38 protein-coding genes and 2 pseudogenes are annotated in these 47,026 nt (G+C 66.1%); 20 read left to right on the top strand and 20 right to left on the bottom strand.

All coding sequences use genetic code 11. The features are described 5' to 3' along the window. Positions 1 to 258 precede the first annotated feature (258 nt). From FJ386_07050 to FJ386_07020, 7 genes are read left to right on the top strand one after another with little or no spacing between them, the layout of a single operon-like run. Positions 259 to 918, top strand: coding sequence for a hypothetical protein (locus FJ386_07050; GenBank protein ID MBM3876460.1), 660 nt, complete (start codon positions 259 to 261; stop codon positions 916 to 918). 43 nt (positions 919 to 961) lie between these two features. After that, positions 962 to 1,219: a hypothetical protein gene (locus tag FJ386_07045; GenBank protein ID MBM3876459.1), complete on the top strand. Its 258-nt coding sequence runs from the start codon at positions 962 to 964 to the stop codon at positions 1,217 to 1,219. Positions 1,220 to 1,267: 48 nt separating this feature from the next. Beyond that, a complete protein-coding gene (locus FJ386_07040; protein MBM3876458.1) occupies positions 1,268 to 2,257 on the top strand; it encodes a hypothetical protein in 990 nt (329 codons plus the stop codon). 11 nt (positions 2,258 to 2,268) lie between these two features. Beyond that, positions 2,269 to 3,744, top strand: coding sequence for a sulfatase (locus FJ386_07035; GenBank protein MBM3876457.1), 1,476 nt, complete (start codon positions 2,269 to 2,271; stop codon positions 3,742 to 3,744). Further along, a complete protein-coding gene (locus FJ386_07030) occupies positions 3,741 to 3,953 on the top strand; it encodes a hypothetical protein (protein ID MBM3876456.1) in 213 nt (70 codons plus the stop codon). Before FJ386_07035 ends, FJ386_07030 begins: the two co-directional genes overlap by 4 nt. 15 nt (positions 3,954 to 3,968) lie before the next feature. Further along, on the top strand, positions 3,969 to 5,357 hold the full coding sequence (locus FJ386_07025) for an arylsulfatase (protein ID MBM3876455.1): 1,389 nt from the start codon (positions 3,969 to 3,971) through the stop codon (positions 5,355 to 5,357). A gap of 21 nt (positions 5,358 to 5,378) precedes the next feature. Then, positions 5,379 to 7,196, top strand: coding sequence for an arylsulfatase (locus FJ386_07020; GenBank protein MBM3876454.1), 1,818 nt, complete (start codon positions 5,379 to 5,381; stop codon positions 7,194 to 7,196). Here FJ386_07020 and FJ386_07015 read toward each other — a convergent pair. The 8 genes from FJ386_07015 to FJ386_06980 form a co-directional block, all read right to left on the bottom strand. Continuing rightward, positions 7,186 to 7,971, bottom strand: a complete 786-nt coding sequence (locus FJ386_07015; GenBank protein ID MBM3876453.1) for a HesA/MoeB/ThiF family protein — start codon at positions 7,969 to 7,971, stop codon at positions 7,186 to 7,188. The two genes, FJ386_07020 and FJ386_07015, sit on opposite strands and share 11 nt — an antisense overlap. Before the next feature lie 119 nt (positions 7,972 to 8,090). Continuing rightward, on the bottom strand, positions 8,091 to 8,732 hold the full coding sequence (locus FJ386_07010; GenBank protein ID MBM3876452.1) for an ABC transporter ATP-binding protein: 642 nt from the start codon (positions 8,730 to 8,732) through the stop codon (positions 8,091 to 8,093). Positions 8,733 to 8,739: 7 nt separating this feature from the next. Next, positions 8,740 to 9,525 carry an ABC transporter permease subunit gene (locus FJ386_07005; GenBank protein MBM3876451.1) on the bottom strand — a complete coding sequence of 262 codons (786 nt, stop codon included), beginning with the start codon at positions 9,523 to 9,525 and terminating at the stop codon, positions 8,740 to 8,742. 15 nt (positions 9,526 to 9,540) lie between these two features. After that, on the bottom strand, positions 9,541 to 11,091 hold the full coding sequence (gene modA / locus FJ386_07000; protein MBM3876450.1) for a molybdate ABC transporter substrate-binding protein: 1,551 nt from the start codon (positions 11,089 to 11,091) through the stop codon (positions 9,541 to 9,543). Continuing rightward, positions 11,088 to 12,077, bottom strand: coding sequence for a hypothetical protein (locus tag FJ386_06995; GenBank protein ID MBM3876449.1), 990 nt, complete (start codon positions 12,075 to 12,077; stop codon positions 11,088 to 11,090). Before FJ386_06995 ends, modA begins: the two co-directional genes overlap by 4 nt. A gap of 107 nt (positions 12,078 to 12,184) precedes the next feature. After that, positions 12,185 to 16,201, bottom strand: a complete 4,017-nt coding sequence (locus tag FJ386_06990; GenBank protein ID MBM3876448.1) for a hypothetical protein — start codon at positions 16,199 to 16,201, stop codon at positions 12,185 to 12,187. Between the two features lie 128 nt (positions 16,202 to 16,329). Next, positions 16,330 to 16,731 carry a fluoride efflux transporter CrcB gene (crcB, locus tag FJ386_06985; protein ID MBM3876447.1) on the bottom strand — a complete coding sequence of 134 codons (402 nt, stop codon included), beginning with the start codon at positions 16,729 to 16,731 and terminating at the stop codon, positions 16,330 to 16,332. 2 nt (positions 16,732 to 16,733) lie between these two features. Beyond that, positions 16,734 to 17,021, bottom strand: coding sequence for a hypothetical protein (locus FJ386_06980; protein MBM3876446.1), 288 nt, complete (start codon positions 17,019 to 17,021; stop codon positions 16,734 to 16,736). Between the two features lie 158 nt (positions 17,022 to 17,179). Between FJ386_06980 and FJ386_06975 the strand changes: the two genes are divergently transcribed. The 3 genes from FJ386_06975 to FJ386_06965 all read left to right on the top strand — a co-directional run bounded on the left by FJ386_06975 (position 17,180) and on the right by FJ386_06965 (position 19,703). Beyond that, entirely contained in the window at positions 17,180 to 17,578 is a 399-nt protein-coding gene (locus FJ386_06975; protein ID MBM3876445.1) for a hypothetical protein, read from the top strand. Between the two features lie 208 nt (positions 17,579 to 17,786). Next, positions 17,787 to 19,166: an arylsulfatase gene (locus FJ386_06970; GenBank protein ID MBM3876444.1), complete on the top strand. Its 1,380-nt coding sequence runs from the start codon at positions 17,787 to 17,789 to the stop codon at positions 19,164 to 19,166. A gap of 210 nt (positions 19,167 to 19,376) precedes the next feature. Beyond that, on the top strand, positions 19,377 to 19,703 hold the full coding sequence (locus FJ386_06965; GenBank protein MBM3876443.1) for an integration host factor subunit beta: 327 nt from the start codon (positions 19,377 to 19,379) through the stop codon (positions 19,701 to 19,703). Here FJ386_06965 and FJ386_06960 read toward each other — a convergent pair. Then, on the bottom strand, positions 19,700 to 20,674 hold the full coding sequence (locus FJ386_06960; GenBank protein ID MBM3876442.1) for a hypothetical protein: 975 nt from the start codon (positions 20,672 to 20,674) through the stop codon (positions 19,700 to 19,702). The genes FJ386_06965 and FJ386_06960 overlap by 4 nt on opposite strands. A gap of 291 nt (positions 20,675 to 20,965) precedes the next feature. Here FJ386_06960 and aroF point away from each other — a divergent pair, with 291 nt between their 5' ends. Continuing rightward, complete coding sequence (aroF, locus tag FJ386_06955; protein MBM3876441.1) at positions 20,966 to 21,982, top strand: 3-deoxy-7-phosphoheptulonate synthase; 1,017 nt, start codon at positions 20,966 to 20,968, stop codon at positions 21,980 to 21,982. A gap of 4,231 nt (positions 21,983 to 26,213) precedes the next feature. Here the strand turns inward: aroF and FJ386_06950 are convergent. Continuing rightward, positions 26,214 to 27,152, bottom strand: a pseudogene (locus FJ386_06950) (DUF2723 domain-containing protein). A 242-nt stretch (positions 27,153 to 27,394) separates the two neighbouring features. Beyond that, positions 27,395 to 28,369: a DUF1080 domain-containing protein gene (locus FJ386_06945; GenBank protein ID MBM3876440.1), complete on the bottom strand. Its 975-nt coding sequence runs from the start codon at positions 28,367 to 28,369 to the stop codon at positions 27,395 to 27,397. A gap of 213 nt (positions 28,370 to 28,582) precedes the next feature. Between FJ386_06945 and FJ386_06940 the strand changes: the two genes are divergently transcribed. The 4 genes from FJ386_06940 (at position 28,583) to FJ386_06925 (ending at position 32,372) form a co-directional block, all read left to right on the top strand. Then, on the top strand, positions 28,583 to 29,392 hold the full coding sequence (locus FJ386_06940; protein MBM3876439.1) for a hypothetical protein: 810 nt from the start codon (positions 28,583 to 28,585) through the stop codon (positions 29,390 to 29,392). A 6-nt stretch (positions 29,393 to 29,398) separates the two neighbouring features. After that, positions 29,399 to 30,007, top strand: a complete 609-nt coding sequence (locus FJ386_06935) for a hypothetical protein (protein MBM3876438.1) — start codon at positions 29,399 to 29,401, stop codon at positions 30,005 to 30,007. A 96-nt stretch (positions 30,008 to 30,103) separates the two neighbouring features. Then, the gene (locus FJ386_06930; GenBank protein MBM3876437.1) at positions 30,104 to 30,610 is read left to right on the top strand and encodes an N-acetyltransferase family protein; all 507 of its coding nucleotides are present in this window, start codon (positions 30,104 to 30,106) and stop codon (positions 30,608 to 30,610) included. Between the two features lie 34 nt (positions 30,611 to 30,644). Further along, positions 30,645 to 32,372 carry a hypothetical protein gene (locus FJ386_06925; protein MBM3876436.1) on the top strand — a complete coding sequence of 576 codons (1,728 nt, stop codon included), beginning with the start codon at positions 30,645 to 30,647 and terminating at the stop codon, positions 32,370 to 32,372. A 117-nt stretch (positions 32,373 to 32,489) separates the two neighbouring features. Here FJ386_06925 and FJ386_06920 read toward each other — a convergent pair whose 3' ends face one another. Then, positions 32,490 to 33,395 carry a phosphoribosylaminoimidazolesuccinocarboxamide synthase gene (locus FJ386_06920; protein MBM3876435.1) on the bottom strand — a complete coding sequence of 302 codons (906 nt, stop codon included), beginning with the start codon at positions 33,393 to 33,395 and terminating at the stop codon, positions 32,490 to 32,492. A 272-nt stretch (positions 33,396 to 33,667) separates the two neighbouring features. On the opposite strand from FJ386_06920, the gene FJ386_06915 reads away from it, so the two are divergent. The 4 genes and pseudogenes from FJ386_06915 (at position 33,668) to FJ386_06900 (ending at position 38,430) form a co-directional block, all read left to right on the top strand. Further along, the gene (locus FJ386_06915; protein ID MBM3876434.1) at positions 33,668 to 35,419 is read left to right on the top strand and encodes an aminotransferase class I/II-fold pyridoxal phosphate-dependent enzyme; all 1,752 of its coding nucleotides are present in this window, start codon (positions 33,668 to 33,670) and stop codon (positions 35,417 to 35,419) included. 121 nt (positions 35,420 to 35,540) lie between these two features. Then, a complete protein-coding gene (locus FJ386_06910) occupies positions 35,541 to 36,497 on the top strand; it encodes an SDR family NAD(P)-dependent oxidoreductase (GenBank protein ID MBM3876433.1) in 957 nt (318 codons plus the stop codon). Between the two features lie 162 nt (positions 36,498 to 36,659). Continuing rightward, positions 36,660 to 37,871: pseudogene (locus tag FJ386_06905) on the top strand (glucuronate isomerase). Between the two features lie 154 nt (positions 37,872 to 38,025). Then, positions 38,026 to 38,430 carry a hypothetical protein gene (locus FJ386_06900; GenBank protein MBM3876432.1) on the top strand — a complete coding sequence of 135 codons (405 nt, stop codon included), beginning with the start codon at positions 38,026 to 38,028 and terminating at the stop codon, positions 38,428 to 38,430. Between the two features lie 58 nt (positions 38,431 to 38,488). Here FJ386_06900 and FJ386_06895 read toward each other — a convergent pair whose 3' ends face one another. The 4 genes from FJ386_06895 to FJ386_06880 form a co-directional block, all read right to left on the bottom strand. Next, positions 38,489 to 39,283 (bottom strand): 2-dehydro-3-deoxyglucarate aldolase, encoded by a 795-nt coding sequence (locus FJ386_06895; protein ID MBM3876431.1) that lies wholly within the window; start codon positions 39,281 to 39,283, stop codon positions 38,489 to 38,491. A gap of 30 nt (positions 39,284 to 39,313) precedes the next feature. Beyond that, positions 39,314 to 40,315, bottom strand: coding sequence for a hydroxyacid dehydrogenase (locus FJ386_06890; GenBank protein ID MBM3876430.1), 1,002 nt, complete (start codon positions 40,313 to 40,315; stop codon positions 39,314 to 39,316). Between the two features lie 79 nt (positions 40,316 to 40,394). After that, positions 40,395 to 40,865: a dihydrofolate reductase gene (locus FJ386_06885; protein MBM3876429.1), complete on the bottom strand. Its 471-nt coding sequence runs from the start codon at positions 40,863 to 40,865 to the stop codon at positions 40,395 to 40,397. Then, entirely contained in the window at positions 40,862 to 42,907 is a 2,046-nt protein-coding gene (locus FJ386_06880) for a hypothetical protein (protein MBM3876428.1), read from the bottom strand. Before FJ386_06880 ends, FJ386_06885 begins: the two co-directional genes overlap by 4 nt. Positions 42,908 to 43,012: 105 nt before the next feature. Between FJ386_06880 and FJ386_06875 the strand changes: the two genes are divergently transcribed. After that, entirely contained in the window at positions 43,013 to 43,330 is a 318-nt protein-coding gene (locus FJ386_06875; protein MBM3876427.1) for a hypothetical protein, read from the top strand. 84 nt (positions 43,331 to 43,414) lie between these two features. Here FJ386_06875 and FJ386_06870 read toward each other — a convergent pair whose 3' ends face one another. The 4 genes from FJ386_06870 to FJ386_06855 form a co-directional block, all read right to left on the bottom strand. Continuing rightward, on the bottom strand, positions 43,415 to 43,735 hold the full coding sequence (locus FJ386_06870; protein MBM3876426.1) for a hypothetical protein: 321 nt from the start codon (positions 43,733 to 43,735) through the stop codon (positions 43,415 to 43,417). 96 nt (positions 43,736 to 43,831) lie between these two features. Beyond that, positions 43,832 to 44,842: a MoxR family ATPase gene (locus FJ386_06865; GenBank protein MBM3876425.1), complete on the bottom strand. Its 1,011-nt coding sequence runs from the start codon at positions 44,840 to 44,842 to the stop codon at positions 43,832 to 43,834. A gap of 466 nt (positions 44,843 to 45,308) precedes the next feature. Beyond that, the gene (locus tag FJ386_06860) at positions 45,309 to 46,679 is read right to left on the bottom strand and encodes a DUF1501 domain-containing protein (GenBank protein ID MBM3876424.1); all 1,371 of its coding nucleotides are present in this window, start codon (positions 46,677 to 46,679) and stop codon (positions 45,309 to 45,311) included. Positions 46,680 to 46,809: 130 nt separating this feature from the next. Then, positions 46,810 to 47,026: DUF1501 domain-containing protein (locus tag FJ386_06855; protein MBM3876423.1), on the bottom strand; the 217-nt coding region annotated here is incomplete at its 5' end.

Genomic DNA, 47,026 nt, shown 5'->3' with positions numbered 1-47,026 from the left:
CCGCAGACCCGGCGTTTGCGGCGAAGAAGCGCGAACTGTCCGAGCGGCTGATGAAGCTGCTCAAAGATGCGAACGACCCGCGCGTGACGGGCGACGGCAGCACCTTCGACAAGCCGCCCTTCAGCGACCCGGAGGCGATTGCGCCGAAGGGCGGGAAAACGAACAAGAAATGAGGCAACCTGTTTGCGCGCCGGCAACCTTCAGGGAGCGTGCGGCGTCTGGCTACGCGACAACCAAACCACTTCACATTCACTCATCATGAAGCCCACCACTCTGGCCCTTCTGTCCGCCACCGCGCTCGCGCTCCTCACCGTGGGCGCGTTCGCGGAGAAAGGCGCCGACCTCAAGCCCCTGCTCGTCAAGCCCGGCAAGCTCATCGCCGACGAAAAATTCAGCGGGACTTCGCTCCCGAAGGGCTGGGTTGCGAACAAGGGCGACTGGCAGGTGCGCGACGGGGCGGTCATCGGCAAGGAAAAGGCGTCCGACGAACACGCTGCCGTGTTGACGCTTGCCCGCCCGATCCGCGACGCGGTTCTGAGCTTCTCCTTCAAGGCGGACGGCGCGAAGGGATTCAACGTGAGCCTCAACCACGCGAAGGGCCACCTCTTCCGCATCGCCCTCGGCGAGGAGGCGCTGACCATCACGAAGGACAAGGACAAGAACGATCCGGCGTCCAAGCCCGTGCCGCTCGGCAGGACAGCCGCCAAGTTCGCGCCGGGCAAGTGGCACACCGTGCTCATCGAGTTTCACGGCTCGAAGGTCTGCGTGCAGGCCGACAACGGTGCGAAGCTCGAAGCCAGCCACCCGGAACTCGACGTGGACAAGACCGGCTACCGCTTCGTGGTGCGCGGAGAGTCGCTGTTGCTGTCGGACTTGAAGGCCTGGCAAGCCGCCGCCGGGCCGGTCGCGGCAAAATGATCCCGACGCTCGGACGCTTCCCATGCAACCCCGTGCTCCTGCCATGCGTCATCCATTCGCGCTTCTTGCCCTCATCGCGCTGAATGGCGCGAACGGTTTTGCCGCGGCCAAGGCGGACAGGCTCGCGCCTGGGCGATTTGACTATTTGCACCGGCAGATTCGCCCGCAGGCCGGCGAGCAGCGATTCTGGCAGATCCCGTGGACGCTCAGCCTCACCGAGGCGCGCCAGCGCGCGGCAGCCGTGGGCAAGCCCATTCTCATCTGGGCCGGGGCCGGCGGCGCGCCCATCGGTGTTTGCTGAGCGGCGGCTTCGGCCGGCCGTGCGCCGTCCATCTGGAAGGAGGAAGTGGTGCAACTCGTCCGCGACCGCTTCATCGCGGTCGCACTCGATGCCCGCAAGGAGTCCGGCGAATACAAGGACGCCGACGGTGACTTCATCCGCGCGACAAAGTCCGTCACGACCACGGCGGCCGGTTCGGTGTGCGTCGTCACCGCGGACGGACGGCGGCTCACGAGTGTCAACGGTCCGGGCCAGGGAATGGAGCAGTTCCTCCGCTCGGCGCTCAAGTCGTGGGACGCGCTGCCTGAAAGCGAACGCAAGCCCGGTGGCTTGTCGGTGGACGTCACGGGTCCGATGGATGCGAAACGCGCGGCGCTTGTGCTGCCCGCGGGCGCGCTCGTCATCCGCGTGTTCAACCGTCACTTTGGCGCGGAGGAAAGTGGTGCTCTTCGCTACGCCAGACACGCTGACTTCATCGCGGGCACGGGCACATCGGCGGCCGAGCGGTTCGCCGAGGCGCACAACGACTTCATGTGGATACCCGAGTCCGAGTGGCGGGCGCTCGTGCCTGTGGATCCGCGAGTCGGCGAGACGCAAGCTGTCCCGGTTTCGTTCGCGCTGCGGTTGATGCGCTTTCACCTCGACCCGTGCCGCGGCTTTTCCGAAAGCGCGGCCTTCACACGGTCACAACCCGGCGCAGGGAGGTTCGCGCTTGCCATCACCAAGGTCAGCGCCGACAGGCTCTCGATGCAGCTCGACGGCTCCGCGTCGCTGACGGAATCCGGGCGTGACGAACCGTCGAGCTACGAGCCACGCTTGTTCGGCCTGCTGGAATTCGACCGGCGCGCCGGGAAGTTTGCGCGCTTTGACATGGTCGCGCTCGGCATGGCGTCCGGCCTTCCCCGGGATGCGAATGGCGTCATCACACCTCGGCGCGGGGCTTATCCGCTCGGCATCGCCTTCGAGCTCGTTGCGAATCCCACCGCGGCCGAGAAGCTCTACCCACGTGGCGCGCGCGACAATCCGACGGCGTATCTCGAACCGAAGGATCGCCGCTAACTCATCGCCTTATGCGCCCGGCCACATCTCTGTTCCTTCGCGCCGGGCTCCTCTGCGCGCTTGGCGGTTTCACCTCCGTGGGCGCGACGACGAAGCCCAATGTGTTGTTCATCATGGCGGATGACTTTCGCCCGGACCTCGCCAGTTACGGGTCGCCCGCGCTCACGCCGAACCTCACGCGGCTCGCGCGGCGCGGCGTGCAATTCGACCGTGCGTATTGCCAGCAGGCTGTCTGCAACCCGTCGCGTTCCTCGATGCTCACCGGGCGGAGGCCCGACACGCTGCGGATTTGGAACAACGGAACGCATTTCCGGGAGTTGAATCCCGACGCGACCACGCTGCCGCTGTGGTTCAAGGAGCACGGCTACCACACCCGCTGCGTCGGCAAGATTTTCCACAACTGGCACACGAAGGAGAAGGGCGACGCCCGCTCGTGGAGCGCGCCGGAATTCCTGCACTACGCCACGCACGGCGAGGACGATGCGCGCGTGACGGGTCCGCTGCCGCCGAACGTCGCCTCGCCCTCGCCGCGCCAATACACGTCCGTGCCGCTCTACGAATGCCGCGACGTGCCGGACGAGGCTTACTACGACGGGCGCGTCGCCGCCGAGGCGGTGCGTGTGCTGGACGAGGTGAAGGACCGGCCGTTCTTCCTCGCCGTCGGGTTCTGGAAACCGCACGCGCCCTTCAATGCGCCGAAGAAATACTGGGACCTTTACGATCGCGCGAAGCTGCCGCCGCTCAATCCCGCGCGGCCTTCGGGCGCGCCCGACATCGCCTTCCACGACGGGCGCGAGTTGCGCGGCATCCCGCCGAATCAAGTCACGTTCACCCCGGAGCAGGTCGCCGAGATTCGCCACGGATACTTCGCGAACATCAGCTACCTCGACGCGCAACTTGGCAGGGTGCTCGACGCGCTCGACCGCAGCGGCGCCGCGGACCGCACCATCATCACCTTCGTCGGCGACCACGGCTATCACCTTGGCGAGCACACGCAGTGGGGCAAGACTTCCAACTTCGAGCTCGACGCGCGCGTGCCGTTCTTCATTGCGACACCCGGTTCCAAGCACGCGGGCCGGCGCACGGGCGCGCTCGCGGAGCTGGTGGACCTGTTTCCGACGCTCGTGGACCTTTGTGCCCTGCCCAAGCCGCCGGGTCTCGAAGGCCACAGTCTCGTTCCCGTGCTCAACGACCCGTCGAAGCCGGTCAAGCCCGCCGCGTTCACGCAGCATCCGCGCCCGGCCTACTTCGATCGAGAACCCGAGAAAGTCCCGCGCGCGATGGGCGTGAGCGTCCGCACGGCGCGCGTGCGTTACACCGAATGGCGCGACTGGAAATCCGGCGAGACCATCGCGCGCGAGCTCTATGAGGAGAAGGACGAGCCCGCCGAGACGGTCAACGTGGTGGACGAGCCGCGACTGGCGGCCGCGCGGCGCGAAGCCGAGGCGCTGTTGCGCTCCCAGTTTCCGAAAGCGAGCCATCCATGAAGCGAACCCGGATCGTCTTGCTGGCGTCGGTCGTTCGCGCCGCCGCGTTGCCGGTCTTCCCGGGGTCGCCGCCCAACATCCTGCTCGTGCTTTGCGATGACTTGGGCTACGGCGACCTCGCGTGTTTCGGCGCGAAGGACGTGGCCCGCGTGGAAGTTCGCCGGTGCCGAGGGCAGGCAAACCGAGTGGCCCGACTACGTGAAATCTAAACAGAGGAAGAAGAAATGAAGCCCGCGATATTCCTTCGCACCGTCATTGCGCTTGGCGCTGCGGCGTTGAGCGCGTCCGCCGCGACTCAGCCCAACATCGTGCTGTTCATGGCCGACGACCTCGGATGGGCTGATGTGCCGTGGCACGGATCGAGTTACAAGATGCCGCACCTCGAAAAACTCGCGTACAACTCCGTGCGGCTTGAAGCCCACTACGTGCACCCGATGTGCAGCCCCACGAGGGCGGCGTTGATGACGGGCCGGTTCGCGAGCCGCTTCGGCGTGACCGCGGCGCAGAATCCGCGCGCGCTGCCGTGGGACACCGTCACCGTCGCCCGCGCGCTCAAGTCAGCCGGCTACGACACGTGCATCACGGGCAAGTGGCACCTCGGCTCGAAGCCGGAGGAAGGCCCGCAGAAGTTCGGCTTCGATCACGGCTACGGCTCGCTCGCGGGCGGCGTCACGCCATACACGCACCTCTACAAGGACGGACCCTTCCAGCGCACATGGCATCGCAACGGCCGGCTGATCGAGGAGGAAGGCCATGTGACGGACCTCATCGCGCGCGAGGCGGTGAATTGGATCGAGCAGCGCGGCGCGAAGCCGTTCTTCCTCTACATCCCGTTCACGGCGATCCATGTGCCGATCGGCGAGCCGGAGAAGTGGCTGCAGACGAACTCGCACCTCGCGGACCCCGGCGACCGGCTCCGCGCGGCGTGCGCTTCACACCTGGACGATGCCGTCGGGCAGGTGCTTGCCGCGCTGAACCGAAGGCAGGTTCGCGAGAACACGCTCGTGATTTTCGTCAGCGACAACGGCGCGCATGGTCCAAGCGAAAACCAGGGCGGCCCGTATCCGGGCGATTACGGCAAACTCAAAGTCGGCAACGACAACAAACCGTGGCGCGGCCACAAGACGACCATTTACGAGGGAGGCATTCGGACGCCGGGCCTCGTGCACTGGCCCGCGAAGCTCAAGCCGGCGGACATCCACACGCCACTGCACGCAGTGGATTGGATGCCCACGCTCTGCGCCCTCGCCGGCGCGAAGCCCGAGGGCGACCTCAAGTGGGACGGCGCGAATATCTGGCCCGTGCTCGCACAGCAGGAGAAGGCGTGGCCCGTGCGGACGCTCTATTCCGCCGAGCCCGGTTACCGCGCACAGATGGTCCGGCATGGCGACTGGAAGCTCGTCGTGCGCAAAGGCGTGGACCAACGTCCGAACAAGCAGAAGGCCAACGCGGACAAGGCCGCGCCGCAACCGACCGAGGAACTCTTCAACCTCGCCTCCGATCCCGGTGAAACGAAGAACCTCGCGGCCGAGAAGCCCGAGATGCTCGCCGAGATGAAACGCCGCCTCGACGGGATCTCCGCGCGCGACCGTGACGCCGTGGCGAAAGATTGAGTCCGCAACCCTTGCCGCACCATGACCGCACTTCGATGGCTCCTGCTGCTTTGCCTCGCCGCGCCGGGTGTGTCCGCAGCCCCGGTCGAGCCGCCGCCCCGCCCCAATGTCGTCATCTTTCTCGCGGATGATTCCGGCTGGGGCGATTACTCGCTGAACGGCAACACGAACCTTCGCACGCCGAACATCGACTCCATCGGTCGGGGCGGCGCGGTGCTCGACCGGTTCTATGTGTGCCCGGTGTGCGCGCCGACGCGCGCGGAGTTTCTCACGGGGCGCTACCATCCGCGTGGCGGCGTGCGTGGCGTCTCGACGGGCCTGGAGCGGTTGAACGCAGACGAGAAAACAATCGCGGATGCGTTCAAGGCCGCGGGTTACGCAACGGGGGCGTTCGGCAAGTGGCACAACGGCTCGCAGTGGCCGTATCACCCGAACGCCCGCGGCTTCGATGAATACCACGGCTTCACCTCGGGCCATTGGGGCGAATACTTCGACCCGCCGCTCGAACACAATGGCCAACCGGTGCGTGGAAAGGGGTTCATTGCCGACGACCTGACCTCGCGCGCGCTCGACTTCATCGAGCGCAACAAGGCCAGGCCGTTGTTCTGCTACGTGCCTTACAACACACCGCATTCGCCGTGGGCCGTGCCGCAAGAGGATTGGAACCGGTTCAAAGACTCGCCGGTCGGCATGCGCGCGAAGGCCGGCGACCCCGAGGATCTCGACCACACGCGCTGCGCACTCGCGATGGTCGAAAATCTCGACCGCAACGTGGGCCGCGTGCTGAAACGACTCGATGAACTCAAGCTCGCGGACAACACCATCGTGATCTACTTCTCCGACAACGGTCCGAACTCGTGGCGTTGGAACGGCGGGATGAAGGGCCGCAAGGGCTCGACGGACGAGGGCGGCGTGCGCTCGACTTGCTTCATTCGTTTTCCAGCCCGCATCCAACCCGGCACAAAGGTGCACGAAATCGCCGGGGCCATCGACCTGCTGCCCACGATCACCGCCCTTGCAGGCATCCCCCGCGCCGGCGACAAGCCGCTCGACGGCATGAACCTCGCCAACCTGCTTCTCGGGGCGCGCCGGCGCGCGTGGCCGGACCGCACCATCTTCTCGCACCAGAACGGAAACGTGAGCGCGCGATCCCAGCAATACCGACTCAGCAATTCTGGCGAACTCTTCGACATGGCGGCTGACCCCGGCCAGACGACGAACATTGCCGCGGCGAAACCCGAGGTCGCCGCGAGGTTTGCCGCGGCCGTTGCGGACTGGCGCCGCGATGTGCTGGGACCCACCACTGCGCCTGCGCCCAACGCGAAGGGCAAGACGAAGGGCGGGGGACTTCCTCCCGACGACCGGCCGCATCCCGTTGGCGCGGGCGGCGCGACGTTTCCCATCACGCCGCTTCCCGCGCGCGACGGCCTCGCGCATGGCGGCATCAGGCGGAGCGCGGGCGCGCCGAATTGCTCCTATTTCGTGAACTGGAAATCCGCGGACGACAAGATCACCTGGGATGTCGAAGTGGCCACGGCGGGCAACTACGAGGTGGCCATACTCCACACGGCGGCCGACGCCGGGGCGATCGTCGAGTTGAGCCACAACCGCAGCAAGCTCACGGGAAAAGTCCCGGCCGTGTGGAACCCACCGCTCTACACGAACCAGGACACGATCGCCCGTCCGCCCGGCGAATCGCAGATGAAGGAGTTTCGACCGCTGAACCTCGGGACGATCCAGCTCGAAAGGGGCAGGGGAGTCCTCACGCTCCGCGCCCTTGAAATTCCCGGCGCGAGCGTGATGGACGTGCGCCAGGTCACGCTCACGCTCACGAAGTAGTCCGGGCGCGAATGCGGCGCGATTTCTTCGCTTCGCCGCAAACCGGGCAGCCGGCACGGGCTGCAAACCTCAGCCGGCGAAACTCCATCGCGCCGAGGTCCATTACGAGCCGGACGCCCGCCAGCGGTTTGCCGAGCCCGGTGAGGAGCTTCACCACTTCCACCGCGCCGAGGCAGCCGATGGTGCCGGAGACCGCGCCGAGCACGGGGAATTCGCGCTTCCAGTGCGGGGGCTTCTCGGGGACGAGGCAGCGCAGGCAGCCGGTGCGGCCGGGAATGAACGTGGTGAGCTGCGCTTCCAGCGCAAACATCGCGCATTCGACCATGGGCTTGCCCTGTGCGAAGGCTTCGGCGTTCAGGGCGAACCGTTCTTCGAACAACGGCGCTGCGTCCACGACCACGTCGGCTTGCGCGACCAGCGACCGCGCGTTCGCATCCGTGACATTCTCGCCGGCTGCGACGATCTCGAGGCGCGGGTTCAGTTCCTTCAACCGCTCGGCGAGGGTCTCGATGCGCGGCAGTCCGATGCGCGCATGTTTCTGCAGAAGCTGCCGGTTGAGGTCGCTCGGCTTGAGGTTGCCCGCATGCGCGAGCACGAGTCTGCCCACGCCTGCCGCCGCAAGCTGATATGCCACGATGCCGCCGAGCCCGCCGACGCGCGAGATGAGCACCGAGGCCGCCTTCAATTTGCGCTGGCCCGTCTCGCCGAATCCGGGCAGCCACATCTGCCACTCGTAGGTGGCACGCTCGGCGGCGGTCAGTTGGGGCAGGCTCATGCGGCGGCGATTGGCGCAGTATTCATTGTTTGAAAGTCAGTCCCGGAACCCGACGGCGACGGTCGCGGCGATGCTCCCGGCGGTTTTGATCTCCGCCTCAACACTGAATACTGAAACCTTCATCCGTCCGAGACAACCTTTCCTCCGTCAAGCTTCAGCACCCCGTCGGCCAACTGCGCGGCTTCGCGGCTGCTGTGCGTGATATGAAGCGCCGTGAGCTTCAACTCGCGCTGGGTGCGCTTGAGCAGGGCGCCCATCTCGTCGCGCATTTCCTCGTCGAGGGCGGAGAGCGGTTCGTCGAGCAGCAGCACCGCGGGTTTCGCAGCGAGCGCGCGTCCGAGGGCGACCCGCTGGCGTTCGCCTCCCGAGAGCCCATCCGGCTTGCGGTCGAGCAGGTGCGCGATGCCGAGGTGCTGGGAAAGTTCATTCGCGCGCGCCGCGATTTCGGCGGCGGGCCTGTGCCTGATGGCAAGAGCGAAACCCAGCTGCTCGCGCACCGTCATCGTCGGAAACATCGCGCCATCCTGCGGCACATAACCGATCCCTCGTCCGCCGGGGGCGAGTTGCGTCACGTCGCGGTCGCCGATGAATACTCGTCCGCCCTGTGCGGTGCGAAGGCCGCAGATGATTTCCACGAGCGTCGTCTTGCCCGAACCGGTGCGGCCCATCAGCACGCCGTAACTTCCCGCGGGCACGGTGAACGACACGTGTTCGAGCCGGAACGCGCCCGCGTGCCATGAGATGTTTTCGAGGCGGATCATGTTCCGGTCAGACGCGCTCGCCGGCGACGCGCACCGCGCCGAGCACGAGCATCGCCATCGCGACCATCAGCAGGCTCACGGCCACGGCGGCTTCCAGATTTCCCACGCTCAACTCGAGCCACACGGACGTCGGCAGCACCTCCGTCTTCATGCGGGTCGCGCCCGCGAAGACGAGGATCGGGCCGAACTCGCCGAGGCTCCGCGCCCACGCGATGCTCGCCGCGGCGAACATTCCTCGCTTCGCCGCCGGAAGACTGACCAGCCAAACGGCCTGACCGCGCGTGCAACCGAGCGTCATCGCCACGTCCTCTGGACGCGACGACAAGTGGTCGAACGTCCCGCGCATCGTGCGGATCGCGAAGGCCGCGCCGATGACGCACTGGGCGAGCACCACGCCATAAACTGTGTAGGTGAAGCGGAGCATGTGGTCGTCGGTCCACCGGCCGAGCGGCGTTTGGAAGAGAATGAGCAGGCACAATCCCACGACCATCGGCGGCAGCACGATGGGGATGTCCACGGCGGCATCGAGCAGCGCCTTGCCGTGGAATCGGCCGCGCGAGAGCAAATAACCGACCGGCACCGCGAGCAGCAGTGACAGCAGCGCACTCGCCGTGCATGTTGCGAGGCTCAGGACGATGGAGAAGCGGATCTCGCGTGAGCCGAGCGCCTCGAACAGTTTCGCCGGAGTGCTGTAGCTCGCCGTCGCAGCGAGCATCGCGACGATGAACAGCAGGTAGCCGCCCGTGAGGAGGCCGAGGAGAAGCCAGAAACTGGAAAGGGGCCGCCGGCTCATGTCGCGCGCAGGCTGTTACTTGTTCGTCTCGCGCAGCCAAGCCGGCACTTCGATGCCGCTGCTTTTCACCGGGGCTTCGTTGCCGCGCCAGAGAAAGCCCGCCGCCTCGAAGTCGCCGCGATTGGCCTTCAGGAACTCCAGCAACCGCGTCGCGAGTTGGCGGTTCGGCGAGCCGCTGCGCACCGCAAACGGCTGCACGGCTTTCGCGCCCGCGTGCTGGATGGGGATGAACTCGAGGTGTTCCGCCTGCGGTTGCGCGTTCACCCGATACACGATGGCGGCGTCGAGCCCGCCGGCGCGCATCTGGTTGATGAGAAAGTCCGCCGTCGGCACCTCGACCACGACGTTCTTGCGGATGGCGTCCCAGATTGCGGACGACTTCAGCATCCCGCGCGTCATGTAACCGAGCGTGGACTGGTCCGCATTGCACAGGCCGACCTTGAGCGCGGGCTGCGCGAGGTCGGCGGGGGTCTTCACGTCGCGCGGGTTGCCTTTCTTCACGACGATGCCGATGTCGGTCTCGGTCAGTATCACGGCCTCGGGGAAAAACGCCGCGACCGGCGGCACGAAGCACAGGTCGCACGCGTAGTAGGCGTCGGGAAATCGTGGCGCGCTCGCGTCGCCCATCGTCTTCATGGTCGCGCAAAGCACGCCGCAGCCGTTGAACACAGTCGTGATGCTGGTGCCTTCGCGCTCGGCGAACTGCTTGAGCAAATTCTCGATCGCGAGGCGGTTCACGCCGCCGCTGTAAAGGATGAGCTCGGGCTTCGCGGCCCACTTGTCGCCGCGCAACGGCTTGAAACCGTGCTTCTCGAAGATTGCGCCGCCCTTTTCCGGCGCGGCGAGGTAGCGAGCGAACTTGAGCGCGGCTTGCGACTGTTTGCTTGCAACCAGCAGTGCGGCGCTTGCGTTCTCGGCGCGCTGGTTCAGTTCGGGAACGGCCACGGACCCGAGTCCTTTGAACTGTGGCACGGTCGAGTCCCACACGATTGCGGCGTCCACGGCGCCGATCTGCAAGTCGTTGGCGATCTCGGTCACGGTGGGCTTCATCACGGCGGCGCGGGCGGAGAGCGCGGGCCACATGTCGCCCGCAGCCGCGCGGGTTGCCTTGCCGATGCTCGCGGCCTCGGGGTTCGCGAGAGCGACGCGGACGTCCTCGCGCAACAGGTCCGCGAGCGCGCGGATGGACTTGGGGTTGCCCGCGCGGACTGCGATCACGGGTGTCTGCCGGACGAGGGGAATGACTTCGCGGATCGTGTCGAACTTGCGGGCGTCCGCGATCGCGGCGTCGTCGGCCGCGAGGTAGAGGTCGCCGAGCTTCGCAACCCGAATCTGGCTGAGCAGCGTGCCGGAGCCTCCAAACTGCATTTGAACCTGCACGCCCGTTTCACGCCGGTATGCCTCGGCGGCGGACTCGACGGGCGGCTTCAGTCCCGCGGCGCAGAAGACCATCAGCGCGGTTGGGGTCGGGCCGGAGCCGGAGCCGGAGGAACCGCTGCGGTTGAGCAACGCGATCGCGCCGAGCGCGACGGCGATCGCGAGCAGGATGGCGGCGAGGGATTTCATGGCGCGCCCGAACGTTGCCGCCACGCGACCAGAAGCGCGAGCACAACGAACGCCGCGGCCGCTGGTGCGAGCCACGGAGTCGGGCGCGGGTCCGTCGCCGGGGCAGCGGGTTCGGCGTTGATGGTCACGGTTTCAGGTGCGGCGGCAGGCTCGGCAACGGGAGGAGTCGCGGCAGCGGCGGGAATTGCTTCGAGTTTCCGTTGTTCGGCGGCGGCGAGCTGCTTGTCCCAATTCACGTGGAGCAGCAGGTCCCAGCCGGGATTCTGGCGTTTGACCTGGCACGAGCACGCGCCGAGCAGGAAGAGGCACGCCTCCTCGATTTGTTCATCACCCAGTTCCGCCGCGGGCCATGCGCCGAGCACGCGGCCCCGACCGAACACGGCGGCGAGCCACGAACTGCCTGTGAGCGCGGGATTCGGTTTTGGACCGGCGAGCATCTTGAGGAAGGGGGCCTCGGATTGCGGGTTCGCGGAAGGTATGCGCAAGAGCGAGAACTTTACCTTGAGCCCGGGGCCGGGGCCGAGCTTGCTTGTTGGGTCGCTTGGGTCGATGCGCGGCAGCTGCGCGATGGACTGGAGAAAGCGCAGCCGCTTCTCGACCCGCAGAACGAGCGCGTCGTCGGCCGCCTGATTGCCGGATTCCACCAGCACCCACACGGCGGACTCGCCCGCGAGGATGCGATCCGAGATTTCGCGACGCGCAGGCGAGTCGGTGAGGGATGCGAGGGTGTCGGGAGTGAGCCTGCCTTCCCACAGCTGTGGGGCCGGACCCGACGGGCCCGCAGGAAAAAGCAGCCGCGGATGCGAGCCGGGGGTGTCGCGGTTCTGCACGTCGAGGTTGATCGGAGAATCGGCGCCGAGATTGCGGAAGAACTTGGCGAGGGTGTCGTCGGGCTTGAACCCGGCGGGAAGTTCGAGGCGAAACGGGTCCGCGTGCCAGCGGTCGAGCGCGTAGCGGAAGACGGGGATGGAGCAGGCGTGCGCCACGGAAGCGGGACAGAGGCAGAGGAGGAACAGAAGGAGACAAAGGCAACGAAGTGAATCCGGCCAGACCGTCGTTGCATTCGTTTGCTTCGGTTCCATTCCCTCCGTTTTCATTTCTTGGGCACTCCGAAGCAGCGGACCACGCCGTCCATGCTCGCAATGAAGAGGCGGCCTTGGGCGACCGCCATGCCGTCCCAGACCGGCGGGCTCTGCAAATCCACCTCGGACTTCTGGGAGCCGTCGGTCATCGAGACCGCCCAGAGCCGGCCGCCTTTCTTGCCTTCGAGCGCGTCGTCCTGATCTTTCAACTGTTGGAAGATCGACGTGTCCTTTTGCGAGAGGCGCTCGAAGGCGTATTCCTCATCGAGCACGTCGGGTGGGCCGGAGAGCAGGATGGTCTTGCCGGACATCGCCATCGCGCGCGTGACGACGGGCACGTAGCGTCCCCATTCGGGCTTGAAGAAAATGCCGCCGCCCGCGGCTTTCTTCGCGGGTTGTGCGCCGGGATTGGGATTCGAGGCCACGGCCGGTGCGGGGGCAGCGGCAGGGCCCTTGCGGAACCACAGCGCGCCGCCGACCTTGCCTTTGCCGCTGTCCACGCCGGCCGATACGCCGTGCAAGCCGTTGCCGGATTCGTCGCGCGCGTCGCCGTTGTCGAATGAGCTGAACAGCACGGCTCCCGCCGCGGGCTTCGCGGGCGTGGCCATCGCAGCGCGCGTGGAAATCTCCTGGGCGCCGAGTTCGCGGTGATAAATCGCGAACTGGTCGAGCATGCCGCTGAACGAACCTGCCAGCGCGCCGCCGGTCACGGCGCTCGTGTCGCCGCCGAGGCGCAGGCCCTGTTTCGGAGCGACTGCGATGAGTTGCGAATCGGCTTCGGCCGCGAGTGCGCCGTCCACGTAGAGTTTCACCTTCTTGTCCGCGCCGAGCACGGTCGCGATGTGATGCCAGCCCTCGGAAAGCGCAACCTTCGAGGTGGCTGAGGCGAGCGATTGCGCGCTGCGAATGTGGAACGAGAGTTTCCCGCCCGTGACGGTGAGTGCGTAGCCGTTCAAGCCTGCGCCGTGCGAAACGAGAGCGCCATCCGCGCCATCGAGCATCGTCCACAGCTCGATGGTGAACGGCTTGCCGGCTGCATCGAGCTTCGCGGGGTTTTGAAAATCCACCGTGCCGCTGGCACCCGGCGTCGTGGCGGCCGCGGCAGTGGCCTTGCCTTTCTTGCCTTTCGCGCTCGCGGTCGCGTTTGGGTCCACGGGCGGCGGTTTCACGGTCTCGGCGATGTCGCGCGGCGTGGAGAAGAGCTGGTGTTCCAGCGTGGTGGTCCAGCGATGATACTGCGATTCGCGGCCGTAGGCGTAGACGTTCTTGTCGTCGAAGACGAGGATGCGCCCGGTGGGGGTGTTTTTGCCGGCCTGGAAGTAGCCGTTGTGGCCACCGGCGAAGTTCTTGCCGTAAACCCAGTAGCTGCGGTGGAACCATGAGTCATCGAGGTAACCCATGGGCGCGAAGATGTGCTTGCCATCGCCCTGTTGCGCCGCGCCTTGTTCGGGCGCGTTGGCGCTGATGGGGCCGATGTCCACGCGCCTGCCGTCGGCGGCGATCTTCTGCGAGCGCAGGAAGGTCCACTTGCCGTCGCTCGACAGGATGTCGTTCAGGCCGACGGGCATTTGCAGCGTCTTGTGTCGCTCTTGAAAGTCGCGTCCGGTCTCGGGATCAATCTCGTTGTAAACCTGCTCGACGTGTTTCTTGCCCGTCGCGGCGTCGAGCCGGAAGAACCGCAGCCCGCCGTCGAGAAACACGCTGCGGCCGGAGACAAAGCTGACGACGTTGTTTTCGACGAGCACGCTGCCGTGCACGGGCCACACCGATTCGAGCTGGTCGAACGCGAAGTGCCGCCGCTCATTCGGCGCGGCTTGGAAGCGCCACACGAGCGCCCCATCGCTCGCGCGCAGGCAATACACGCGGCCGTCCTTGCACCCGAAAAGCACGCGGCCCTTCCAATACGTCGGCGGTGAATCCACGCGGCCGCCGGCGGTGAACGTCCACGCGGGCGCGCCCGTTGCAGCGTCGAGCGCGTGGAGCGTGTGCCGGTCCACTTGCGAGACGAAGAGCTTGCCGTCCGCGATGGTCACGGCGGAGAGCGGTCCACCGAGGCGGAGTTCCCAGGACTTCTTGAGGTCGTCGGCGAGCGGTTGCGCGGAGTAGCCGCTGCGGGCGTTGTCGTGGCGATAGGTCGGCCAGTCGAACGGGTCGGCCACGCCTGCGATGGTCGCGCCATAGGCCGGGCCTTTCACGAGGCGCTGCTCGTCGGAGACTGGCGCCGGATGCGGCGAGTTGGAGCCGGGCGCGAGCGCGTTCATGCCGTCGAGCTTCGCCTCGGGATAGCACGCGCAGTTGTGCGGGCCGGCGTAGGTGAGTCCGTTGGCGGGAAGCACGCCGTAGAGGCACGCGCCGCGAACCCAGTGGTTGAGGTCCCAGTGCTTCTTCTCGTGGTCCACATACTCGATGCCCGTGCGCGACGGGATGAGGAATTGCTCCGTGGCCTTCGCGATGTAACAGCGGTGATGGAACCAGTAGGTGCCGGGCGGCACATCGGGCGCGAACTGCCGCTTGATCTCGCCCGTGCGCGGGTCGCGGCCCTTGAACTCACCCGTTTGCCCGCCGGAAAGCGTGCCCGCGTTCCACACGAGTCCGCCGGCGACGATGAGATCCTCGGGCGATCGGTAGCCGGATTTCTCGTGCGGCGCCGTCCAGAGTTCCTTGCCCGAGATGGCGTCGAGTCCCTTCATGGAGCCGTCGCCACCGGCGTAGAGCACCGTGTCGCCCGTGAGCAGCACGCGCGGGCCGTAGTTGAACTCGAAAAGCTGCCGCTTCGTGGCTTTCGTGCTCGCCCATTGCTCGGAGCCTTTCGCGGCGTCGAGGCTGATGATCTTGTCGCCGTCGTGGAAGATGACGCGCCTGCCGTCGGCGGCGAGGGTGAGCGGTGCGATCTTCGCGGCGGGCTTCTTCCAGAGGATTTTGCCGGAGGCCGCCTCGACCGCGAGAAGGTCGCGCGGCTTTTCGTCCCAGTTGAATTCAGTCTCGACGCGCTTCTGGTCGCTCTGCTGCTTCACCGCGAACTGGTCGAGGTGCCACGGGTTCGTGTTCACGATGACGAAGAGCGTGCCGTTGACGTGCAGCATTTCCTCGGCGCCTTTCGTGCCTTCGTAGGTGCGGAGGATTTTGCCCGTCGCACCGTCGAGCTGTGTCACCGGCTCGCGGATGCCGAGCGTGACGAAGAGCCGGTCGCCGTCCGCGACGAGCCGGCGCGAGAGCTGCGTGGGACCGGACTTGAGCGGCCAGAGGTGCGTGTTCCATTCGTCAATCGGCTGTTTCCAGAGCATCGTCCCGTTGAAGGCGTCGCGGGCGATGAGATTCCACTTCGCGGGAAGGAGGATCGAGACTCGCGAGCCTTCGTCCATGATGTAGAACATCCGTCCGCCGCTCGTGACTTGTGCGCTGACGCTCGACATGCGGTCGTGATGTCGCGACCAGCGCGGGCCTGCGACCCATTGCAAGCGCTCCGGTGGCGCGACGATCGTGTCCTTGGAGACGGCGTTGCCCTTCGCGTCGTAAAAATAGTGCGTCCAGTCGTCGAGGCCGGGATTCTTCGACTTCACCGTCTTCTGCCACGCGCCGCCCCGCCGCACGTAAGCGACGCCGTTCGGCACGAGCACGCGTTTGACTTCCTCGAGGCTCACCCCCTGCAAGTCTTCCGCGACGAGGAGGTTCACGAGGTTGTCGATGTAAGGCAGCGAGCCGCCGCTGAACTCGTCCGCCGAGACGTCGCCGTAAGCGCCAAGCTGGCGGATGCCCTGCCTCGCAGCGGCGACGGTCGTGGGATCCTTGAAAAGGGCGTGAACCTGGTAACTCGAATTTGCGCGCAGCGCCGCCGTAAGATTCCAATCGAGCGCGCCGAGGTGCACGACGAAGCCGCCCTTCACACCCGTGGCATCGAGGATGGCGCGGGCGGTCGCCTGGGCGCCGGCGTCGCCGGGCGCGGCAGGGGCGTTGATGGTGAACGCGAAGGTCGTGACGAGGATGCCCGCGGCGTGGCGTGCGAATCGCGAGAGTGAAAGGGGATTCATGAGGGAGTTCTTTCGGCTGGGTCCGGCTTCATCGGGATTACACACAACCGCCGCGCGCCGCACAAACGGGAAATGCGCCCGGGCGGCAAGCAGAGATCGCCGCGATAGACGCGCGGGCTGACTCGAAGTTACCGGCCCTTCGAGGCGTTCAACGCCATGCCAATCGTGTGGCCGAGCCAGACCGCGAGCATGCAGAGCACGAACGAACCCGTCGCGTTCAGCGCGGCGGTCATCCAGCGGCCTTCCTGCGCGAGGTCAAGCGTCTCGAGGCTGAACGACGAAAACGTGGTGTATCCGCCGCAAAGTCCGGCGACCATGAATTGCCGCGAGGAGAAGGGCGCGAGCCAGCGCCCGTCGGGTCCGGTGAGCGCGGCCACGAGGCCGATGAAGAAGGATCCCGTCGCGTTGACGAAGAGCGTGCCGAGCGGAAAACCGAGCCCGAACTGGCGGGCCATCCAGGCGGACACGCCCCAGCGCGCGAGGCTGCCAAGCCCGCCGCCGATGAAAACCCACAAAGCCGCCGCACCCATGTTCAAGACTTGGCAACGGCTCGCGCCGAACGCGGCTGCCCGCTGATCCGCACCAGCGCGCCGTGGTCGAAGACGAACACGTTCCAATGCTGCCGGGTGGCGAGCGTCCGCAGCAATCTCATCACGTCAATGCCATCCACCGCCGCTCCGTTGGTAAGGAAGGATTGAATGTCCCGGGTCTCGAGCACGACTTCGGGGCCGTCCTTGAGCCCGCGATTGACCGCCCGCACGAGCGAGCGCGACCTCGCCGCGCAGGCACTGGCGGGCGTAGATTGTGACGTGTGGCGCATCTGGATTGAATGAAGAGTGACAGAGCTTCGCAACGCGGTCACGCACGACTTTTGGAAATCGGCAGGTTTGTTTGGGCTCGCAAATGGTGGCGCGCGGTGTGTCAGCGGGCGCAACACGACGTTGGCATTGGCGTTGAACGCCGGTAGCCTTCTCGCGCATGGCCGACGCACCGCGCATCCTTTACTGTCACTGCCAATACGCCCAGGTCGTGCCGCCCGAGGTGAAGGCGGCCGTGCTCCGCAAGCTCGCCGACTCGGGTGTGGCGTTCGACGCCGTGGCCGACCTCTGCGAAATGAGCGCGCGGCAGGATGCTTCGCTCAAGCGCCTCGCCGACGGCGGGCCGGTGAAAATCGCCGCGTGTTTCCCGCGCGCCGTGAAGTGGCTGTTCCACACCGCCCATGCCGACCTCCCGCTTGACGCTGCCGAAGTGCTCAACATGCGCGTGCAGAGCGCAGATGAAGTCTGCGCCGCGCTATTCAACGGTGAAGTGAAGGCGAACCTGCCAAGGGGAAAAGTCACTTCGGGCGATGCGCCGAAACCCGGGGCGCCGCAGTAAGCCAAGCCGGGCAACCAGGCGCGATCAACGGTGTTCCCGTGCTGGCTGCACCCAGAAACATGGACTCCTCCCTCGCTCCGTCCCTCGCGCTCGTCTTGGGCGTGTTCGCGCTCGGCACCTTTGCCAGCCACGCGCAAGACTGGCCTCGACGGGTGACGCTCCGTAACAATCGAAGCCCTCGGTGCGTCCACGTGGAGTAATCGCCTCCATGAACTTCATCGCAACCTTCCATCGCATTTGTTTCCTCCGCACTGCCGTAGCCGCCCTGCTGCTGGGCCTGGCGTGCACCGGCCCCGCGGCGACGCGTCCCAACTTGATCGTCATCCTCGCGGACGACCTTGGCTACGAAACGATCGGCGCGAATGGCGGGACTTCCTACAAGACGCCCGTGCTCGATGGACTCGCCGCGAAGGGCGCGCGGTTCACGCACTGCTTCGTGCAACCGCTCTGCACGCCCACGCGCGTGCAACTCATGTCCGGCATTTACAACGTCCGCAACTACGTGCGCTTCGGCCACCTCGACCCGCAGGTGGTCACATTGGGCAACATCCTCAAGCAGGCGGGCTATGCGACGTGCATCGCGGGCAAGTGGCAACTGGGGCAGGACGCCGCGTTGCCGCGCAAGTTTGGCTTCGACGAAGCCTGCCTCTGGCAGCACACGCGCCGGCCGCCGCGCTACGCGAATCCCGGACTCGAAATCAACGGCCTCGAGAAGGACTACAGCAACGGCGAATACGGCCCCGACCTCGTGAACGACTACGCGCTGGACTTCATCACCCGCAAGAAGGGCGAGCCGTTCTTCCTCTACTACCCGATGATGCTCACGCACAGCCCCTACCAGGCCACTCCCGACAGCAACGCGTGGGATCCGAAGGCCGTCGGCGAGGCGGTGAACCGCAAGCCCGAGCACTTCGGCGACATGGTTACCTACATGGACAAGCTTGTCGGGAAGCTCGTCGCCAAGCTCGACGCGCTCGGGTTGCGGGAGAACACGCTCATTCTTTTCCTCGGGGACAACGGCACCGGGCGCGGCACGCCTTCCAACATGGCCGACCGCGTCGTGATCGGAGGCAAGGGAACGACCACGGCCGCCGGCATGCACGTGCCGCTCATCGCGAGCTGGCCTGCCCGGATCGCGCCCGGCACGGTCAGCCGCGAACTCGTGGACAGCACGGACATCCTGCCGACGATTTGCGCCGCGGCGGGAGCCGAGGTGCCGGCGGCACTCCAGATCGACGGGCGCAGTTTTCTTCCGCAGTTGCGCGGCGAGAAGTCCACGCGGCGCGAGTGGATTTACTCGTGGTATTCGCCACGACAGGGCGCGGAACTTGCGGTCAAGGAATTCGCGTTCAACCACCGCTTCAAGTTGTATCGCACTGGCGAATTCTTCGACATCGAGAAGGACGCCGCGGAGAAGAATCCGATCGACGCAAAGACGGGCAGACTCGACGGCGACGCTGCAGCCGCGGTGAAGTTGTTGCAATCCGCGCTCGACCGCTATCGCGACGCCCGCCCCGCCAGGCTCGACAGCCCCGCGCCCGAATCCGGCAAGGCGAAGGGCAAGGCCAGGAAGAAGGCGCAGGCCTGACCGCGGAGTTGGTTGGAGAACCGCGGACGGCAGGGGTTACCCGGAGGACGACGGCGTTGGGACGCGGCATCGAGGTGGTTTCCGGCGGAAGCGGGCTGCGACTTGTGGATTTGCGCGGGAAACCCCGTGCTTGACCGTTGGAGGGCCGGAAGTTACAACACCTTCAAGCCGCGAGACACTACAGCGAGAGCGCAACTTGTTCGGCCCATTATGACCAAGCGAGACATCGTCGTTCGCATCAGCGAAGAAACCGGGCTGATTCAGCAGCACGTGCTCGACGTGGTGCAGAAGACGCTTGACCACATCTCGGAAGCCGTCGCGAAGGGCGACACGGTGGAACTGCGCAACTTCGGCGTGTTTGAGGTGAAGGTGCGCAAGGCGCGCATCGGGCGGAATCCGAATTCGCCGGAGCGTGACGTGCCCATTCCGTCGCGCGCGGTGGTGAAATTCAAGCCCGGCAAGGAAATGCGCGAGTCGGTGTTGAAGCTCTCCCCGCCGAAGCCCGCCGCCGCGCCGCCTCCCGCGCCGCCCGCCTAATCCGGGAAGTAGCGCAGGAAAGCCGTCTTGCGCAACCGCTCGATGTAGCGCCTTTGAAGGCGCGCCCGCTCCTGATCCGCCAGCACCCTCTCGATCTCGGCACGCACTTCGGCAAGCGGCTTGATGTGCGACGTCCGGACGGCTTCGAGTTTCAGCAAGTAGCAGGCATCCGCCGTCTCGATCACGTCGCTGTGCTGGCCCGGCTTGAGACCGCGCGCCGCGTCGGCGAGTTCCTTGCGCAGCACGGACAACTCCACCCAGCCCCAGTCGCCGCCCGCGTCCCGTTGCGAGCCGTCGGAGTAGACTTTCGCGAGGTCCGCGAACGGCTGGTTTTCCTTGAGCTTGCCGTGCAGTTCGCGAGCAAGGCGCGGGCGCGCCGTGTCCGCCGGGCCGGCCTTGTTGAGCGCGATGACGCGAATGTGCACCTGGTCGGGCAGTTTGAAATCATTCGTGTGCTCGCGGTAGTAGGTCTCGACCTTGAACGGTGAAATGATGATGGCCGAGGAGATGTTGCGGAGATACATCTGCTCCACGATGAAGCTCTCCTTCAGGTTCTGGCGGAAGCTCTCGTAGGTGGTGCCGTCGGCCTGGAGGGTCTTGGTGAGCGTCGCACGATCCGTGTATTGCTCCTTGATGCGCGAGGCGATGAAGTCATCGATGACAGCCTCCGGCAGCACCAGGCCGGACTTCTTGAAGTCGTCGAGAACGAGCTGCCGGTTGATGAGTTCGTCGATTCCGGCGCGCCACAGCTCCGAGGCCCGTTGCGCGAACACGCCCGGCTGGTTCGCGAACTGGCGTTGGATGACTCGCAGGGTTGGCTCCACGAAGCCGCGCACGTCCTTCTCCGTGATCACCGAGTCATTCACCTTTGCGATGATGCGGTTGACCTCGACGGGCGGCGCGGCTGCGGCGGTCGCGGTCAGCCCAACGGCCGTGCCCAACAAAGCGATGATGTCCTGCACGCGTGTCATCTCGATGCGCGAGTGTAGTGGCCCGGCGGCGCGGGTCAAGCGGGCGCGGAGAAGACGCGGGCATCTGTGGCATTGACGGGGCGGCGGCTCTCTGCAAACGTCCGCCCCGTGAACAGCGGTTCCCGGTTTGGATTTTGGCGCGCAGGGTCGGGCGGGTTTTGCTTCCGTCCCGTCCCGCTGCGTCCCCGGCTGCGCTGAGTTAAACCCAGAACATCCCGATGCCGCAGGTGATTGCCTGCGGCTTTTTTGTCGAATCCCGGCGTCCCGATTCCGAACCAAGAGAAAGCCACCATGATCATCGTCCTCAAGCCCCGGATCTCCCGCAAGGAGGAGTCCGCCGTCCTGTCCGAAATCCGCAAGCTCGGCTACCGGCCGCACGTGATGCGCGGCGTCGAGCGCACCGTGATCGGCGCAATCGGCGATGAGCGCACGCACCACAACCTCGAGACGCTCACCGCGTGGCCGCAGGTCGAGAGCGTCACGCCGATTCAGAAGCGCTTCAAGCTCGTCAGCCGCGAGGCGCACCCGGCCAACTCCACGGTCACGGTCGGCCGCGGCGTGGTCATCGGCGGGCGCAAGTTGCAGGTGATGGCCGGCCCGTGCTCCGTCGAAAGCGAGAAGCAACTGCTCGCCACCGCGCACGCCGTGAAACAGGCGGGCGCAACCCTCCTGCGCGGCGGCGCGTTCAAGCCGCGCACGTCGCCCTACGAATTCCAGGGATTGGGCTTGAAGGGTCTCAAGCTGCTCGCCAAGGCGCGCCGCGAGACGGGACTGCCGGTGATCACGGAACTGCTGTCCGAGGAACACGCGGAACTCGTGGCCGAATACTCGGACGTGCTTCAGATCGGCGCGCGCAACGCGCAGAACTTCCAGTTGCTCATCGCCGCCGCGCGCACGGGGCGGCCGGTGCTGCTCAAGCGCGGGCTCGCGATGCGCATCGAGGAATGGCTGCTTGCCGGCGAGTATGTGCTCTCGAACGAAAACCCGAACCTGCTCTTCTGCGAGCGCGGCATCCGCACGTTCGAGAACTACACGCGCAACACGCTCGACCTCTCCGCCGTGCCGATCATCAAGCGCGAGTCGCACTGCCCGGTGGTGGTGGACCCGAGCCAGGGCACGGGCCGCTCGGACCTCGTCGGCTCGCTGTGCAAGGGCGCGGTCGCGATGGGCGCGGACGCGCTGCTCATCGAGGTGCATCCGAACCCGGCGGAGGCGTGGAGCGACGGCGCGCAGCAGCTCACGCTCGACGGCTTCGCGAAGTTGATGGAGGAACTCAAGCCCTTCATCGCGGCGGCGGGCAGGGAGTAGCCAGGGCGCCGCGGCTTCCGGGAAGAACGCCGGCCTCCGGTCACTTCGGCGCGAGCGCCTGGCGGAATGCGGCATTCGTCGCCAGCGGGCCGAACCGGGCATCAGTGCCCGCGAGCCGGCGCAGGTCGTTGACGTTTGTCGCCCTGGTCAGCAGGCGCGCGTCGCTCAACCGGATGGCATGCGTGAGCGTGGCGACGGCTTCGTCGTGCTTCGAGAGCGCCGCCTGGATGGCTGCGAGATCGTAGAGTCCCTCGGGATTGTCCGGCGCGGCGCGATTGAAGCGCAGCATCACCTGTTCGAGTTTCAGGATGCTGTTCGAGTTCCGCATGTCGAACGCCATGTTGTAGGCTTGGGCGAGCAACATCAGCGAGGCGGGGTCGGGGTTCGGCGTGGTGAGGATGTGTTCGCCCACCTGCACGGCCTTCAGCGCGGCTTGCGAACGCCGCGCCGTGTTGCCCATCCGCCCGTAGAGATCGCTCAGCGTGAGCAGTGTCGAGACATCGGACCCGGGGCTGATGAGGAACGGGTCCATGACGGAATAGGCGCGGTTGGTGTCACCCATGCCGGCGTAGAGTTGCACGAGTTGGAGCGCGGCCTGGAAGTTCGTGGGGTTGGCCTGCTGTTGCGCCGCGAGTTGCGAGACTTGCGAGCGCGCCCTGTTCTGCGCGGTGATTCCGGCGTCGAACTGTTTGCGCATCTCGCGGAGGTTTCTCTCGAGGTCGCGCGCGCTTTGATTCGCCGGGTCGAGCCGGATGAATGTCTGCGCGAGACGGATGGCGTCGTCCACGAGGTTGAGGCAGCCCGGGGCGTTGCCGCGGCCGGCCTCCATGTTGGCCTTGCTGATGAGCAGGTTCGTGTAGCGGAAGAGCGCCTCCGGGCTGAACGGGCAGAACGCGTAAGCCTGTTTGAAGGCGAACTCGGCTTCGCGGATCATCTTCTCCTGAAGCGCCGGGTTGCCCGCGTGGTGGTTGATGCGCCAGTAGTAGACGCCGGCGATCGCGCTGCGCAGCTTGCTGAAGGCCTTCTGCCCGTCGTCGTCACGCGAGAATTTCGGATCGCCTTCGAATCCGCGCGAGAGTTCCGTCGGGAATGCGTCGTCGAGCAGCCGGCGGTTGAGCCGGATGAATGCCTTGCCGTGCGGGGATTCGGAAACCATCCGCAGCACTTCGGGATGCACCACGGTGCCGGCGAACCGCTGCGGCTCGTAAAGGGGCTGGGTGCGGATGATGCGGTCGAGGTCCGCGGCGAGCAGCTTCCGGAGCATCGGGTTTGAGGACTCCGCGTTGGTGGCGCCCCTGAGCAACTGGCGCGTCTGTTCGGACAACTGCCCGCTCAGGAACGTGGCGAACGGGTTGGCGGGCGCGTGGAGTTTCGCGGCGAGCGACGGCAGGTTGAGGATGTCGCCCTCGAGAACCTTGGAGTCCATTTCGCGCCGCTTGTAGACTTTCTCGGCGAAGGCGCAGAGCGTGGAAACGGGCGTGTCGTAGGTGATCCAGTTGCCGATGAACCGCCGCGAATACTGGCTCCAGAACTCGTGGTCGCGCTGGAGGATCTCGTCCGTCAGCTCGGCCAGCGGCTGGCGGTTGATCTTCATGATGATGCCGCTGGGCGTGAGGTAGGGATACATCCAGTCGAGCGGGAAACTTTCCTCCACGTAGAAGTCGTGGTCGGGGTTTGCGTCGAAGATCATCTTCGTGAGCAGGCCGTTGATGGACATGACAGCGACCTGGCCCTGGACGGAAAGCCGGTTGCCTTCCCAGCGGATGTCCTCGCCGGGCTTCACCTGGCGCGGCTCGTTCGGGAAGTCCTTGTCGTGCTTCGCGCGTCGTGTTGCGTCCTCGACGTAATCGTTGAACGCCTTCTGCGAGTCGGGGATGGAGGGCGTCTTGATTTCGAGGTCGGGATAAACGCCGCCCTCGCTGATGGCGATTTGTTTCGGGTAGGCCGCCTCGATCAACTGGCGGTTGAGCCGGATGCGGGTGTAGCCGGAGGGTTTTTCCTTGATGAAGCGCTGCAGCCGCGGGCTGAGCGTGACGCCCGCGAAGCGGCCCGCCTCGTAGAGCACGGGGACTTTCGTCAGGGCCTTCAACTCTTCCGCGAGTTTGTCGCGCCCGGTTTGGATTCGCTCGAGCAATCCCTTGAGCAGCTTTTCCTTCGCGGCGGGGTCCTTGAGCCAGTAGTTGCGTGATCGCAGTTCCGCGTCGAGCTCGGGGTTCGGTGTGACGGATGTGCCCGCGATGAGTGCCTTGATGTCCTTGAGGTCGCGCTCGGCGTCCGCGAGGTCGGGCATGATTTCGCGGGCGCGCCGCACGGCCTGGTATTCCTTTTCCATGAGGGCGTTCAGGTCGCGCGCGAGCAGGCGGCGGGTGCGCGACTCGGCCGGCGCGGACTTCAGCGCGGCCTGGGTGTCGGGTGTGAGGTGATCGAAGAGGAACCGGGAGACGCCGTCGTCCTGCTGCGCCGAGGTGAGCCGCGTGGCGAGCGCGGGCATGCCGGGGAAGTCGCTTTCCTTGAACCATGAGTTGCCGATGCGGCGGTCCTTCTCGATGCGGTCGCCGATGCCCGTGAAGAAACTGTCCACCGGCCGAACGATGGGCTTGAGCAAGCCGGTGGTGACTGAGACGGCGCGTTCGATGCGATTGGTCAGGTGCGGGAGGTTGTTGTTCTTGAGGTTGAGGTTGTCCTTGCCCATCGCGCGGTTCTGAATGCTTTGGGCGAAGTGATCGATCGCGCCCTGCAAGAAGGGCGGGTCGGTCTGCGCGCTGCGGTTGAAGTGGGCGCGGATGTATTGGAGATACGTGCCGTCGGCGAGCGCGTTTTGAGTGATGATATAGACGTCGCGCCGGTCAAACGCGGGGTCGCGCGGCTTGTGCTTCGCGGGGGTGAAGCTCTCGGAGAAGATCATGTAGGTCGGGCAGAAGCGGCCCGGGTCCGTGCCGCCGAAGAGCACGGTGTCGCGGGTCATTTCGGGATAGACCGACTTGTCGCCTGCCTTCAGCCGTTCCTCGCGCTCGACGGGGTCGTAGGTGAGCGGTTTGCCGGGTTGCTTGTGGCTCAGGAACGGTGGCGTGAACATGTCGTGGCCGAACCAGTAGCCGAACAGGTGGCCGCGCTGCTCGTTCTTCGCCCAGTGCGCGATGATGGTCTGCGCGGGCATCAATGCGAACACCGCGAGCAGCACCGCCACCGGCGCGCGCCGCCGGAACGCCAGTCCCGCGAGCAGCAGCAACCCCATCCACGCGATGCCGAGGGACGCCGCGAGCTTGTCCTGCGGGAACGCGCTCTCTTCCGCCGGCAGCGACGTCACCAAGTCCCACACGGCCTCCAGTTCGTTGCGGGGGAGGGACCGGACCAAGCCGGTGTCGCCGAACACGACGATGCCTTGATACAAGCCGAGCCCCGCCATCACGGACACGACGATGAGGAAGCTGCGCCGCCGGTTCTGATAGTCGCTCGCGAGCCACGCGACGAGCAGCGCGAAGCCGTAGCCGATGAACGCGCCGAGCATGAGGTGCGACGCGGTGAAGAAGACCTTTGTCAGCTCGCGGCTCTGCCGGTCGGGCCCGGGATTGAGCAGGAACATCAGGATGAATGCGAGGCAGGCGCCGATGAAGCCGAGGCCGATCACCCACGCGCGCTCGCGCTGCTTCATGCGCGCGAGGAAGAAGAGCGGGATGAGCGCCACGAGGCAGAGCACGGGCGTGAATTCCTCCATCGCGCCTTCCTTGAGCATGGTGACCTGCTCGAGGTAGCGCTTGACCTCCGTGGTCGGGTTGGTCTTCTCGTATTGGCCGCGGGTCAGGGCGTGGATGAAGCCCTCGATGGTGCGCGGGTAGCCCCAGTTGAGCGGCGGGTTGCTCATGCCGGCCATGGGCATGTAGAAGTAGAACGACGAGCCGAGGAAGGTGAAGACCACCAGGATCATCAGCGCGGGCCGCATGGACTTCATCAGCCATGCGCGGACCGTTTCCGCACCCTTCGCGGACATCATGACGAAGGTCACGACGGCCAGCGCAATGAACTGGTAGAACGTCATGAACTTCAGCGCGAGCGACTGCGCGCTTGCCGCGGCGTTCATGCGCTCCTGGGAGCCTTCGTTCCGAGCGAGTTGCTCGGAGCCGACAGCGTTGGACCACGCCACCCAGATGAAGAGCGCGATCAGCGCGTAGACGGCCGAGGCCGCGAGCTTTCCTTCCGTGCCGCCTTCGATGCCGAACCACAACACGACGAGGATCGACGCGATGCCGACGATGAGGAACATGCTGAACACGGCCGGGTTGCCGATGAATCCCGGAGAGACAAAACCCTTGAGGAACAAGCCGCCGAGGAAGAACAGGCTGTTCAGCCAAAACAGGTCGCGCCCGAGCTTGCGGTTGCGCAGGAGGATGGCCACTTCGATGCCGGGCGCGGCCACGATGAGCGTCTGGTGATTCGTGAAGCACACGCCGAAGAGAAAGAACGCCCAATACAAATAGCGCCGCTGCTCCGGCGCGTGGTTCCAGCGCATCAGGCACACGATGGTGCCCATCAACGAGAGCGTGCTGAGTGTGTAAACCTCCACGATCACCGCCTGGCTCCACATGAAGCCGTTGAAACCGAAGAGCATCCCCGCCAGCCAGCCCGCGACGATGCACAGCGCCGACTCGAGCTTGCGGTCCATGGCTTTGAACTGGTCGATCCCCTCCAGAATCATGCTCGTGCCGCGCGATGTGATGAGCGCGAGCAAGCCGCATGTCGCCGCTCCCGCCACCGCGGATGCCAGAGCCACGCGCCAGGCCATGTTCGAATACGGCACCAGCACCGTGAAGAGCCAGGTGTAAAGCGTCCACACGGGGTAACCCGGCGGGTGCGGCACGCCTGCGTATTGTGAGGCGACGGCGAGCTCGCCCGAGTCTTCCAGCGTCAAGTCCGGCGCGAGCGTGAGCAGGTAGCCGATGAAGACGAACAACGCCGTGGCCAGCGCCGTGATCCAGTCCACGCGCCGGAACAGCGCTGCGGGTGGAGCGGTCGCCGCGGCTGTGTTAGACGGGGCTGTGGCGGCCTTGTTGATCGCGGCGACAAGCTCCTCGGGCTTGTTCACGGACCCGGAGGCCTGCGTGGTGGACGCCTTGGGCGAGTTCGAACCGGTGCCGTTGGATTGGGCGGGCTTGGATTTGTGGTTCTTGCTCATCTGGACGGGTTCGACACCGGTCGGCTTCCCGCGTTCAGGAAGCGCCAAGTTCAAGGTCAACCCAAGGCGAAGTCCATCCCAAAATGCCTCCGGTGGAACACTGAGGACGCAGAACTATCGGGGTTGTAAGCCGATGGCAGCGTGGTGCGTGGTGCGTGAAAACCCGCGCGACGGGCGTGCTGATCTTCGCGCACGACCCGCCAAGTCCGATCCCGCGGTTGCCCGTCCCTTGCGGTTCCCACCTACTTCACCACCACCCACACGTTTCGGTAGAAGACGGGGTTCCCGTGGCCCTGCAGTTGGATGGGGCCGCCTTGCGGTGACTCGGGTTTGCCGCCGCCCGTGGGGCCGTTGATCTCCTGCTTGTCGTGGATGACGACGCCGTTGTGCCGGACGGTGATGACGGCGTTGCTGGTCTTCTTCCCTTCGGCGTCGAACTTCGCGGCCGCAAACTCGATGTCGTAGGTCTGCCACACAAGTGGCGGGAAGCACATGTTCACGCTTGGCGCCGTCTTTGAATAGAGCCCGCCGCACTCGTTGTTCTGACCCTTGAGCCCGAAGCTGTCGAGCACCTGCACTTCGTAACGATCCTGCATATAGACGCCACTGTTCGCGCGGCCCTGTCCGCGCCCAAGCGGCTTGAACGGCAGCAGGAACTCGCAATGCAGCGTGAAGTTTTGGAAGTCATCGCGCTTCGTCTTCGTGCCCGGCGCGAGCAGCCGGCGCTTCAAATCGTCCTCATGCCCGCCGGCAAACGCGTCGAAGCTCGTGCCGTCAAAAAGCACGACCGCTCCCGCGGGCGGCTTCGCGCCGAGGGTCGGGCTCGCGCGGCTGACCTTCTTCAGTGTGAACGGCTTCTGGTCGTTCATGCCCGTCAGCGAATCCTTGGTGAGTGTCGCCTTCCCGCCCGCGGGTAGTGTGAAGGTCACGTTGTCGCCGTCACGCTTGGACTCGGCCTCGACCTTCGCGGACTTGTCCCAACCCGCGCCCGGCAACCCGCCTTGATGGAACACGACGCGAAATGTGGCGTTGCCCATCGCGATGACCTGCGCGCCAAGCTTGGCGTCGGCGTATTCACCCTGCAGGTCAATGTCAGGCCCGGCCGCGCGGGCTTGCTCGATTGTGAGGTAAGTGCCCGCTTCTGGTTTGGCGTCCGCCGCGAACGTGCGCGGCGCCAGGGCGAGGCCTAGGGTCAGTGCGAGCAGTGGAGTCTTCATGAAATGGAGGATGGAGGTTTGGGTTCGATTCGCGTTCGCGCGTCCCGGTGCTGGGCCAAAGCTACCGGAGGAAACGGAGAAGTCCAACTGCTTCGTGAGCCTCAGCAACCCGTCCGCGTGGGCCGCGCCCCCCGCCGCGGGGGATTGCCCGCGTGGTCGATTGATGGTTAGCTTGTGCCGCTGCTGGTTCCATAGAGGAACGGGCGGCCATGCATGCTGACAATCCTGCGCATTCTCTTCACGGGAGCACTTGTTTTCGTGATGTGGCGGGGATCGCAAGAAGGCCCCGGCAGCGGCGCGGCCGACACCACGGCCGCCTACTACATGGGCTTGTCGCTCATCCTCGCCATCGGCACCGGCATCGTGTGGGCGCCCGCGGTCGGCGCGATGGTCGTGGCGCCGCTCGATGCCACGCTCACGTGCGGCTCGTTCATGGTCGAGGAGCACAAGTCGCTGCGCCTTGTTTACTGGCTCATCAAGCGCAAGCATCGGCGGCTCGCGGTGTTCTTCTGCCTGGTCGAGGCCGTCAACCACCCCGACTGGCCGACGGCTTACAACATCGGCATGCGCCACGCGAAGCGCGGTTCGCGCCTCGAGCGCATCTTCGCCAAGGAAGTCTGGCGCTTTGACAACGCGCAGAACGCGCTGCTCGCCCACGAGGTCCTTCGCCGGCACGGCGTCGCACCGCCGCCCCACACGAATTCCGAGGTCATGTGGCAGCTCACGATGCGCGAAAAGAAAGAGACGCCGATGCGTGAGCCGATTCCCGTCCCGCCCGCCGCGTCGCCGCCGCCGCTCAAGCGCAATCCGCTCATCAAGCTGTATCAGGAAGAGGCCGAACCTTCAGCCGGCGATGAGTTTGCGGCCGAGGCGTTCCGGCCGCCGACCCTGCCCTCATCCGCGATTTCGACCGGTGCAAAGCCTGCGGCGGGTTCGCGGCGAAGTTCCTCCGGGGAGGCGCCTCCCGCCGGCGCGGATGGCGGGCTCTTCGGCTGGCTTCGCCGGCTCGCGCCGAAACGCTGACCGACCATGTTCAAGATCATCCGACGCATCCTCCAAGTCGTGCTGCTGATCGCCATCGGCGCGTTCGGCTACTGGCTCTGGCTTCATCCCGAGGCGCTCAAGCCCGCCGCGAAGCTCTACAAGGAAGGCGAGGCGAAGGTGAAGGAAGTCCTCACCGCCGAGCAGGAGCAGAAGAAAATCATCGGCGAAGTCAGCGGCCGCGTGACGCGCGTTTACACGGGCGATGCCTTCCAGCTCACGGATGCCACGGGCGTGTTCAACTGGCGGCTCAGCGGCATCATCGCTCCGGAAATGCCCGTGCAACGCACGCCCGGCATGGAGCGCACCGCGGGCGACCTGAGCCGGGAGTTCCTCGCCTCGCTCGTCGTCTCCAACTCCGTGCGCATCGCCGTGCTCCACTCCGAGGGCGTGCAGGGGAGCGATGGCATCGCCTACATCGGCACGAACAACGTGAACCTCGCCATGGTCGCCGCCGGCATGGCACGGCTCAACGAACGTGTGGCGCACGTGCTGCCGTTCGACATCCGCCGCCTTATCGAAAAGGCCGAGATGGACGCGCGCACGGCGAAGCTCGGCATCTGGGCCGAAACCCCGGGCGCGACGCCCTCGAAGTAGCGCGGCGGCGACGGTGCTTCGCTTCCCCTCTCAATCCAAGGCATCACCCGGCACGTGGCTTGCGCGCCGCGAGGCTCCCCTGCACAATCCGCGCCCATGTTCACCGTCCGCCCGGCCGTGCGTGAAGACTGTGCGGGCATTCTCGAAATCTACAACGACGCCGTCCTGCACACGACGGCGACTTACGATTACGACATCTCCACGCTGGCGCAGCGCGAGGCGTGGTTCGACGACCACGCGGCGACGGATTATCCGGTGTTCGTCGCCACTGATGCCGAGAGTCGTATTGTGGGATGGAGCGCGCTGAACCGTTTCCGCGACCGCGCCGGCTACCGCTTCACGACGGAGAACTCGGTTTACGTCGCGGCGGACAAACGCGGGCTCGGCATCGGCCGGATGCTGCTGCCGCCGTTGATCGGGGCGGCGAACGCGCGCGGGTTTCGCGCGATCATCGCCGGGATCGACGCGGACAACGACGTGAGCGTGCGGTTGCACGCGAAGTTCGGCTTCGTGGAAGTGGCGCGGCTGCGGCAGGTGGGCTTCAAGTTCGGCCGCTGGCTCGACGTGATTTACATGGAGCTGCTGCTGCCGGAGGCGAAGTGAGCCGCCGCCCGACTACGGCGACCCCGGCGCAAGCGTGACGCGTGGAGGGCTGTCAGGTTTTCCCGCGCCGCTCAAGGCGAATGCGCGGCGATTGGCCCCGGCGCGACCGCGCTTGAACATTCGCCCACCCGTGGCAATCTCGGGTCACGTCCGCTTGAACACCGATTTCCCATCGCGCCGGTTGCGCTTCGGCTTGGTCGCCTCGCTCCTGCTTGGGGTCGCATCGCTCCACGCGGCGGTGCCGCGCGGCCCGACGGGGCGCGACTCGTTCTTCGCCTCGACCGATGCGCACAAGTTCGTGATCAAGCTTGCGCCGGAGGAACTGGCCAAACTCCGCAAGAACAACCGCGCCTACGTGAAGTGCGACGTCACGGTGAACGATCATTTCTTCGCCAAGGACGCGGGCATCCACCTCAAGGGCGGCGCGGGGAGTTTCCGCGGAGTGGATGACAAGCCCGCGCTGACGCTCAGCTTCGGGAAGTTCATCGACACGCAAAAACTCATGGGCGTGCGGAAGCTGCACCTCAACAACTCCGTGCAGGACCCGAGCTTCATCACGGAGAACGTCTGCGGCTGGATGTTCGACAAGGCCGGCGTGCCCGCGCCGCTCGCCACGTATGCCCGCGTTGAGTTCAACGGCCGCGACCTCGGCTTCTACGTCGCCATCGAGGGATTCGCGAAGGACTTCCTCCACCGCTACTTCGAGGATGTTTCCGGCAACCTCTACGACGGCGGCTTCTGCCAGGACATCGACGCCAAGAAGCAGAAGCTCCTCGGCGAGGACCCCAACGAGCAGCGCGACCTCAAGGCGCTTGTGGACGCCGCGCGCGAGCCTGACCCGCAAAAACGCTGGCTGCGGCTCTCCGAACTGCTCGACACGCCGCGGTTCGCCTCGTTCCTCGCGATGGAAGTCATGACGAGCCATTGGGACGGCTACGTTCACAACCGGAACAACTACCGGATGTATCACGACCCCAAGTCCGGCAAATTCGTTTTCCTCCCGCACGGCATGGATCAGATGTTCGGCGGCGGCCATCACGCGCTCCGGCCCGCCGGGCTCAACGGCCTGCTCGCGTCCGGCTTCATGGCCACGCCGCAGGGCCGCGAACTCTACGAACAGCAGGCCCGCGCCGCTTACACCAACGCCTTCAATCTCGAGGAAGTCATCGCGCGCGTGAACGACCTCAACGCGATCATCCGGCCCGCGCTCGCCGCCATCAACCCGCGCGCCGCGCAAGACCACGCAGGGCAGGTCGCCGCATTGCGCGACCGCATCGTCGCCCGGCATCGTGCCATCGGCCAGCAACTTGGCTCGCCGCCGCCCGATCCGATGAAGTTTGCCGCCGACAACACCGCGAAGATTCCAAGATGGGAGGCGCGGCAGGATTCCGGCGACCCCGCGCACGAGCAGCCCAGGGTGGATGGCCGCGCGACGCTGCACATCACTTCGAAGGGCTCGCCCACCGTCGCCTCGTGGCGTGCGCCCGTGCTGCTCGGTCCGGGCAAGTATCGTTTCACCGCCGATGCGAAGGCCGCGGGCATCGAACCCCACACGGGCGACCCCGGCACCGGCGCAGGCTTGCGAATCTCCGGGGGACAGCGCGTGAACAAACTCTTCGGCAGCGCCGCGTGGACGACGCTGGAACACGAGTTCGAGGTTGGCGAACTCACTGAAGTCGTCCTCGTCGCCGAGCTTCGCGCCAACAAAGGCGAGGTGTGGTTCGACGCCGCGTCAATGAAACTGACGCGGGTGAAGAATTAGCGCGGGCTCGGGAACTCGGACTGCGGTCGAAGTGAGAAGCTCGGGATTCGTGGCTGCGAAACTAGCCGCGCATGTAGACGGGGTGATGTCGTGTGTCGCCCCTCGAAACCGCCGAGACTACAGCGTCTTCCCCGTCAACCGCTGATACGCCTCAAGATACTTCGCCGTCGTCTTCGCGACAATGTCCGCGGGCAGCACGGGGCCGGGCGGCTGTTTGTTCCAGTCGAGCGTCTCGAGGTAGTCGCGCACAAACTGCTTGTCGAAGCTCGGCTGGCCGCGCCCCGGCTCGTAGCGGTCCGCCGGCCAGAAGCGCGACGAGTCGGGCGTGAGCACCTCGTCAATCAGCACCAACCCGCCGCCGGACATTCCGAATTCAAATTTGGTGTCCGCGATGATGATGCCCCGCTGCCGCGCGTAGTCGCGTGCGAAGTTATAGAGGTGCAGGCTCAAGTCGCGCGCGCGACCCGCGATGTCCGCGCCGACGAGCTTCGCCGCGGCGTCGAACGAAATGTTTTCGTCGTGCCCCGTCTGCGCCTTCGTCGCGGGTGTGAAGATCGGCTCGGGCAGCTCGGCGGATTCCTCCAAGCCTGCGGGCAGACGGATGCCGCACACGGTTCCCTGCGATTTGTATTCCTTCCAGCCCGAGCCCGCGAGGTAACCACGCACGACGCACTCGATGGCGAGCGGCTCCGCCTTCTTCACGATCATGCTGCGGCGTGCAATCTGCGCGGCGATGCCCGGGTGAAGCGCGGCCAAGGCCGGGACGGCGAGCGGGTCGGCGGCGCGCGCGAGCCGGTGGTTGGGAACGAGTTTCTCCGTCTGGTCGAACCAGAAGTTCGACACCTGCGTGAGCACTTCGCCCTTGCGAGGGATGCCGTTGGGCATGATGACGTCGAACGCGGAGATGCGGTCGCTCGCGACGAACAGCAGCGCGTCCCCGAGGTCGAAGATCTCGCGCACCTTGCCGCTGCGCAGCTTGTTCAGCCCGGGAATCTCCACCTGCAACAACGGATCGTCATTCATCGCCGCGATGATGGCGGGGGCGTTCAAAGTTCAAAGTTCAAAGTTCAAAGTTCGAACCACGAAGTCCGGAGTTTCGAGTTCTGAGGTCCCGGTTCCGGGTTTCGAGCCGCTGCCGCAGGTGGACCGGCTCGCGCTGCGAGCCGTCCGGTCGCAGCGCGACCGGAGCCAGCCTCGGGCCTTCGCCATCCACCGGCGCGCAATCAGGATTCCCGATGCTCAGCGGCTGAAATTCAATTCACGCCGCTGCGGCCGTGACGTCTACTCTCGCCGCCATGAAAACTGAACTGCTTCCTGTCCCATCCGCCAAGCCGGGCCGTTTCTCCGCCGCGCCTTCGCGCCTCTCGCTGTCCCTCGCCGATGAGCGCGACCGCGAGGAAATCTACCGTCACCGTCACGAAGTCTTCGCGCGCGAACTCGGCCAGCATGCGCCCAACGCCACCGGCCGGCTGCGCGACGCACTCGACGATTTCAACGTGTATCTCGTGGCCAGGTCGGACGGCGAGATCGCGGGATTCATCAGCATCACGCCACCGGGCCGGACTTATTCGATGGACAAATACGTCGCGCGCGGGCGGCTGCCATTCGCCGTGGACTCGCGACTGCATGAAATCCGGTTGCTCACCGTTTTGCAGCCGCATCGCGGGCGCGAATTGGCCGTGCTGCTGATGTATGCGGCTTTTCGCTGGGTGGAATCGCACGGCGGCACGCGCATCATGGCCATCGGCCGGCGCGAAGTGCTCGATCTATACCTGCGCGGCGGCCTCCTGCCCGCGAACATCTCCGTGCAGTCCGGGGCGGTCACTTTCGACGTGCTGCACGCGACCGTGGACGCCGTGCGCGAGCAGGCGACGGCACTCGCCGGACTGCTCGACCGCGTCGAGGGCAAGACGGACTGGCAGCTCAGTTTTCCCTTCCGCAAACCCGCGGCGTGCTTCCACGGCGGCGCGTTTTTCGACGCCATCGGGCCGACGTTCGACACGCTCGACCGGCGCCACGCGATTGTGAACGCCGATGTGCTGGACGCGTGGTTTCCGCCATCGCCCGCGGTGCTCGACGCGCTGAACGCGCATTTGCCGTGGCTGCTGCGCACGTCGCCGCCGACGGGTTGCGAAGGCTTGATCGAAACGATCGCGCACGCGCGCGGCGTCGCGCCCGAGAACATCCTGCCGGGCGGCGGCTCATCCGACCTCATCTTCCGCGCGCTGCGCCACTGGCTCACGCCCGCCTCGAACGCGCTCATCCTCGATCCGACTTACGGCGAATACGCGCATGTGCTCGAGAAGGTCATCGGTTGCACGGTGGACCGGCTCACACTTTCGCGACGCGACGGCTTCGCCGTGGACCTCGCGCGGCTTGAAGCGGCATTCGCGGATCGCTACGACCTCGTGGTGCTTGTGAACCCAAACAGCCCGACCGGCCGGAACATTCCGCGCGCGGCGCTCGAAGCGTTGCTCCTCGGCGTGCCGCAGCGCACGCGCGTGTGGGTGGACGAAACCTACGTGGACTACGCGGGCGCGGGCGAGTCGCTCGAGGCCTTCGCGGCCCGGTCCGGGAACGTGATCGTCTGCAAGTCCATGTCGAAGGTCTACGCGCTCAGCGGGGCGCGCGCGGCGTATCTGTGCGCGGGCGCGCATCAGCTCGAGGCGTTGCGCGCGATCACGCCGCCGTGGGTTGTGAGCCTGCCGGCGCAAGTCGCCGCGGTGCGCGCTTTGCAGGACGCGGACTACTACGCGGCGCGTTACGCCGAGACCCACCAACTGCGCACGGCGCTTGAAGCGGACTTGCGCGCGCTCGGTCTGGAAGTGCTGCCCGGCATCGCGAACTTCGTCTTGTGTCAATTGCCCGAGTCCGGCCCGCGCGCGGGCGAAGTGGTGAAGAACTGCCGCAGCCGCGGGGTATTCCTGCGCGACGCCGCGGCGATGGGCTCGCAACTCGGCACGCACGCACTGCGCGTCGCGGTGAAAAGTGCAGAGGAGAATGTGCGGATCGTGGAGGCGATTCGCACGGCATTGCGGGCAGCGTGAGTCCGTGGTGGCGCCGGTCGCGCTGCGACCGGTGACGCCTCGAAGCGCGAGGCGTTCCACCGTGGAGCGACACAACGCCCGCGTCTCGACACGGCGCGGCCGGACTTGCTAGCGTCGCGTCGTGAATGTTGTGGTCACCGGCGGGGCGGGCTTCATCGGGTCGCACGTGTGCGAGCGGTTGCTGCGCGAGGGGCATTCCGTCTGCGCGTTCGACGACTTGAACGACTTCTATCCGCCCGCGATCAAGCAGCAGGCGTTGCGCAACCTGCAGGCCCTCGCACGGCCGTTTACATTCGTGCAGGGCGACATCACCGACCGCGATGCCGTCGAGGAACTCTTCGGGAGCGAGCGATTCGACCAAGTCATCCATCTCGCCGCGCGCGCCGGGGTGCGGCCGAGCCTCGCGGAGCCGGCACTTTACCAGCGCGTGAACGTCGAGGGCACGGTGAACGTGCTCGAAGCCGCGCGCAGCCGCGGCGTGAAGAAGTTCACCATCGCCAGCTCGTCGTCCGTTTACGGCGTGAATGCCAGGGTGCCGTTCTCGGAGTCGGACCCGATCTTCAGCGCGATCTCGCCTTATGCGGCGAGCAAGCTCGCGTGTGAGGCGCTCGGCCACGTGTATCACCACGTTTACGGATTTGATGTGGCGATGCTGCGGTTCTTCACCGTGTATGGCCCGCGGCAGCGGCCGGACCTTGCGATCCACAAGTTTGCGTCGCTCATCCAGGCGGGGAAGCCGATCCCGGTCTTCGGGGACGGCTCGACGGCGCGCGACTACACCTACGTGACGGATACGATCGAGGGCATCCTCGCCTGCACGCGGCGCGAGTTTGGATTCGAGATCTTCAACCTCGGCGAATCGCAGACCGTGACGCTGAGCCGGTTGATTGAGTTGCTCGAGTTTTCGCTCGGCAGGAAGGCGGTGCTCGACCGGCAGCCATTGCAACCGGGCGACGTGCCGGTCACGTTTGCGGACATCTCGAAAGCCCGCGCGCGGCTCGACTACAACCCGCGCGTGAAGATCGAGGACGGCATCCCGAAATTCATCGAGTGGTTCCGGACCTCGCCGCGGCCTTGAATCCGGATCGCGCGGTTCGCGATGCGCGGGCGAACGGGCTTGCCTCATGGGGTTGGTGGTTCCGGCGCGCGGTGAGGCCAGTTTCCCGTGGAATTCCGGCGCGGGCTTTCGTATGCTGCGCGCGCCGTGAGCCCAGTCACGCCAGACGAGCGCCGTGAAGCCATCGCCGCCCAGGTTGAGAAAGCGGTCACGAACACGCAGGTTTTCGACATCCACACGCATCTCTACGACCCCGCGTTTGGCGGGTTGCTGCTGTGGGGACTCGACGACTTGCTCACGTATCACTACCTCGTCGCCGAGGCGTTCCGCTACTTTGACATGCCGTATGACAAGTTTTGGGCGCTCTCGAAGACGCGGCAGGCGGACCTGATCTGGGACGCGCTTTTCGTCCAGCATTCACCCGTGTCGGAGGCGTGCCGCGGCGTGCTTACCACGTTGAATCTCCTCGGGCTCGATGTGAAGAAGCGCGACCTGCCCAAACTCCGCCGGTGGTTCGCGAGGTGGAAGCCCGACGCCTACATTACGCGATGCATGGAGATCGCGAACGTCAGCCGCGTCTGCATGACCAACTCGCCGTTCGACGACGTCGAGCGCGCCGTCTGGGAGAAGGGCTTCACCCGCGACGAGCGGTTCACGGCCGCGCTGCGCATCGATCCGCTGTTGCTCGACTGGCCCACCACCGCGCCGAGGCTCGCTGCGTGGGGCTACAAGGTATCTTCCGACCTGAGCGACCGCACGGTCGGCGAAGTGCGCCGTTTCCTCGCCGACTGGTCGCGCCGCATCCACGCCCGTTACGTGATGGTGTCGTTGCCGCCGGACTTCGTGTATCCGGGCGAACACTTGTGCGCGCGGCTGATGGACACGGCGGTGCTGCCGCATTGCCGCGAGTTCGGCCTGCCGTTCGCGATGATGCCCGGCGCGCGCCGCGCGGTGAACCCGCAACTGCGCCTCGCCGGCGACGGCCTCGGCCGCTGCAATGTTGTCTCCTACGAAGCGATCTTCGCCGGGCACCCGGACAACAAGTTCCTCATCACCGCGCTCTCGCGCGAGAACCAGCATGAGTTCTGTGTCGCGGCGCGGAAGTTCCGCAACCTGCACCTGTTCGGCTGCTGGTGGTTCACCAACATCCCGCACCTGGTCAACGAGATGACCCGCATGCGGCTCGAGCTGATCGGGCTGTCCGTGACGCCGCAGCACTCGGACGCGCGCGTGCTCGACCAGATCGTTTACAAGTGGGACCACTCGCGCCGCGTGATCTCGCAAGTGCTCGTGGAAAAGTATCTCGACCTCGCGCAGACGGGCTGGGAGCCGACGCACATGGAGATCAAGCGCGACGTGAAGGCGCTGTTTGGCGGTGAGTTTGAGCGGTTCTGCGGCGTTCCCGCGCGGGGGGAGCCGGCGGGCGCAAAGCCCGCGCCGCGCCCGGTGACCGCTCGCACGCCATCCGCCGCGGCCGGGGTGGCGTCGCGAAGCTGATCGCGCCGAGCGCAGGCTTGTCTTCATCTTGCCGCGGGCACACACTCCGCCCGTGGCTGAAATCCTGAAATTCGTCCGGCACGGCGCGGGGCAGATCACCCCGAAGATCCTCGCGGGCGTTCATCGCAAGCTGCCGATGCTCAAGCTCGAGTTCGCGCAGATGCATGCGCCGAAGTTTCCGCACCTCGTCGAGCAGCTCGAGTTCCTCGCCGACGTCATCGAGGACTACGTGGAACGGGCGGACCTGGAAATCCCGCTGGTCAGCGTGGCAGCGGCGACGTTCGCGCTCGTGTATGCCCACCGGCAGGTGGACTTGATCCCTGACTCGACGCCGGATTACGGCTTCGCCGACGAATCTTCCGTGGTGCGCGCCGTGTTGATCGAGCACGAGCGGGATTTCGCAGCCTTTGCTGCCCGCCACCACTTGAACTGGTCGAAGATCACGGTGAAGGCGTAGTCGTCCGGCGTCTCGCCCGCGCGGCGGGACGCACGGGCACGCCTCGCGCGCGGTCCTCTCAGTAGCGCGCCACTTCCCGCTTCAATTCGAGCCCGAGCGCCGAGGTCGTTTTGCGGGCCTCGGCGAGCATGAAGGCCACTTCGCTTCCCACGGCGATGAATTGAAATCCCTCCGCCCGCCGGCGTTTCGCGCTCTCCACGTTGATGACGTGGATGCCCGGCGCGACGCCGTGTTTCTTCGCCGTGGCGCGGATGTGCGCGAGCGCGTCCACGAACTCCTTGTCCTCGCTGTCAAACGCGGGCTTCTTCCCCATCGAGTTGAGCAGGTCATTCGGGCCGATGAACACGGCGTCGATGCCCGGGACGCTCAGGATTTCGTCGGCCTTCTCGATGGCCTTCACGTGCTCGGCCATCACGACGAGCAGGACTTCCTCGTTCGCGCGCGCGTAATAGGTGCCCGGGTCGGTGTCGAAGTTCACCGCGTGCGCCTGGCCGCCGACGGAACGGTTGCCGAGCGGGTGGTAGCGCACGCCCTCGACGACGGCCTCGGCCTCGGCGCGCGAGCAGACCATCGGCGTGACGACGCCCCACGCGCCATTGTCGAGCACTCGCTTGAAGTTCTCGCCCGTGTTCCACGGCACGCGTGCCATCGGCGCGGGGCCGCTGTCGGCGATGACGGCGAACATCTGCGCCGCGCACCCGATGTCGATCGGCGTGTGCTCCATCTCGACGGTGAGCCAGTCGAAGCCCACGCGCGCCATCATGCGCGCGGCGACAGGGTCGGGCAGCGTGAGCCAGGTGCCGAGGGAGGCTTCGCCGCGTTTGAGTTTGGCGCGGACGTGGTTGGGTCTCATGGAAGGCTTTGTTGAGTGCGGTTGGACGGGTTAGCTGGCTTTCGCCCGCAGCGCCGGCGAATTGAAGACATCCGGGTTGACGACCATCGCCGGGCGCTTCCCGTGCATCAGGTCCACGATGGATTGTGCGGCGGTCATGCTCACTTTCTCGCCGGTGCCGCGGGCGAAGCTCGCGAGGTGCGGCGTGAGCAGCACGTTGGGCAGGCCGCGGAACACGTTCTCGGCGGGGAGCGGCTCCTGCACGAACGCGTCGAGCGCCGCGCCGGCGATGACACGCTCGCGGAGAATCTTCGCCAGCGCCGCCTCGTCCACAAGCGCGCCGCGGCCTGTGTTGATGAGGTAGGCGGTCGGCTTCATCTTCCTCAACTGCGCCTCCCCGATGAGCCCGCGGCTTTGCGGCGTGAGCGCGGCGTGCAGCGAAAGGAAATCACTCTGACCGAGCAGTTCATCGAGCGTCACAAACCGGATGCCGAACTTCGCGGCGTCCGGATTCGGCGCGATGTCGTGCGCGATGACCTTCATGTCGAAGCCCGCCGCACGCCGCGCCATGGCCAGCCCGATGCGCCCGCAGCCGAGGATGCCCAGAGTCTTGCCGTGGACGTCGTGTCCCCACGCGCCGCGCCAGACGCCGTTGTTCATGTCGAGGTGGCCGATGTGGACGTTGCGCGCGACGGCCAAGAGCAGCGCGAAGGCGAAGTCCGCGACCGCGTCGTTGAGCAGGCCGGGCGTGAACGCGACCACGATGCCGTTCCTCGTCGCGGCCGGCACGTCAATCGCGTCGTAGCCGACGCCCCAGCGCGAGATGCACTTGAGCTGCGCGGCGCGAGGCGATGCGAGCACGTCGGCGGTGAACTTGTCCATGCTCGCGAAGCACGCGTCGTGGCCCTCGAGCAGCGGCAGCAGCGTCTCGGCCGGATGCGGGCCGAACGTTGCCGGAAACGTGAGCTTGCAACCGGCGCCCTCGAGCAGGGCGATGGCGCCCTTGCCGACTTCGTCGAGCGTGCGGGCGGTGATGAGGATGTTCCAGGACATGCGGGCTTCGTGTTTCGGATTTCGGGTCGGAGCGAGCCGGGAAACGGCGGGCGAATAGGAACATTGACCGCGGCGAAGTTCAACCCTGCAACGCAAGCCGGCGGTTGCGATAGCGGATGACTTTGAACTCGGGATGTTCGAGCACGACCTCGACGCGGTCGAAGTCGTCCTCGAACGGCGGGAAAAACGTGTCGCCTTCGACGGTGCGGGAGACGTGGGTGAGGAGCAGTTCCGTGCAGCGTGGCAGCGCCAGCCGGTAAAGCTCCGCGCCGCCGCAGATGAAGACCTCGCGTCCGGCGGTGAGCGCGGGAAGTTCGTCGAGGTTCGCGACGGTGCGCACGCCGGGGTGCGCGAAGCCGGAGCGGCTCAGCACGATGGTGTCGCGATGGGGCAGCGGCCTGCCAATGGACTCAAACGTCTTGCGTCCCATCACGACCACGTGGCCGGTGGTCGCGCGTTTGAACCACTTGAAATCGTCCGGCAAGTGCCACGGGATGCGATCGCCCGCGCCGATGACTCGGTTTTCCGCCATGGCGGCGATGGCCTTCATCGAAGGTTGGCGACAAAGGCCTCGAAGCCCCGGCGGACCGCGGGCGGGGCATTCGTCAGCGCTGCGCGGAAGGCGGGCATTTCCAGTTGCACGCCGGCGCCGTGGCAGAGGCTGGCGGCTTGAAGCGCGACAGCCTCGTCGAGTCGCGCGAGTTCCGGCAGGAGCTTCGCCGGCTCCGTGCCGTGCTGCTTGATCAGTTTGGAGGCGAGCGCGTGGGGGGAAGTGAACCTGCCGTCGCCGTCGGCGTCGAGCCAGACGGGATTGGTCGCCGCGAGGACGCGTGGTGTGAACACCCGCGAGCTGGGCTGATACGGCCTCGGCGTCTCCCAATATGGCGCTGTAATCCCGGGACCGCTGGCAATGGCAACCAGGTGAGAGTCATTCATCGGGCGCTGCAGGGAAAACGTCATTCGTGCATTGACCGGGCCTTCGGCTTTCCGGATTTCGCGGGAGGCCAGCTTGAGGCCGTTCGCGAAGAGTTCGAGCCGGTCCGCGCTGGTCCAGGACGGGCCGAGCACGGTGACGTCCACCTGGATTTGGGGCGGCAGGTTGGTGGCGAGGTCGCCCGCGGTGAAGCGGTCCTCGACGCGGATGTGCGCGAGCAGTCCGAAGCTCACGAGCGCGCGGCCCTTCAGCAGGTTCGTGCAGGCGGTGGCGATGTCGAGCCGCGCCGGGTCGCGGTCATCGCACGCGATGTAGGTGCGGGCCTGCCCGAGGATGAAACGCGAGACATCGTGCGTGTCGCTCGCCCCGAGCGCGGTCAGCCGGTGGCCGTGGTTGAGCAGCGCAAACCAGTCGCGAAACAGCAGCATGGCGTCGCTCTGCATCGCGGCGGAGGTCACGACTTCGAGCGCGTCGAACTGAAACGCCGCGGCGCGGAGGGGCGCGCCGGTGAGCGCGTTGAAGTTCGTCGGGCCGAGCGGGGTGAAGCCGCTGTGCAGGTCGCGCGGATGGTTCAGCGCGATGACCTTCACGCCGGGAGTCGCGCGGATGCCCGCGAGCAGGTCGCCCCATTTCTCGAGCTTGAAGTCGGGAACGCGCGCGCCGGACTGGATTGGGAACGCGTTAAAGTGCCCGTGCTTGGTGGTGACCTCGTTGCCGATGACGGGCGTGAAGTGGCTGCGGAGGCGTGTGCGCGCGGCGGCTTCGGAATAGTCGGCGTGGTGGTTGTGGTCGGTGGCGACGGCCAGTTCGATTCCTTCGCCCGCAATCGTGAGCATCCGCTCGTCAATCGTGGCGTCGCCGTGGCCGCTGTGCGTGAGCGTGTGGATGTGCGTGTCGGCGGCGACCCAGCCGGGAGTCGGGACTTCGCGCCGCAGCGCGAGGGGAATGCGGCGCGACTGACCCGGCGGCACGGAGATGCGCAGCGCCTTGACGCTCCATTCGAAACCGCGCGAGGCGTGGACAAGGTATCGTCCCGCGGGCAGGTTGAGGCGCGCCGTGCCTTCGCGCACGTAGGCCACGCCGGGTCGCGTGGTGAACTCGGTGGAGTTTGTCGGCGCGGGCAGAAGCGCGGCGAGGCAGTCGGATTCGTCGGTGATCGTCACGCGCGCGGGAATGCCCGCGCCCGTCGAAGCGTCCGTGATCACCACGTCGAGCGCGGATTCGCCGAGCACTTCCTGAATCGGCCGAGGGTCGAGACGAAATGGGCCAACGAGGATGTCGTCCGTCGCCGTGGGCGGGACGATGGAGAGCGTGTTCTCACCGTCGCGCAACAGCCCGGGCGGGACGTTGAGCGCGTGGACGAGCGGGGTCTCGACGGTGACGAGGTTGCCGATGCGGCGGCCGTTGATCTGGACCTGCCAGGAGTGCTTCACGTCGCGCTGGTTGAAGAGCAGCGTGAAGCGCGCATCGCCGGGTTCGGCCTGGAATTTGAGATCGAGGCGGCGGCCGTGCGGCGTGCGGCCTTCGAACTCGGCCCACTCGGGGAACCCCGGCGTGCCGAGGTGATACTCGCGCGGGTCGAGAACGCGCCGGGTCGGGTCGGCGGCAAGCGCGACCACGGGACACAGCAGCAAGATCAAGGTTCCCGGCTTCAGCACGGTGGGCCGAACGTATTCCCATGTGCGGCGGGTGTGAAGCCAAAGGTGAAGGCTCGCGCCGGAGGAAGTGTTTTACTTCCGGGGCGGGCGCGGTAACGTCGGGCCATGGCACTGACGCCGGAGATGTTTGAGCAGGAGTTGGCCGAGGCCATCGCGACGTATGACCGGTTCGTGGTCTGTCTCGACAAGCCGCCGGAGGATTGCAAAGGCACGCTCGCCAATCTGATGGCCAAGGCGATCAGTGCCTACGAGACGCGCGGGACGGGATTGCGCCACGGCATCGCGCTCGACCGGCATGTGACGATCATCTTGAGCCAGTCGGCGACGGATGCCGACCGGCCGCTGTGCGCGATTTACTTCAACCTCAGCTCGCCCTACCACCGGCAGCACCCGGCGCGGCAAGAGGCGAAGGTGGGCGGCTGAATCTCCGACGCGCAGGCGCCTCGCGGGTGCACGCCCGTCGCGGGAGGATTCCATGAGGAGCGCCGCCTGACCGCGAAACCTCGCTCAGTCCTTCCGCACTTCGTCCCCGGCTTTCACTTCGCCGGCGGTGATGTCCGCGGCGAAGTTCGCGGCGGTCGAGAGGTCGTTGATGCGGACTTCGCCGACTTTCATTCCCATGCGGAACACGCCGAAGAGGTCGCCCGGCGTGGGCTGACGGCTGAGCGCGAAGTCGACGACGACGTATTTGAGGTCGGCATTGACGACCACGACCTTCCCGAGGATCGGCGTGAGCGGCGTGACCACGGGCGCGGGCGGCTGCGGCGGCTTCGGACCTTTTTTTGTGTCCTTACCGGGGTTGGCGCAGCTCGCGAGAATGCAAGTCATCGCGAAAGTGAACACAGCGAGCCTCATGGTCGGCGGTGAGTTAAGGCAAGCAGGGCCGCGGCGTCAACAGGTGGTAATACTCAAGGGCGGATGCGTTCAAATCACCGCCTGTGCCTCGCCTTTCGGCGTGGATTCGAGGATGCGCATGACGATGTCGTCCACGGCGATGCCCTCGGCCTCGGCGTTGAAGGTGGGCACGATGCGGTGCCGGAGGACGGGATACGCGAGCGCCTCGATGTCGTCCACGTTCACGTGGAAGCGCCCGCGCAGGAGCGCGCGCACCTTGCCTCCAAGCACGAGTTGCTGGCACGCGCGCGGGCCGGGGCCCCATGCGATGAGGTCCTTCGTGAAGGGCAGCGTGTCGTCGCCGGCGGGGCGCGCTTTGCGCACGAGGTCGAGCACAAAGTCCATGACGTGATCCGGCACGGGCACCTTGCGGACGATCTGCTGGATTTGGAGGACATCCTCGCCGGTGATTACGGCCGAGACGTCCGCCGAGTAGGCGCTGGTGGTGCGCTGGATGATCTCGCGTTCCTGGTCGCGCGTGGGGTAGTCCACTTTCACGTGAAACATGAAGCGGTCCTTCTGCGCCTCGGGCAGCGGATACGTGCCTTCCTGCTCGATCGGGTTCTGAGTCGCGAGGACGAAGAAGGGTTCGTCCAGTTTGTAGGTTTGCCCGCCGACGGTGACGCTGTGTTCCTGCATCGCCTCGAGCAGCGCGGCCTGGGTCTTCGGCGGCGAGCGGTTGATTTCGTCCGCGAGGATCATCTGCGCGAAGATCGGCCCCTTGAGGAACATGAGATTGCGGCGCCCGTTGATGGGGTCTTCCTGAATCACGTCCGTGCCGGTGATGTCCGCGGGCATGAGGTCGGGCGTGAACTGCACTCGCCGGAATGAAAGGTGCAACGCCTCGGAAAGCGTCTTGATCATGTAGGTCTTGGCAAGGCCGGGCACGCCCTCGAGCAGGCAGTGGCTGCGTGCGAAGATCGCGATGAGGATTTGCTCCATCACGGCGTCCTGGCCGACGATGACCTTGGCGACCTCGGCGGTGACGGCGGCGTAAGCCTGATGGAGTTTCTGCGCGAGCGCGGTGTCGGTCGCGGCCATCGGCGCGGCCGGGTCGTGTGCGGATGCAACGGTCAGCGGCGTCGGCGAAGATCGGGTGCGGATGGCGGAGGCGGGGACGCGGATGGGCTCGGAGGGCGGTTCGGGCGCAGCGACAAGCGACGGCGGGGCAGGGGAGCCGTCGGCTTCGGCGCCGGCGGGCGACTCGAACGATTCGATGGCCGGAGCGACGGCCGCTGCCGCCGCATCGTGATGGACGTCACGGGTGTTGTCGGGCCCCGGCTCGGGGACGGTGTTGAGCTTGTTGCAATTCGGGCACTTGGCCTCGGCGCCCCCGGCGTCGAGGGGTGCGGTGAGTTCCATCTCGCAGAGCGGGCAATTGAAAAAGATTTCCATCGGGTGCGCGGGCGGAGAATGGCGCGTGGCGGCGCGGAAGGGAATTCAAATTCGAGGGAGCGGCGCGGTGCTGCACGCCGGGCGTCCTGCGAAATCTCCGCGGAGCCGAGAGTCAGATGACTTCGCGGATGGGCTCGCCCTTTTCCAGCATGTGGACCGGGCGTCCGGCGTTGTCGAGGAAGGTCTGATGATAGTCGATGCCCATGACGTGGTAGACGGTCGCGAGGACGTCGCCGGGAACGATGGGGCGGTCGCTTGGATATTCTCCCTTGTCGTTGCTGGCGCCGACGACCTGTCCGCCGCGCAGGCCGCCGCCCGCAAGCATCACGCTGAACACGTCGCCCCAATGGTCGCGGCCGGGGATGGAAATGCCGGGTTGGCCGTTGTTCATTTTCGGCGTGCGGCCAAACTCACCCATCACCATCACGAGCACGTCGTCGAGCATCGAGCGGTCGGAAAGGTCGCCGATGAGCGCGGCGACGGCTTTGTCCATGATCTCGAGTTTCTTGCCGTGGCCGACCTCGATGTTCGAGTGGTCGTCCCAGTGCGGCATGTCCACGGTGACGAAGGAGACGCCGGCCTCGACGAGTCTTCGTGCCATGAGCGTGTAATGGCCCCACGCGGTGCGGCCGTAGTTGTCGCGGGTCGCCGCGGATTCCTTCTCGATGTCGAAGGCTTCGCGCGCGCGGTTGCCGAGGACGAGTTCAACGGCCTGCTGGTTGTAAGCATCCATTGCGTCGAGCGTGCCGCTGCGGTCGAGGTCGCGGCGGAAGTGGTCAATCTGGCCGAGCAGGTTGACGCGGCCCTGGATGCGATTCGTGTCGCCGGCGGCGTTTTCGAGGATCTTCGGCTTCTCGATGTTGGTCTGCGTGGCGCCGAGGTATTTCTGCGCGGTGTTCACGTCGAACGGATTGTGAGCCGCGCCGAGATACGCCGAGCCTTGGTAGCCGGGAAAGAGGTAAATCGTCTGCGCCGCGGGCAGGCCGACGTAAGCAGGCACGCCGGGTTTGTTCGGCCCGCGCACGCGCGAGATGTAGGAGCCGACGGAGGGATACTTCTGCGGGAGGTCGTTTGCGTGCGAGCCGTAACGACCCGTGAGCATCCAGTGGCCGGCGGCGAAGTGGTCGCCGTTTTTGTGATGCATTGAGCGCACGAAGACCATTTTGTCCGCGAGCTTCGCGTGGAGCGGGAGTGTGGCGGAGAGTTGGATGCCGGGGACGTTTGTGTCGATCGCCTTCCACGGGCCACGATATTCGAGCGGGGCGTCCGGCTTCGGATCGTAGGTGTCCATGTGGCTCGGGCCGCCGTCGAGCCAGATGAGGATGACGGACTTGTTGGTGCGCGAGGCGGCTCCGGACGCGCGGAGGCGAAGCAAGTCGGCGGTGGTCAATCCGAGCAAGCCGCAGAAGCCGGCCTTGAGCGCGCTGCGGCGAGAGACGCCGTTGCAGGTCTGCGACCAAGGGCCGTTCTGGAGATGGAGCATACGAGTGATAGTAAACGCGTGCCGTTACGATCGGGCAAGTCGTTTTTGCCGGATCGCGCGACTTTCTGCGCGAATCGCAGGGTGAAACGCGCCTGACCGATGAGTTGGACCCGGCGACGAGGATGCGCGGTCAGGCGAGGATGCCCTTCACCAGCTCGCCGTGGACGTCCGTGAGGCGGAAGTTGCGGCCCTGGAATTTGTAGGTCAGTCGCTCGTGATCAATGCCGAGCAAGTGCAGGAGTGTGGCTTGGAAGTCGTGAACGTGGACGGGGTCTTTCGCGACGTTCATCGCGAGGTCGTCGGATTCGCCGTGGGTGATGCCGGGCTTGATGCCGCCGCCCGCGGCC

The sequence above is a fragment of the Verrucomicrobiota bacterium genome, from assembly GCA_016871675.1.
In the GTDB taxonomy this organism is placed as follows: domain Bacteria; phylum Verrucomicrobiota; class Verrucomicrobiia; order Limisphaerales; family VHCN01; genus VHCN01.
This window is presented reverse-complemented; position numbering and strand designations above follow the sequence as displayed.

Bases quoted from the DNA above. Each gene is read 5' to 3' on its own strand.
- FJ386_07050 (MBM3876460.1), top strand. From the start codon at position 259: ATGAAGCCCACCACTCTGGCCCTTCTGTCCGCCACCGCGCTCGCGCTC.
- FJ386_07045 (MBM3876459.1), top strand. From the start codon at position 962: ATGCGTCATCCATTCGCGCTTCTTGCCCTCATCGCGCTGAATGGCGCG.
- FJ386_07035 (MBM3876457.1), top strand. From the start codon at position 2,269: ATGCGCCCGGCCACATCTCTGTTCCTTCGCGCCGGGCTCCTCTGCGCG.
- FJ386_07030 (MBM3876456.1), top strand. From the start codon at position 3,741: ATGAAGCGAACCCGGATCGTCTTGCTGGCGTCGGTCGTTCGCGCCGCC.
- FJ386_07025 (MBM3876455.1), top strand. From the start codon at position 3,969: ATGAAGCCCGCGATATTCCTTCGCACCGTCATTGCGCTTGGCGCTGCG.
- FJ386_07020 (MBM3876454.1), top strand. From the start codon at position 5,379: ATGACCGCACTTCGATGGCTCCTGCTGCTTTGCCTCGCCGCGCCGGGT.
- FJ386_07015 (MBM3876453.1), bottom strand. From the start codon at position 7,971: ATGAGCCTGCCCCAACTGACCGCCGCCGAGCGTGCCACCTACGAGTGG.
- FJ386_07010 (MBM3876452.1), bottom strand. From the start codon at position 8,732: ATGATCCGCCTCGAAAACATCTCATGGCACGCGGGCGCGTTCCGGCTC.
- FJ386_07005 (MBM3876451.1), bottom strand. From the start codon at position 9,525: ATGAGCCGGCGGCCCCTTTCCAGTTTCTGGCTTCTCCTCGGCCTCCTC.
- modA (MBM3876450.1), bottom strand. From the start codon at position 11,091: ATGAAATCCCTCGCCGCCATCCTGCTCGCGATCGCCGTCGCGCTCGGC.
- FJ386_06990 (MBM3876448.1), bottom strand. From the start codon at position 16,201: ATGAATCCCCTTTCACTCTCGCGATTCGCACGCCACGCCGCGGGCATC.
- crcB (MBM3876447.1), bottom strand. From the start codon at position 16,731: ATGGGTGCGGCGGCTTTGTGGGTTTTCATCGGCGGCGGGCTTGGCAGC.
- FJ386_06980 (MBM3876446.1), bottom strand. From the start codon at position 17,021: ATGCGCCACACGTCACAATCTACGCCCGCCAGTGCCTGCGCGGCGAGG.
- FJ386_06975 (MBM3876445.1), top strand. From the start codon at position 17,180: ATGGCCGACGCACCGCGCATCCTTTACTGTCACTGCCAATACGCCCAG.
- FJ386_06970 (MBM3876444.1), top strand. From the start codon at position 17,787: ATGAACTTCATCGCAACCTTCCATCGCATTTGTTTCCTCCGCACTGCC.
- FJ386_06965 (MBM3876443.1), top strand. From the start codon at position 19,377: ATGACCAAGCGAGACATCGTCGTTCGCATCAGCGAAGAAACCGGGCTG.
- FJ386_06960 (MBM3876442.1), bottom strand. From the start codon at position 20,674: ATGACACGCGTGCAGGACATCATCGCTTTGTTGGGCACGGCCGTTGGG.
- aroF (MBM3876441.1), top strand. From the start codon at position 20,966: ATGATCATCGTCCTCAAGCCCCGGATCTCCCGCAAGGAGGAGTCCGCC.
- FJ386_06945 (MBM3876440.1), bottom strand. From the start codon at position 28,369: ATGAAGACTCCACTGCTCGCACTGACCCTAGGCCTCGCCCTGGCGCCG.
- FJ386_06940 (MBM3876439.1), top strand. From the start codon at position 28,583: ATGCTGACAATCCTGCGCATTCTCTTCACGGGAGCACTTGTTTTCGTG.
- FJ386_06935 (MBM3876438.1), top strand. From the start codon at position 29,399: ATGTTCAAGATCATCCGACGCATCCTCCAAGTCGTGCTGCTGATCGCC.
- FJ386_06930 (MBM3876437.1), top strand. From the start codon at position 30,104: ATGTTCACCGTCCGCCCGGCCGTGCGTGAAGACTGTGCGGGCATTCTC.
- FJ386_06920 (MBM3876435.1), bottom strand. From the start codon at position 33,395: ATGAATGACGATCCGTTGTTGCAGGTGGAGATTCCCGGGCTGAACAAG.
- FJ386_06915 (MBM3876434.1), top strand. From the start codon at position 33,668: ATGAAAACTGAACTGCTTCCTGTCCCATCCGCCAAGCCGGGCCGTTTC.
- FJ386_06895 (MBM3876431.1), bottom strand. From the start codon at position 39,283: ATGAGACCCAACCACGTCCGCGCCAAACTCAAACGCGGCGAAGCCTCC.
- FJ386_06890 (MBM3876430.1), bottom strand. From the start codon at position 40,315: ATGTCCTGGAACATCCTCATCACCGCCCGCACGCTCGACGAAGTCGGC.
- FJ386_06885 (MBM3876429.1), bottom strand. From the start codon at position 40,865: ATGAAGGCCATCGCCGCCATGGCGGAAAACCGAGTCATCGGCGCGGGC.
- FJ386_06875 (MBM3876427.1), top strand. From the start codon at position 43,013: ATGGCACTGACGCCGGAGATGTTTGAGCAGGAGTTGGCCGAGGCCATC.
- FJ386_06870 (MBM3876426.1), bottom strand. From the start codon at position 43,735: ATGACTTGCATTCTCGCGAGCTGCGCCAACCCCGGTAAGGACACAAAA.
- FJ386_06865 (MBM3876425.1), bottom strand. From the start codon at position 44,842: ATGGCCGCGACCGACACCGCGCTCGCGCAGAAACTCCATCAGGCTTAC.
- FJ386_06860 (MBM3876424.1), bottom strand. From the start codon at position 46,679: ATGCTCCATCTCCAGAACGGCCCTTGGTCGCAGACCTGCAACGGCGTC.